General features: G+C 71.0%; 47 protein-coding genes (1 of these 47 cut by a window edge). 24 read left to right on the top strand and 23 right to left on the bottom strand.

The window, feature by feature from the left end:
- Window positions 1-873, bottom strand: the 5' portion of a protein-coding gene (locus AC1ROY_RS26020; RefSeq protein ID WP_493151828.1) for a hypothetical protein. Its footprint begins 48 nt before the window's first position; the window shows 873 of its 921 coding nt (coding positions 1-873); its start codon is at window positions 871-873; the stop codon falls past the left edge of the window.
- A gap of 196 nt (window positions 874-1,069) precedes the next feature.
- Between AC1ROY_RS26020 and AC1ROY_RS26015 the strand changes: the two genes are divergently transcribed.
- Entirely contained in the window at window positions 1,070-2,392 is a 1,323-nt protein-coding gene (locus tag AC1ROY_RS26015) for a bifunctional heptose 7-phosphate kinase/heptose 1-phosphate adenyltransferase (RefSeq protein ID WP_493151968.1), read from the top strand.
- 9 nt (window positions 2,393-2,401) lie between these two features.
- On the opposite strand, the gene AC1ROY_RS26010 is transcribed toward AC1ROY_RS26015, so the two are convergent.
- Both AC1ROY_RS26010 and AC1ROY_RS26005 read right to left on the bottom strand, forming a co-directional pair.
- Window positions 2,402-4,618: an ATP-binding protein gene (locus AC1ROY_RS26010; RefSeq protein WP_493151827.1), complete on the bottom strand. Its 2,217-nt coding sequence runs from the start codon at window positions 4,616-4,618 to the stop codon at window positions 2,402-2,404.
- 310 nt (window positions 4,619-4,928) lie between these two features.
- Window positions 4,929-6,332: a transglycosylase SLT domain-containing protein gene (locus AC1ROY_RS26005; protein ID WP_493151826.1), complete on the bottom strand. Its 1,404-nt coding sequence runs from the start codon at window positions 6,330-6,332 to the stop codon at window positions 4,929-4,931.
- Window positions 6,333-6,545: 213 nt separating this feature from the next.
- On the opposite strand from AC1ROY_RS26005, the gene AC1ROY_RS26000 reads away from it, so the two are divergent.
- A complete protein-coding gene (locus AC1ROY_RS26000) occupies window positions 6,546-6,944 on the top strand; it encodes a hypothetical protein (protein WP_493151825.1) in 399 nt (132 codons plus the stop codon).
- On the opposite strand, the gene AC1ROY_RS25995 is transcribed toward AC1ROY_RS26000, so the two are convergent.
- Together AC1ROY_RS25995 and AC1ROY_RS25990 are read right to left on the bottom strand one after the other, a co-directional pair.
- Window positions 6,945-8,315 carry an amidase gene (locus AC1ROY_RS25995; protein ID WP_493151824.1) on the bottom strand — a complete coding sequence of 457 codons (1,371 nt, stop codon included), beginning with the start codon at window positions 8,313-8,315 and terminating at the stop codon, window positions 6,945-6,947.
- A complete protein-coding gene (locus AC1ROY_RS25990; protein WP_493151823.1) occupies window positions 8,312-9,133 on the bottom strand; it encodes an IclR family transcriptional regulator in 822 nt (273 codons plus the stop codon). Before AC1ROY_RS25990 ends, AC1ROY_RS25995 begins: the two co-directional genes overlap by 4 nt.
- 156 nt (window positions 9,134-9,289) lie before the next feature.
- On the opposite strand from AC1ROY_RS25990, the gene AC1ROY_RS25985 reads away from it, so the two are divergent.
- The 6 genes from AC1ROY_RS25985 to AC1ROY_RS25960 all read left to right on the top strand — a co-directional run bounded on the left by AC1ROY_RS25985 (window position 9,290) and on the right by AC1ROY_RS25960 (window position 15,739).
- Window positions 9,290-10,267 carry a Bug family tripartite tricarboxylate transporter substrate binding protein gene (locus AC1ROY_RS25985; protein ID WP_493151822.1) on the top strand — a complete coding sequence of 326 codons (978 nt, stop codon included), beginning with the start codon at window positions 9,290-9,292 and terminating at the stop codon, window positions 10,265-10,267.
- 25 nt (window positions 10,268-10,292) lie between these two features.
- Window positions 10,293-10,979 carry a cyclase family protein gene (locus AC1ROY_RS25980; protein ID WP_493151821.1) on the top strand — a complete coding sequence of 229 codons (687 nt, stop codon included), beginning with the start codon at window positions 10,293-10,295 and terminating at the stop codon, window positions 10,977-10,979.
- Window positions 10,980-11,020: 41 nt separating this feature from the next.
- Window positions 11,021-11,641, top strand: coding sequence for an FMN-binding negative transcriptional regulator (locus tag AC1ROY_RS25975; RefSeq protein ID WP_493151820.1), 621 nt, complete (start codon window positions 11,021-11,023; stop codon window positions 11,639-11,641).
- A 58-nt stretch (window positions 11,642-11,699) separates the two neighbouring features.
- Window positions 11,700-12,233, top strand: coding sequence for an RNA polymerase sigma factor (locus tag AC1ROY_RS25970; protein WP_493151819.1), 534 nt, complete (start codon window positions 11,700-11,702; stop codon window positions 12,231-12,233).
- 8 nt (window positions 12,234-12,241) lie between these two features.
- Window positions 12,242-13,201, top strand: a complete 960-nt coding sequence (locus AC1ROY_RS25965; RefSeq protein WP_493151818.1) for a FecR family protein — start codon at window positions 12,242-12,244, stop codon at window positions 13,199-13,201.
- Window positions 13,202-13,294: 93 nt separating this feature from the next.
- Entirely contained in the window at window positions 13,295-15,739 is a 2,445-nt protein-coding gene (locus AC1ROY_RS25960) for a TonB-dependent siderophore receptor (RefSeq protein ID WP_493151817.1), read from the top strand.
- Here AC1ROY_RS25960 and AC1ROY_RS25955 read toward each other — a convergent pair.
- Window positions 15,736-17,514 carry an FAD-binding oxidoreductase gene (locus AC1ROY_RS25955; RefSeq protein ID WP_493151816.1) on the bottom strand — a complete coding sequence of 593 codons (1,779 nt, stop codon included), beginning with the start codon at window positions 17,512-17,514 and terminating at the stop codon, window positions 15,736-15,738. The two genes, AC1ROY_RS25960 and AC1ROY_RS25955, sit on opposite strands and share 4 nt — an antisense overlap.
- A gap of 386 nt (window positions 17,515-17,900) precedes the next feature.
- Here AC1ROY_RS25955 and AC1ROY_RS25950 point away from each other — a divergent pair, with 386 nt between their 5' ends.
- The 5 genes from AC1ROY_RS25950 to AC1ROY_RS25930 are packed head-to-tail and all read left to right on the top strand — an operon-like array spanning window position 17,901 to window position 22,972.
- Window positions 17,901-20,084 (top strand): TonB-dependent siderophore receptor, encoded by a 2,184-nt coding sequence (locus tag AC1ROY_RS25950; protein ID WP_493151815.1) that lies wholly within the window; start codon window positions 17,901-17,903, stop codon window positions 20,082-20,084.
- Complete coding sequence (locus AC1ROY_RS25945; RefSeq protein ID WP_493151814.1) at window positions 20,078-20,389, top strand: DUF3649 domain-containing protein; 312 nt, start codon at window positions 20,078-20,080, stop codon at window positions 20,387-20,389. The genes AC1ROY_RS25950 and AC1ROY_RS25945 overlap by 7 nt, the downstream gene beginning before the upstream one ends.
- The gene (locus AC1ROY_RS25940; protein ID WP_493151813.1) at window positions 20,386-21,954 is read left to right on the top strand and encodes a PepSY-associated TM helix domain-containing protein; all 1,569 of its coding nucleotides are present in this window, start codon (window positions 20,386-20,388) and stop codon (window positions 21,952-21,954) included. The genes AC1ROY_RS25945 and AC1ROY_RS25940 overlap by 4 nt, the downstream gene beginning before the upstream one ends.
- A complete protein-coding gene (locus AC1ROY_RS25935; protein ID WP_493151812.1) occupies window positions 21,954-22,280 on the top strand; it encodes a DUF3325 domain-containing protein in 327 nt (108 codons plus the stop codon). The genes AC1ROY_RS25940 and AC1ROY_RS25935 overlap by 1 nt, the downstream gene beginning before the upstream one ends.
- Before the next feature lie 14 nt (window positions 22,281-22,294).
- Window positions 22,295-22,972 carry a DUF4198 domain-containing protein gene (locus tag AC1ROY_RS25930; protein WP_493151811.1) on the top strand — a complete coding sequence of 226 codons (678 nt, stop codon included), beginning with the start codon at window positions 22,295-22,297 and terminating at the stop codon, window positions 22,970-22,972.
- A gap of 128 nt (window positions 22,973-23,100) precedes the next feature.
- On the opposite strand, the gene lpxD is transcribed toward AC1ROY_RS25930, so the two are convergent.
- The 7 genes from lpxD to gbd form a co-directional block, all read right to left on the bottom strand.
- On the bottom strand, window positions 23,101-24,123 hold the full coding sequence (gene lpxD, locus AC1ROY_RS25925; RefSeq protein WP_493151810.1) for a UDP-3-O-(3-hydroxymyristoyl)glucosamine N-acyltransferase: 1,023 nt from the start codon (window positions 24,121-24,123) through the stop codon (window positions 23,101-23,103).
- Window positions 24,124-24,205: 82 nt separating this feature from the next.
- On the bottom strand, window positions 24,206-24,853 hold the full coding sequence (locus tag AC1ROY_RS25920; RefSeq protein ID WP_493151809.1) for a hypothetical protein: 648 nt from the start codon (window positions 24,851-24,853) through the stop codon (window positions 24,206-24,208).
- A 98-nt stretch (window positions 24,854-24,951) separates the two neighbouring features.
- Window positions 24,952-25,923: a Bug family tripartite tricarboxylate transporter substrate binding protein gene (locus AC1ROY_RS25915; RefSeq protein ID WP_493151808.1), complete on the bottom strand. Its 972-nt coding sequence runs from the start codon at window positions 25,921-25,923 to the stop codon at window positions 24,952-24,954.
- Between the two features lie 30 nt (window positions 25,924-25,953).
- A complete protein-coding gene (gene leuB, locus AC1ROY_RS25910) occupies window positions 25,954-27,030 on the bottom strand; it encodes a 3-isopropylmalate dehydrogenase (protein ID WP_493151807.1) in 1,077 nt (358 codons plus the stop codon).
- A gap of 14 nt (window positions 27,031-27,044) precedes the next feature.
- Window positions 27,045-27,644 (bottom strand): 3-isopropylmalate dehydratase small subunit, encoded by a 600-nt coding sequence (leuD, locus tag AC1ROY_RS25905; RefSeq protein ID WP_493151806.1) that lies wholly within the window; start codon window positions 27,642-27,644, stop codon window positions 27,045-27,047.
- Window positions 27,644-29,068: a 3-isopropylmalate dehydratase large subunit gene (gene leuC / locus AC1ROY_RS25900; protein ID WP_493151805.1), complete on the bottom strand. Its 1,425-nt coding sequence runs from the start codon at window positions 29,066-29,068 to the stop codon at window positions 27,644-27,646. The genes leuD and leuC overlap by 1 nt, the downstream gene beginning before the upstream one ends.
- Before the next feature lie 3 nt (window positions 29,069-29,071).
- Complete coding sequence (gbd, locus tag AC1ROY_RS25895; protein ID WP_493151967.1) at window positions 29,072-30,202, bottom strand: 4-hydroxybutyrate dehydrogenase; 1,131 nt, start codon at window positions 30,200-30,202, stop codon at window positions 29,072-29,074.
- Between the two features lie 421 nt (window positions 30,203-30,623).
- On the opposite strand from gbd, the gene ku reads away from it, so the two are divergent.
- The 8 genes from ku (at window position 30,624) to AC1ROY_RS25855 (ending at window position 42,017) form a co-directional block, all read left to right on the top strand.
- The gene (ku, locus tag AC1ROY_RS25890; protein WP_493151804.1) at window positions 30,624-31,544 is read left to right on the top strand and encodes a non-homologous end joining protein Ku; all 921 of its coding nucleotides are present in this window, start codon (window positions 30,624-30,626) and stop codon (window positions 31,542-31,544) included.
- Window positions 31,545-31,548: 4 nt separating this feature from the next.
- On the top strand, window positions 31,549-34,095 hold the full coding sequence (gene ligD / locus AC1ROY_RS25885) for a DNA ligase D (protein WP_493151803.1): 2,547 nt from the start codon (window positions 31,549-31,551) through the stop codon (window positions 34,093-34,095).
- A gap of 107 nt (window positions 34,096-34,202) precedes the next feature.
- Window positions 34,203-34,709 (top strand): RNA polymerase sigma factor, encoded by a 507-nt coding sequence (locus AC1ROY_RS25880; protein WP_493151802.1) that lies wholly within the window; start codon window positions 34,203-34,205, stop codon window positions 34,707-34,709.
- Between the two features lie 41 nt (window positions 34,710-34,750).
- Window positions 34,751-35,692, top strand: a complete 942-nt coding sequence (locus AC1ROY_RS25875) for a FecR family protein (RefSeq protein ID WP_493151801.1) — start codon at window positions 34,751-34,753, stop codon at window positions 35,690-35,692.
- A gap of 134 nt (window positions 35,693-35,826) precedes the next feature.
- Complete coding sequence (locus tag AC1ROY_RS25870) at window positions 35,827-38,205, top strand: TonB-dependent siderophore receptor (protein ID WP_493151800.1); 2,379 nt, start codon at window positions 35,827-35,829, stop codon at window positions 38,203-38,205.
- Between the two features lie 88 nt (window positions 38,206-38,293).
- Complete coding sequence (locus AC1ROY_RS25865) at window positions 38,294-38,473, top strand: hypothetical protein (RefSeq protein ID WP_493151799.1); 180 nt, start codon at window positions 38,294-38,296, stop codon at window positions 38,471-38,473.
- 103 nt (window positions 38,474-38,576) lie between these two features.
- Window positions 38,577-40,181 (top strand): tetratricopeptide repeat protein, encoded by a 1,605-nt coding sequence (locus AC1ROY_RS25860; protein ID WP_493151798.1) that lies wholly within the window; start codon window positions 38,577-38,579, stop codon window positions 40,179-40,181.
- Window positions 40,182-40,430: 249 nt separating this feature from the next.
- Window positions 40,431-42,017 carry an ABC transporter substrate-binding protein gene (locus AC1ROY_RS25855; protein ID WP_493151797.1) on the top strand — a complete coding sequence of 529 codons (1,587 nt, stop codon included), beginning with the start codon at window positions 40,431-40,433 and terminating at the stop codon, window positions 42,015-42,017.
- Window positions 42,018-42,029: 12 nt separating this feature from the next.
- Here AC1ROY_RS25855 and feoB read toward each other — a convergent pair whose 3' ends face one another.
- The 5 genes from feoB to AC1ROY_RS25830 all read right to left on the bottom strand — a co-directional run bounded on the left by feoB (window position 42,030) and on the right by AC1ROY_RS25830 (window position 48,073).
- A complete protein-coding gene (feoB, locus tag AC1ROY_RS25850; protein WP_493151796.1) occupies window positions 42,030-43,925 on the bottom strand; it encodes a ferrous iron transport protein B in 1,896 nt (631 codons plus the stop codon).
- Window positions 43,922-44,191 (bottom strand): FeoA family protein, encoded by a 270-nt coding sequence (locus tag AC1ROY_RS25845; RefSeq protein ID WP_493151795.1) that lies wholly within the window; start codon window positions 44,189-44,191, stop codon window positions 43,922-43,924. Before AC1ROY_RS25845 ends, feoB begins: the two co-directional genes overlap by 4 nt.
- Window positions 44,192-44,275: 84 nt before the next feature.
- Window positions 44,276-44,770 (bottom strand): YciE/YciF ferroxidase family protein, encoded by a 495-nt coding sequence (locus tag AC1ROY_RS25840; protein WP_493151794.1) that lies wholly within the window; start codon window positions 44,768-44,770, stop codon window positions 44,276-44,278.
- 115 nt (window positions 44,771-44,885) lie between these two features.
- Window positions 44,886-45,776 carry a hypothetical protein gene (locus AC1ROY_RS25835; RefSeq protein WP_493151793.1) on the bottom strand — a complete coding sequence of 297 codons (891 nt, stop codon included), beginning with the start codon at window positions 45,774-45,776 and terminating at the stop codon, window positions 44,886-44,888.
- A gap of 182 nt (window positions 45,777-45,958) precedes the next feature.
- The gene (locus AC1ROY_RS25830) at window positions 45,959-48,073 is read right to left on the bottom strand and encodes an AsmA family protein (protein WP_493151792.1); all 2,115 of its coding nucleotides are present in this window, start codon (window positions 48,071-48,073) and stop codon (window positions 45,959-45,961) included.
- Between the two features lie 157 nt (window positions 48,074-48,230).
- Between AC1ROY_RS25830 and katE the strand changes: the two genes are divergently transcribed.
- Genes katE through AC1ROY_RS25815 form a run of 3 tightly spaced genes read left to right on the top strand, consistent with a single transcriptional unit; the run spans window position 48,231 to window position 51,758 of the window.
- Window positions 48,231-50,330 (top strand): catalase, encoded by a 2,100-nt coding sequence (katE, locus tag AC1ROY_RS25825; protein WP_493151791.1) that lies wholly within the window; start codon window positions 48,231-48,233, stop codon window positions 50,328-50,330.
- An 11-nt stretch (window positions 50,331-50,341) separates the two neighbouring features.
- Window positions 50,342-51,313, top strand: a complete 972-nt coding sequence (locus tag AC1ROY_RS25820; RefSeq protein ID WP_493151790.1) for an SDR family oxidoreductase — start codon at window positions 50,342-50,344, stop codon at window positions 51,311-51,313.
- A gap of 22 nt (window positions 51,314-51,335) precedes the next feature.
- Complete coding sequence (locus AC1ROY_RS25815) at window positions 51,336-51,758, top strand: PRC-barrel domain-containing protein (protein ID WP_493151789.1); 423 nt, start codon at window positions 51,336-51,338, stop codon at window positions 51,756-51,758.
- A 1-nt stretch (window position 51,759) separates the two neighbouring features.
- Here AC1ROY_RS25815 and AC1ROY_RS25810 read toward each other — a convergent pair whose 3' ends face one another.
- From AC1ROY_RS25810 to AC1ROY_RS25790, 5 genes are read right to left on the bottom strand one after another with little or no spacing between them, the layout of a single operon-like run.
- Complete coding sequence (locus AC1ROY_RS25810; protein WP_493151788.1) at window positions 51,760-52,608, bottom strand: alpha/beta hydrolase; 849 nt, start codon at window positions 52,606-52,608, stop codon at window positions 51,760-51,762.
- Between the two features lie 5 nt (window positions 52,609-52,613).
- Window positions 52,614-54,200 (bottom strand): ABC transporter substrate-binding protein, encoded by a 1,587-nt coding sequence (locus tag AC1ROY_RS25805; protein WP_493151787.1) that lies wholly within the window; start codon window positions 54,198-54,200, stop codon window positions 52,614-52,616.
- Between the two features lie 10 nt (window positions 54,201-54,210).
- On the bottom strand, window positions 54,211-55,179 hold the full coding sequence (locus AC1ROY_RS25800) for a tripartite tricarboxylate transporter substrate binding protein (protein WP_493151786.1): 969 nt from the start codon (window positions 55,177-55,179) through the stop codon (window positions 54,211-54,213).
- Window positions 55,179-55,976 (bottom strand): polysaccharide deacetylase family protein, encoded by a 798-nt coding sequence (locus AC1ROY_RS25795; protein ID WP_493151785.1) that lies wholly within the window; start codon window positions 55,974-55,976, stop codon window positions 55,179-55,181. Before AC1ROY_RS25795 ends, AC1ROY_RS25800 begins: the two co-directional genes overlap by 1 nt.
- A complete protein-coding gene (locus tag AC1ROY_RS25790; protein ID WP_493151784.1) occupies window positions 55,973-56,815 on the bottom strand; it encodes a polysaccharide deacetylase family protein in 843 nt (280 codons plus the stop codon). The genes AC1ROY_RS25795 and AC1ROY_RS25790 overlap by 4 nt, the downstream gene beginning before the upstream one ends.
- Window positions 56,816-56,959 lie beyond the last annotated feature (144 nt).

The following is a 56,959-nucleotide window of genomic DNA, read 5'->3' as shown; positions in this document are numbered from 1 at the left end:
CGGCGCCGTTCGGCCGAGCGCGATCAGCAGGTCCGGCCTGTGGCTGGGCGCCGCCGCGCCGGCGGGCACGGCCCAGGCCAGCCCCGGCGCCGCCACCCAGTCCAGCGCGCGTGCATCGGTCGCGACCAACCCCACCGCCCAGCCGGCGGCGCGCAGCCCGGCCTCGATCGAGGCGAAACGTGCGGGATCGGCGCGCGAGGGGAGCGGCAGCAGCGCGATGGGCCGGTTCGGGTCGTCCGGCGCCCCGCCCCGCAAGGGCGCCCCGCCCGGAAGTCCCGCTCGGGGCAGGTCGAGGATCAGCCGCAGGCCGGGCCGCAGCGCCGGCAGCTGGCCCCGCTGCGCTGGGTCGGCGAGCACGGCCAGCAGGCGGCGGCAGAGCCATTCCCGCGCCAGCGCCTCCAGCTCGGCATCCGGGAGGCCCAGCGGGGCCGGCCCAAGCCGTTGCGCCACGGCGCGATGTCCGGTGCCTTCGGCGAAGAGGGTCAGGCGGGCGAAGTCCGCGACGGCCATGGTCGCGCATCGCGCCTCCAGCTCGGCGAGGCTGGGGACGGCCTCGGCGGCCAGGGCATCGCGGCAGCGCGCCTCGGCCTGGTCCCGGTCGGCGGGAAGGGACCAGGATTCCGACGCCTGCCCCGTGAGCTCCGCGATCATGCGTCCGGCCCGATGTCCCGGCGCGGCCTGGGCGCCCAGCAGCAGGTCACCGCCCGGCAAGGCGAGCACCTGGCCGCCGCCCAGCACCGCCGCCTCCTGCAGCAGCGCTCTCGCCACCCGACGTCCCGCGAGCGGTCCTCGGGCGGGGCTGAACAAGGCCAGGCCGCCCTCCGGCACCGCCGCCAGGGCCGTCCGCCAATCCGATGCGAGGGGGAATTCCATGATGTCCGCGGCCCTTTCTGCGCCACGGCCCATCCTGGATCGCCAATGCTTAACGAAGCTTGATGACGAAACCTTAGCTGCCCCTGTCACATTTTATTGCGGCAATCCATGCCATGCGCTACGCCGTTACCCGATGCCAGTGCGCCCCCCTTCGCCCGTCCGCGACGCGGCGACCCCCGCCCAATTGTCGGACGCGGTGCGGGGCTTGGCGCGCGGTGCCGTCCTTGTCGTCGGCGACGCCATGGTGGACCGCTATGTCTACGGCACCGTCGACCGGGTCAGCCCCGAGGCGCCCGTGCCCATCCTCACCGTCGAGCGGGAGGTCGCGCTGCCGGGCGGCGCGGGCAACGTGGTGCGCAACCTCACCGCCCTCGGCGCCGCCGTCGCCTTCGTCTCGGTGGTTGGCGACGATCAGGCCGGCAGCGACCTCACCGGCCTGATCGGCGGTCAGCCGCGCGTCGAGCCCTGGCTGCTGGTCCAGGGCGGCCGCACCACCACCATGAAGACGCGCTTCCTCTCCGGCGGCCAGCACCTGCTGCGCACCGACCGCGAGCAGTCCGCGCCCATCCATCCGCGCCTCGCCGACCGTCTCGTGAAGATCGCCTCCGACGCCGTGGCCGCCACCACCACCCTTGTCCTCTCCGACTACCGGAAAGGCGTGCTGGCGGGCGACATCCCGGCCCGTCTCATCGCCTCCGCCCAGGCCGCCGGCCGCCGGGTCGTGGTGGACCCCAAGGGTGGCGACCATGGCCGCTTTGCCGGGGCCGACCTCATCATCCCCGAGCCCGACGAGCTCGCCGGCGCCACCGGACTGCCCGTGCATGACGAGGCCAGCGTGGCCGCTGCGGCCAGCGCGCTGCGCCGGATGCACAATTTCGGCGCCGTGCTGGTGCCCCGCGCCCCCGACGGCCTGACCCTGCTCGAGGTCGAGGCTGACGGCAGCGAGACCATCCGCCATTTCCGCGCCGAGGCCTCCGAGGTCCATGACCCCGCCGGCGGCGGCGACGCCGTGGTCGCCGTGGTGGCCGCCGGCCTTGCGACCGGCCTCTCGCTGGCCTCCGTCGCGCGGCTGGCCGCGCTCGCGCTCGGCATCGTCAGCCGCAAGTCCGGCATCGCGCCTGTCCGGGCGGAGGAACTGCTGGAGGGTCTGACGCCTGGCCGCAGCGCGGCGCGCAAGCTCGTCTCCCTGCCGCTCGCCGCCGAGGTGATCGAGCGCTGGAAGCATCGCGGCTGGCGCATCGGCCTGCTGCAGGTGAACGGCAAGCCCTGCCCGCCCGCTCTGACCGAGCAGGCCCGCCGCTGGTGCGACCGGCTGCTCGTCGGCGTGGCCGACGAGGGCGAGACGGCCGACCGCTTGGCCGAGCGCCCCGAGGTGGATCTTGTCGCGATCGGTGCCGACCGCGGCGGCGAGGAGCTGCTGCGCCTGCTGCGGCCCGACGTGCTGGTCGCCAACGACGTCGATGCCGAGCTCGCCGCGCTGCTCCGCGAATGGGGCGGCGAGATTCGCGCCACCGGCTGAACGCCGGATTTAACTCTCCAGCACCTCGCGCAGCTTCCGGGCCAGCTCCTGCCGCCGATAGGGCTTGGTCAGCAGCTGGACGCCGGGGTCCAGCCGGCCGTTATGGACCACGGAATTCTCCGTGTAGCCCGAGGTGTAGAGCACCTTCAGCCCCGGTCGCACCTCCAGCGCCAGCCGCGCCAGATCCGGCCCGGAGAGGCCGCCCGGCATCACCACGTCGGTGAAGAGCAGGTCGATCCGCCGCTCGCGGTCGTGCACGATGTGCAGCGCCTCCGCCCCGCTCGACGCCGAGAGCACCGTGTAGCCCAGCGCCTTCAGCTCGCCGGTGACGTGCGAGCGCACGAGGTCGTTGTCCTCCACGGCCAGCACCACCTCGCCGGCGCCCGCCGCCGGCGCGGGCCGGGCGGGCTCGGCCACGAGCGGCGGCACATCGGCGCGCGGCAGGTAGAGCTTCACCGTGGTCCCTTGGCCGAGCTCCGAGTAGAGCTTGATGTGCCCGCCCGTCTGCCGGACGAAGCCGTAGACCATGCTGAGGCCGAGCCCCGTGCCTTTGCCGACCTCCTTCGTGGTGAAGAAGGGCTCGAAGACCTGCGCGAGGATCTCGGGCGCCATGCCGGTGCCGCTGTCCGACACCGCGACCATCACATAGTCGCCGGGCTGCACCTCCGCATGCTGGCCCGCATAGGCCTCGTCTAGATGGGTGCAGCTCGTCTCGATGGTCAGCGCGCCGCCGGACGGCATGGCGTCGCGCGCGTTGAGCGCGAGGTTGAGCACGGCCGATTCCAGCTGCGCCGGATCCACCATCGCCGGCCACAGGCCCGGGCTGAGCATGATCCGGTACTCGATGTGCTCGCCGAGCGTCCGCCGCAGCAGCCCCTCCATGCCGAGCACCAGCCGATTGCCGTCAACGGCCTGCGGCGCCAGGGGCTGGCGCCGCGCGAAGGCGAGCAGGCTGCGCGTGAGCTCCGCCCCACGCTCCGCGGCGATGACCATGGATTGCGCGAGCTCGCGCGACTCGGGCCGGTCCGCCAGGTCGTCCACCAGGAACTCGGCATTGCCGAGGATGACCGTCAGCAGGTTGTTGAAGTCGTGCGCGATGCCGCCGGTGAGCTGGCCCACCGCCTCCATCTTCTGCGACTGGCTGAGCCGCCGGTTCAGCTCCGCGATGGAATCGTGCTGCCGCTGGATCGCCTCCGCAGTGCGGTTGAGCTGGTTCATGAGCCCACCGAGTTCGCCGCGCGGATGCGGCTGAGGGATGCGCGCCTGCAGGTCGCCCGCCTCCAGCCGCGCCGCCATGGTGCCGATCCGCAGGACCTGCCGGCGGATCGCGATCTCGGCCAGCAGCCAGACGCCGAGCACGAGCATCACCGTGACGGCCGCCAGGGCCGCGATCTCCTCGATCAGCCGCTGGTCGGCCGGGCCGGTGAGGGCGCTGGTCGGCCGGCCGATCAGCAGGTACAGCCCCGGCCCCTCGGTGACGTTCACGCTGGCGGTCGCCCAGATGCGGTCGGTGCCGTCGAGGGCCTCCACCTGCCCGGCGCCGCCGTTCGGATAGGCCCTGGCGAAGGCGAAGAGCGGCTCGCCCGTGATGCGCGCGCCCTGGCGATCCGAATTGGCTTCGAGCGGCAGCCAGGTCAGCACCGTGCCATCTGCGGTGAGGAGCAGCATGTCGGTGCCCGGCGTCAGCCGGTCCTGCAGGAAGCGGTTCAGGTCGAGCGAGGCGAGCAGGACGAAGGAGGGCAGCCCGTCCCGAGGGGGAGCCGCGAAGGCGATCTGCAGCACGGCAGCACCGGTGAGGCGCCCGAAGGCGGGCTCCACCGCCAGGGTGCCGGGGTTGGCGACCGCGCGCTGGAAGTAGCGGCGGTCGCGCAGGTCGAGGTTGCGGCGGGTCGCCAGCGAATCGCAGAAGAGCTGGCCGTTCGGCCGGATGGTGAGGATGCCCGTGTATTGCGGGTGCTCCAGCAGCACGGCGGCAAGGAAGGCCGAGCAGGCGTCGCGGTCCGTCGTGTCGAGGTCACGCGCGCGGGCGAGGCCGTATTCCAGCTGGGCGGTGCCGCGGATGCGCTCGTTCAGCGCGGCAGCGGCGGCATTGGCCTCGATGGTCAGCTCAGCGGTGGCAAGGCGGATCGCCTCGCCGCGATCGCTGACGAAACGGACGCCGATCAGACCAACGGGGAGCAGGGCGGCGCAGAGGACCAGCAACAGCAGGCGGGTTCTGATACTCATGCCTGAGCTTCCCCGTATTCCCTGTCCACGAGGCAGTCAGGAATGGTTCGGGCCGGCCCCGGTTCTGGAAGGGATGCGACGACTGTTCGATTCCTCGGTACCGCCGGAATGGCTTCGGCGGCGCATTTTCGGCGAATTCACTTCGACTTTTGTCGAATGTTACCGAGGATAAACACAGCCGGCAATGGCACAGGGCGAAAATTTCGCCGATTGGTTGCAGGCGATCAGACAGCGCCACGCGGGGCGCATTTGTGCTGGACGCGACAGGAATTGGCCTCCGGCGGGACAAAGCCCGCCGTGCCCGCAGATCTCAGTCGGGCGAGATCACATTGCAGCCGTTGCGGCCGCGCAGCCGGTCACAGGCCTGCTGGGCGCCGCCCTGGCTGAGGCCGGTGACGCGGGCGCGGAACAGGGTCGCGCGGCCGACCGAGACGGGCATCACCAGCACGCGGCCGCCGATGCTGCTCTGCGCGCCCTGGGCCGCCGACCGCGCCTGGTCCGGCGAGGTGAAGGCGCCGACCTGGACGCCCCAGGCGCCGCTGGTGGCGACGGCGGGACGGAAGCCGGAGGGAAGCGTGCTGGCCTGGGCGCTGCCGATGAAGCCGAAGCGGGAGCCGCCCGGCTGGGCCGCCACGGGCGGACGGCCGGCCACGAGCTGCGGCGCGGGGCGCGGCGACTCGGCGCGGGCGGCGCTTTCGGCGAGGCGGGCGGCGCCTTCGGGCGTGGAGCCGTCGGGGATGGGATCCATGCGCGCGACGATGATCCGGTCGCCGATGATTTCGCCGCCCATCGGCGTCGCCGTGCCGGCGGCGCGGGCGTTGCTCTCGGCGATGCGGGCCGCGCCCTCGGGCGTGGAGCCGTCGGGGATCGGCATCATGGCGACCACGCCGGGACCACCGGGCACCAGGCCGCCGCCCGTGGAGGCGAGGCTGCTGTAGTTGGTGCTCCGCGTCGGCGCGGCGGAGGCCATGCGGACGGGCGCGATGTTCGCCTCGGCCGGCGGCAGCGAGGCGTATTGCGCGTTCTGCTCGCGGATCGAGCGGGCATCGGCCAGGGCGGCGCGCATGGAGGCGTCCATGCGGCGCGGGCCCGCGGGCACGTTCAGCGGAATCTCGGCGGCGGCGTAGACCTCGGCCGGGGCGCGGCGCACCGGGCTCGAGCGGATCACGTTGGGACCGACCCGGGCGACGTAGTTGCGCGTCTCGGTCGGCAGGCCGCGGTTGTTGTAGAGATAGTCCTCGAGCCGCCGCGGGCCGGCATTGTAGGCGGCCAGGAAGGCGGGCGAGCCGTAGAGGTCGTACATCTCGCGCAGATAGGCGGCGCCGGCCATCAGGTTGTCGTAGGGGTGGTAGGGATCGTCGCCGAGGGTGTGGCGGCGCTGCAACTCGCGATAGGTGCCGGGCATCACCTGCATCAGGCCCATGGCGCCGACCGGCGAGGTGGCGCCGGCGCGGCCACCGGATTCCTGCCGCATCACGCTGCGGATCCAGGTCTCCGGCACGTCGAAGCGGCGGGAGGCCTCGCGGATCCAGGGGCCCCAGGGGTCGCTCGGCGGGCCGGGCGGATCATAGCTGCGGGACTGGTGGTAGCTGCGCGAGGAGGTGACGGGGCCGCCCTGCGGCGTGGAGCCGCAGGCGGCGAGCATCGCCAGAACGCCGAGCGCGGCCAAAGGTCGGACGAGCCGAGCGCCTCGGCGCAGGACGATGACTTGCATTCCCCAGAAACTCCCCCTGTCGCCGCGAACAAGGCGCCCAGCACCACCCCCATGGAACCGGACGCCGCAGCGAGAAAACCGAGCCGCGCAGCGGGCATGGCTGACCCAGACCCTACCGTCGGCGTGATCAGACGATCAAGCAAAGAAGTCCGTTCTAAGGCAAGTGTCTCTTCCGTGATGGCGAAAACCCGGGACATGCGGCATGATGGCCACATGTCCCCTTTCGTTCGCATGAGCGCGCGCATGACCGCCCTGGCCCTCGCCGTGGCCGCGGCGAGCTGCGGCGTGTCCGGCCCGCAGCGGCCCGCCACGCCGGACGAGGTCGCCGCTCCCCTGGTCACGCCGGCCACGGAGCGCGGCGTGGTGGTCGGCCTGCGCCCGCTGGCCGCGCCGCCGGCCTCGGAGTCGCGGCAGCGGGCGATGGCGCAGATCCTGCGCGTCTCGACCGGCGCCGGCCCGGCGGTGCCTACCTCGGCGGTCGAGGTGGTCGTGCGGCTGGAGCGCGGCAACCGGGACGTTGCCTTCGTGCGCGGCGCTGACGAGGGCTTCCGACTAGGCCAGCGCGTGACGCTCAGCGGCGGCGACCATCCGGAGCTGCAGCGCGGCGGCTGATCAGCCCGCGAGGCGCTTCGCGATCTCGAAGAGCAGCGGCTCCGTGCCGTAGCGGCCGACGAGCTGCACGCCGACCGGCCGTCCATCCGGATGCGGGGTGCCCGGCACGTTGAGGCCGGGATAGCCCACCGCATTCACCCAGGTGGAGAAGACGTTCATCGCGCGGGGGTGGCCGGGCCTGCCGTCGATCTCGCGCGGGAACTCGTCCTCGGCGGGCCAGGCAGGGGCGGCGGCGCTGGGCATCAGCAGCGCGTCGTAGTCGCCCCAGGCCGAGGAAACGTCGGCGCGGAAGGCGTTCAGCCGGTCCACCGCATCGACCAGCGCGGGGATGGTGAGCGCGAAGCCGCGCTCGGCCATGGGGCGCAGGGATTCGCTGGAATCCGTGGCCCAGCGCTCCGGGAAGCAGCTGGCCATGCGGGCCACTCCGGCGGCGGGGATGGCGCTCCAGATGTCGCGGATGGCAGCGAGGTCGTAGGGCGGCGCGGCCGGCGCGACCTCGCAGTTCAGGCCGGCTAGTCGCTCTGCCGCCTCTTCCACGGCGCGGCGCACGAAGGGATCCACCAGCTCCTCGCCATAGGTGTTGAGCCAGCCCACGCGGAACACCCCGTTCGCGGCGATCGGCGGATCGGCCGGCAGGCGCTGCGAGGTCGGGTCGCGCGGATCGGGCCCGCCGAGCGTGGCGTAGAGGAGCTCCACATCCTCCACCGTGCCGGCGATGAGGCCGATGGCCTGGAAGTCCATCGCCATCGGCGGGAAGCCCCAGCGCCGGGGGATGCGCCCGTTCGAGGGACGCAGGCCCACGAGCCCGGTGTAGCTCGCCGGCAGGCGCGTGGAGCCGCCGGCATCGGTTGCGATGGCCAGCGGGATCATCCCCGAGCTCACCGCCGCCGTGGCCCCGCCGCTGGAGCCGCCGGGCGTCAGGCGATGGTCCATCGGGTGGCGCGTGTGGCCGGTGATGGGGCTGAAGGTGCGGCCGGAAAGCGCGAATTCCGGCGTGCTCGTCTTGCCGAGGATCACGGCGCCCGCCGCGCGCAGCCGCTCCACCACGATGTCGTCGCGATCGGGCACGTGGTCGCGGAAGAAGGTGCTGCCCCAGCGCGCGGGCATGTCCTTCACGAAGAGGTTGTCCTTCACGCCGACGGGAATACCGTCGAGCGGGCCGAGGCGGCGCCCGGCCCTTTGGCGCGCATCGGCCTCGGTGGCGGCCGCGCGGGCCTGGTCGGGCGCGAGATGCGCCCAGGCGTGCAGCGCGCCGTCCAGGGCCTCGATGCGCGCGAGGCTTTCCGCCAGCAGCGCGGTCGGCGTGACCTCGCCGGCATCGAGGCGGGCGGCCATGCTCGCGGCGCTCTCGCGCGGATACGTCGTGCTCATGACCAGTCTCCAGCGGGTTCGGGATGGGCTTCGCGCGCCAGCAGCGTGACGAGGGCGCGGCACTCGCGCGTGAGCAGGGCCGCGACGCGCTCCAGCCGCTCGGGCCTGAGCCGTTCGGAGATCGCGACGATGCAGAGGGACGCCGCGGGAATGTTCCCGCCGCCGAAGGGCACGGCCACGCCGCGGTAGCGCGCGACGAAGCGCCCGGTGGTGACGGCGTGGCCCCGCCGGCGCGACGCTTCGAGTTCCTCCCGCACGCGCTCGGGCGTGAGGCGATAGCGCGGGTAGCGCGCGGCATTGGCCGCGATCGCCTCGTCGCATTCGGCCGGCGTCATCGCGGCGAGCACCGCCAGCGCGCCGGCGCCCACGCCGAGCGGCCGGCGGTTGCCGATCTCGAGCGGCAGCGCCTTGATCGGGAAGCTGCCCTCGCAGCGGTCGAGGCACAGCGCGTCCTCGCCGCTGCGGATGGTGAGGTAGGTGGAATCGCCCGTGGCCTCCGCGAGCCGCTGCAGCGCCGGCTGGCACAGCTTGCGCAGGTCGAGCCGCGGCGAGGCGGCCAGCCCGAGTTCGTAGAGCAGCGGCCCGGGACGATAGGCGCGGCTGGCCGCGTCCTTCGCCAGCAGATCCTCCTCCACCAGCGCCTGGAGCATGCGGTGTGCGGTGGAGGGCACCAGCCCCGTCGCCGCGGCGAGCCCCTGCAGCGAGGCGCCGCCGCCGCGCGCCGCTGCGATCTCACGCAGCAGCGCCGCCGTGCGGTGGATGGTCTGGGCGCCGTCGCGGCTGCGCGGGGCGGCGCGTCTCGGTCGATTATCTTCCACTATATGGAAGCACGGCTTGCATCGGGAAACCGTGCGCTGCACGGTCCTCATAAGCAATCCCGGGCCGGGAAGAATTCCACATTGTGGATCGGCCTGAACGGAGCGCAATGGAAGGAGCATCGCTGGCGCCAGGCCCCTCGAACCGGGAGTCCGCTGATGCGCGCTTTTCACCGTCGTCGCCTGCTCGCTGCCGCAGCCGGCCTCGCTGCGGCGCCTGCCTTCGCCCAGACGGGCAACTTCCCCAGCCGCTCGCTCCGCCTGCTGGTGCCCTTCCCGCCGGCCGGCGCGGCGGACGTGATGTCGCGCGTCGTGGCCGAGGCGGCGCGGCCGGTGGTCGGGCAATCCGTGGTGGTGGAGAACCGCTCCGGCGGCGGCGGCTCGATCGGGACCGAGGCCGCGATCAACGCGCCGGCCGACGGCTACACCATCTTCATGGGCAACCAGTCCACCCACTCCATCAACCCCGAGGCGCGGACCAACCTCACCTACGATCCGGGGCGGCGGCTCGTGCCCATCGCCTCCGTAGGGAACGTCGCGCAGGTGATCTACGTGCGGAACGGGCTGGGGGTGGGCAGCGTCGCCGATCTCATCGCGATGGCGAAGGCGCGGCCGGGGCAGATCAGCTACGGCAGCACCGGCGTCGGCACCGGCAGTCACCTCGCCATGCTGCTGCTGGAGGGCCATGCGGGCATCGAGCTGAACCACGTGCCCTTCCGCGGCACGGCGCCGGCCACCGCCGCGCTGCTGGCGAATCAGATCGACATGGCGATCGACACCATGCCGACCGCCCTGCCGCACATCAACGGCGGCAGCGTGAAGCCGATCGCGGTGACGACGCTCACGCGCCATCCCCGCCTGCCGGATGTTCCCGCCCTGCCCGAGGCCGGGTTTCGCGACTACGAGGCGGTGCTCTACTATGCGCTCTTCGTCCATGCCGACACGCCGGCGCCGATCGTGGCCTGGCTGGGCGACAGGTTCGAGGAGGTGGTCGCGCAGCCCGCGGTGAGCGCGAAGCTGCTCGACATGGGCGTGGACCCGCTGCCGGTGAAGCGCGCCGATCTCGCCGCCTATATCGCCACCGACCGCGCGCGCTGGGGCGGCGTGATCCGCCGTGCCAACGTGCGCGTCGAATAATCTTCCCACACTCAGGAGACGTCCCTTGGAATTCGTCGATCTCAGCCGCGAGCTCTTCCACAAGACGCAGGCGCACCCCTCGCACCCGCCCGTCATCATGACGGTGTGGAACGACCACTCCGAGCCCAAGAAGGCCGGCAACACCACCTTCTCCAGCAAGGCGCTCTCCATCGCCTTCTCTGACCATGCCGGCTCGCATGTGGACGCGCCCGTGCACTTCGATCCGCGGCCGGATGCGCTGTCCATCGACCAGATGCCGCTGGAGAAGTTTTATACCTCCGCCTTCTGCATCGACCTGTCGCACGTGCCGCTGAAGACCTCCGCCACGCTCGAGGAGGTGCAGGAGGCGGTCAAGAAGTCCGGCCAGACCATCCAGAAGGGCGACACGGTGCTGATCTACTTCGGCACGACCAAGCTGCTCGGCACGCCGGCCTACCAGCACGACTTCGCGGGGCTCTCGATCCCCGCGATCCGCTGGCTGGCGGAGCAGGGGATCGGCATGTTCGGCGTGGAGGCGATCAGCCCGGCGCCCGAGGGCGAGCCCAACTTCCAGGCGCACATGGCCTGCGCCGAGCTCGGCATCACGCACATGGAATGCCTGACGAATCTCGACAGGCTGCTCGGCCGCGGGCGCTTCACCTTCATCGGCTTCCCGCTGCGGATCCGCGGGGGCACCGCCAGCCCCATCCGCGCTGTCGCCCTGTTCAACTGAGGGCATTTCGTAGCCCAATGGGACGGTCAGGAGGCCGTCCCATGCATCTGCTGCAGCCCGAATTCGCCATCCCGCGCGACGAGGCGCTCGACCTCGCCGCACGCCGTGGCTTCGGCATGCTCACCGCCTTCGACGGCATGCGGCCCATCGGCTCGCACGTGCCCTTCGTGCTCAAGGGCGAGGTCATCCAGGCCCATGTCACCAAGGCCAACCCGCTCGCCGCGCTGGCCGACGGGCGCGACTTCCTGCTCGCCGTCACCGGGCCCGACACCTACATCTCCAACGACTGGTACGCGATGCCGGACAACGTCTCGACCTGGCTCTACGAGGCGGTCCACCTCACCGGCCCGGCGCGGCGACAGGAATTGACGCTCAACCGTGCCCATGGCGACGCGCTGCTCGCGACCGCCGAGGCACGGGTCGCGCCCAAGCCGCCCTGGGGCCTCGAGAGCATGGAGCCCGGCAAGCGCGAGGCGATGCTGGCCTATATCGTCACCATCGAGATCGCGATCGTCAGGGTCGAAGGCCAGCGCAAGCACAACCAGCTCAAGCCCGATTCCGACCATCTCGCCATCGTCCGCATGCTGGAAAGCCGCGGCGAGCCCAACGGCCTCGCCATCGCCGCGAAGATGCGCGCGGCCCGGCCGCACCTCGACTATTGAGGCTTGCGGCGCCCCGCGCCGCCACGTATTGCGAGCCATTCGCAACTGCATCGGGGCCATGGCCGAGGATCTGGACGAGCTGTTCCGCCTCTACCAGGCGGAGCTGAACCGCTTTGCCTATCGGAGCCTGGGCAGCCAGCAGGCGGCGGCCGACGTCGTGCAGGACGCCTTCCTGCGCTACGCCGCCAGACCCCGGCAGGAGGTCGAGAACCCGCGCGCCTTCCTCCGCCGCATCGTCAGCAACCTCATCCTCGACCGGCAGCGCCATGCCCGCCGCCAGCCCGAGCACGTGGAGCTCGACGAGATCGCCGAGCGCGTCGCCTCCGCCCAGCCCGCGCCCGAGCAGGCGATGCTGGCGCGCGAGGAGCTGGAACTGCTGCACAAGGCCATCCTGGAGCTGCCGCCCCGCGGAAGGGAGGTCTTCCTGCTGCATCGTTTCGAGGGTCTGGACTATGCGCAGATCGGCGAGCGCCTCGGCATCTCGCCCAACACCGTGATGGTCCACATGACCCGTGCCTTCTCGGCCCTGCGCAAGCGCCTACGCGATTTTCGCGAGGGGGATGTAATGGGCCCGCCGGGCGGCGGCGTCTGAATCGCCGGATGACGGACGAATCTGACCCCATGGAGGAGATCGAGGAGGCGGCCGTCGCCTGGTTCGTCCGCCTGCGCGACCCCGCGCTCTCCGACGCCGATCGCGCGGCCTGGGGGGACTGGATGCGCGCCGATCCGCGCCACGCCGAGGCCTGGCGCGAGATGGAGGCGATGTGGTCCGGGATCGAGCCGCTGCGCCACGCCCTGACCTCGCCGGCGCTGGTCCCACCGGCGCCGCGCCCGCGCCCGCGCCCGGTCACGCGGCGGCGCATCTGGCAGGTGGCGGCTGCCGCCTCGGTGGCCGCCGTCGCGGGCGGGACCATCGCCGCCTGGCCGGAGCTCACGGCCGATGCCCGCACCGCCGTCGGCGAGCGGCGGCTGGTCCAGCTGGAGGACGGCTCGGAGGTGCTGCTGGGCGCGGCGTCCTCCTTCTCCACGGAGTTCACCGCGGCGCGGCGGCGGCTGTTCCTGCATCGCGGCGAGGCCTTCCTGACGGTCGCCCGCCAGGCCGGGCGGCCCTTCGTCGTGGAGGCCGAGGGCGGCGAGGCCGAGGCGCTGGGCACGCAGTTCGAGGTGCATATCGGCGCCGAGGCGGTCTCCGTCGCCGTGGCCGAGGGCCAGGTGCAGGTGAGTCGCGGCGGGCAGTCGCTGCGCCTCGATCGCGGGCAGGGCGCGCATTACGGCGCCTTCGGCCTGCGCGGCCCGTCCGGCGTGGCGCTGTCCGAGATCGCGGCCTGGCGGCAGGACCGGCTCATCTTCCGCGACCTGCCCCTGTCGCAGGTCGCGCGCGAGCTGGAGCGCTACCGCTCCGGGCGCATCGTGGTGACGAGCGACGCGGCGGCGCGGCTGATGGTCTCGGGCGTCTTCAACAGCACGGCTCCGGACGCGGTGCTGGATGCGATGGCCCGCGCCCTGCCGATCCGGGTGCGGCACCTGACGCCGCTGCTCGTCCTGATCGGCAGCGCCTGAATTTTTCTCCGCGGCCTGTAATGGGGGCGGCTCCCCCCTTCGTCATGCCCTTTGACGCGATTGACTCGCATTCGCAAATCAGAGGAATTCGGCATGGATCGGGGATCGACGGGCGGGCTGGGGCGCGGGATGCGGTTGCTGACGCTCCTGGCCGCGGCCGCATGGGCGGCACCGGCCGTGCCGGCCTTGGCGCAGCCGGCGGCGAACGAGCCGGCCATGTCCTTCGCCATCCCGGCCCAGCCGCTGCGCGACGCGCTGATCCAGTTCTCCCAGCAGTCCGGCATCGAGACCGTCTTCGACGGCGCCATGACGCAGGGCCGGAGCTCCGCCGAGGTGACCGGGGCGCTGCGGCCGAGCGAGGCGCTGGGCCGCCTGCTCGCCGGCACCGGCCTCGCCTGGCGCTTCACCCGGGCGAACACCGTCACGCTCGTCCCGGCGCCCGTCGCCGCGCCCGGCGACAGCTCCGCCGTGCAGCTGCCGGAGGTGAACGTGCAGGCCGGGCTGCAGCGCGGCTGGAGCCCGGTGCGCGGCTATGTCGCCGAGGTCAGCACCGCCGGCACCAAGACGGATGCGAGCATCATCGAGACGCCGCAGTCCATCTCCGTCGTCACGCGCGACCAGATGGACGCGCAGCGGGCGCAGACCATCCGCGACGCGCTGCTCTACACGCCCGGCGTGCTGGCCAGCCAGGGCTTCAGCCGCAGCGACGAGACGCTGATCATCCGGGGCTTCCAGGGCACCGCGCAGAACAACGCCATCTATCGCGACGGCCTGCGCTGGGGCACCAACAACTACGGGCTCGGCCTCATCGAGCCCTATGGCCTCGAGCGCATCGAGGTGCTGCGCGGGCCGGCCTCGGTGCTCTACGGCTCGGCCGAGCCGGGCGGCATCGTGAACCTCGTCAGCAAGCGGCCGCTGCTCACGCCGCTGCGCGAGATCGAGCTCTCCGGCGGCAGCTACAACAACCGGCAGCTCGGCATCGACTTCGGCGGGCCCATCGATGCGGCGGGCGTCTGGTCCTACCGGCTGACGGGGCTGATCCGCGAGAGCGACACGATGATCGACCACATCCCGGACAACCGGCGCTACATCGCGCCGGCGATCACCTGGCGGCCGAATCCCGATACCACCGTCACCATGCTCGCGAGCTACTACCACGGCGAGACGCGCTACAATTACGGGCTGCCCTTCATCGGCACGGTGCTGCCCAACCGCAACGGCCAGATCCCGACCAACCGCTTCGTCGGCGAGCCGGGCTACGACCGCTACGTCACCGACAACTTCGCCATCGGCTACCTGGCCGAGCACCGTCTCAACGAGACCTGGACGCTCCGCCAGAATGCCCGATACCTCTGGTCGGAATCGCAGATCCGCGACCTGCAGGTCGCCGGGACGACGACGGCCGCGGGCCTCTCCGCGAACCAGCGCGTGGTCAACCGCTCGGCCGAGAACCGCCGCACCAGCTCCTCGCAGTTCATGATCGACAACCAGGCGCAGGCGCGCTTCCGCACCGGCCCGGCGGAGCACACCGTCCTCTTCGGCCTGGACGTCACGAACACGCGCATGGTCGACATCCGCGGCGTGACGGCCGCCACGCCGGCGCTGAGCCTCGACCTCTTCTCGCCGCGCTACGGCGCCTTCGTCGCCGCGCCGCGGCTCGGCTCCACGCTGAACAGCCTGACGACGGTCTCGCAGGTGGGCCTCTACGCCCAGGACCAGATCCGCATCGCCGACCGGCTGGTGGTGCTGATCGGCGGGCGGCAGGACTGGGTGAACTCCCAGGTGACGAACCGCATCGCCCGCACCCAGGTCGGGCCGGACGACAGCGCCTTTACCGGCCGCGTGGGCCTCGTCTACCTCACGGATATCGGCCTCGCGCCCTATGCCAGCTATGCCGAATCCTTCCAGCCGAGCACGAGCGCCACGCTCTTCGGCGGCGGGGCGCTGCGGCCGACGACGGGGCAGCAGTACGAGGTGGGCATCCGCTACCAGCCGCCGGGGATGCGGAGCCTGGTGAGCCTCGCGGCCTATCAGCTCACCAAGCAGAACGTGGTCGGCGTCGACGCGGCGCATCCGGGCTTCGCGGTGCAGATCGGCGAGCAGCGCTCGCGCGGCATCGAGCTGGAGGGGCGCGCGCAGCTGACCGACGGGCTCGCTGCCATCGCCAGCTACGCCTACACCGACGCCGAGATCACCAAGAGCGCGACCCGCGCCGAGGTGGGCCGCACCCCGGCCGCGGTGCCCATGCATCAGGCCTCGCTCTGGGCGGACTACACCTTCCGCGAGGGCCCGCTGCGCGGCCTCGGCCTGGGCGGCGGCGTGCGCTACCTGAGCTCGACGCGCGACACCGCGAACTCGGTGCGCGTGCCCGACTTCACGCTGGTGGACGCGATGGTGCGCTACGACCTCAGCGAGCGCTGGCGCCTCTCGGTCAACGCGACGAACCTCTTCGACAAGCAGTACGTCGCGACCTGCACCTACGCCTGCTTCTACGGCGAGCGGCTGACGGTGACGGCAGCGCTCCGGCACAGGTTCTAGGCGTGAGTGAAGCCGTCGTCGCTCCAGCCTTCCGAGCCCACTCCGTGGTGGACGAAGAACAGCCCCTCGGGATCGTAGCGCCGCTTCGCTTCCAGCAGGCGCGGGTAGTTCGGACCCCAATGCGCGGCCTGCCAGTCCGCTTCGAAATAGTCGGATTCGGAGACGTAGGAGGCCGGCGCGACCACCAGCCGCCGCAGCGCCTCGCTGGACGCCCGGATCGCCGCGGCGCGGCGCCGCCCTGGCCCCGGGTCCGGCAGCGCGCCGAGGAAGGTGGTCGGGCCTGCGCCGCCGATGATCGCCAGCGCGAAGGCTTCCAGGGCGGCGGGGTGGATCGCCGTGTCGCGTGCGGTGGCGATCGCCTCGGGCGGCGCGCCGGCGAGGCCCTTGTTGAAGTGGAGCGCCACCGGCCAGTGGCGGCTGGCGGCGAAGAGCGCATCCGCAAGCCGATCCTGCTCGGCGAGCAGCGCTTCCGGCAGCCAGGTCGAGGCATAGCCGTGGAGGAACTGCCCGACCTGCCCGGAATCGCCCGACCAGAAGACGCTGGCCGCGGACGCGCCAGGGCGGGTGTCGGGCATGATCGCGCCGGGCACATGCGTCCGGAGGAAGTCGGCATCCCAGAGGCGGCGTGCCGGGGCGGAGACGAAGCGGAAGGGCTCGTCGATGGCGAAGTCGCCCGGCGCCGCGGCGATCATGCTCAGGAAATCGCGCCAGACCTCGGCCGCGCCGTCCCGGTCGAGGCCCTGGAAGACCATCGAGACCGCCAGCCTGTTGTCGTGCCGGATGGTGACGCTCTCGCCCCAGTGCGGGTTGTGCAGGTGTCCGGCGTGGAGGGCGACGAAGCGCTCGATCAGCCGGCGGAACGCGGCGTCGGAGCTCGCGCGGATGGTGCCGAAGGCGGCGCCGAAAGAATCCGGCAGCGCGTGGGTGCGCAGCGTCACGCGCGTCACGACGCCGAGGCTGCCGCCACCGCCGCCCTTCAGTGCCCAGAACAGCTCGGGCTCGCTGCAGGCATTGGCGATGCGGATCTGCCCGTCGGCCGTCACCACCTCGGCCTCGATCAGCCCGGCCGCCGCCAGCCCGTAGCGCTTGGAGAAGCTGCCGAAGCCGCCGCTCTGGATCAGGCCGGCGACGCCCACCGTCGCGCAGCCGCCGCCCTGCACGTAGCGGCCGCCCTGGGTCGTCACGGCGTCATAGGCCTGCATCCAGATGGCGCCGGCGCCCAGCGAGACGGCCTGCTGCGCCGTCACGGCGCCGCAACCCTCCGCGACGAAGGCCTCGTGCAGCGCGATGTCGTTCATCCGCCGCGTCCAGACCAGCAGCGAATCCGGCGCGCAGGACGTGCCCTGGTAGCTGTGCCCGCCGCCCTTCACCACGAGGCGCAGCCGGTTCTCGCGGGCGAAATCAACGGCGGCGGCCACGTCGCGCGCGTGCCGGGCGGCGACGGCATAGGCGCTGGGCGCGGAGCGCCAGGCGTCGAGCCAGCCGCTCGACTGGGTCAGCCCCACCTCGTCGCCGAGGAAATAAGGGTTGGCGAGCTGCCGCTGCAGCTCCTGGCAGGCCGGCCCGTCCGGCGCGAGCTCGCAGGCGGCGAGGGGCGGCGCCACACGGATCAGCCGGCCGTTCACCTGCCGGTCCAGCGCCTCCCAGGCGGCGGCCGAGGGCCAGCCGGGATCATCGGGGCGCCGGCGCCGGAAGGGCTCGGCGGCCCGCGCCGGAAGCAGCGGAAGAGCCGCCAGGGCGCCCGCCTGCCGCAGCCATCCCCGCCTGTCCTGCATATCCGCCGCCCCGCCCGATCCGGTGGCCAGGCTAGCACGACAGGAGGCTGACGATGCGGGCGGCGGGAAAACGCGAAGGCCCCCTTGCCGCAATTGCGAATGAGTTGCAAATAAGCCGGACCGGGGAGAAGGGGTTCTCCGGAAGGACCAGCCGGGGGCCCATGACGAGACCCATCCCCTCGCTCGTATCGCGGACGGCTGCCGGCGCCCGCGGTCGCGTTGCTCGTCGGGCCCTCGGCGGCCCTGGCTCACGTCATGCGTGCCATCGGCGCAAGCTTTTGTTCCGAAAGCGGAAAATTGCGATACCGCGCTTGTCGATAATGCGAATCATTTGCAATACGGTCTCCACCCGACGGACATCTCCGCGGGACAGGAGAGGGCCGAAGGTGATCCGACACTTCCGACGCGCGCAGGATCTGCGCTGGCTTCCCGCAATCGCCATCCTCTCCCTGGCGGGGGGCGCGAAAGCGCAGGAGGCTTCCGCCCCGTCGGACGCCGTCGTCCTGCCCCAGCTCGCGGTCGAGGGCGCGCACGCCTCGGCCCGCGGGCCCGTGGAGGGCTACGTCGCGCCCACCAACGCCACCGGCACCAAGACCGACACGCCCCTGCTGGAGACGCCGCAATCCGTCTCCGTCATCACGCGCGACCGGATGGACATCCAGAACGTCCAGTCGCTGGGCCAGGCCTTCCGCTACACCGCCGGCACCAACATCGAGCAGTACGGCGAGGACACGCGCGGCGAGTACTTCTCCATCCGCGGCTTCGCCGGCGACATCTACCTGGACGGCCTGCGCGCGCCGAACTCCTCCGGCTACAACGGCTTCCGCCTCGAGCCCTGGGGGCTGGAGCGGCTGGAGGTGCTGCGCGGCGCGAGCTCGGGCCTCTTCGGCCAGGGCAATCCGGGCGGCGTCATCAACGGCATCAGCCGCACGCCGCAGCTGAACATGCGCAACACGGTCGCGCTGCAGGGCGGCAGCTTCAACCGCATCCAGGGCTCCTTCGACGTCGGCGGAAGGCTGAACCAGGACGGCACGCTGCTCTGGCGCCTCAACGGCCTCGTGCGCGACGCCGATTCGCAGATCGACGGCGTGCGCAACAACCGCATCTACGTCGCGCCCTCGATCCGCTGGGCGCCGACATCGAACACCAGCATCACCTTCCTGGGCAGCTACCTGCGCGACGACACGGGCTCCTCGGCGCAGTTCCTGCCGCCGCTCGGCACGGTCTTCCCGAACCCCTACGGCCGCATCTCGCGCAGCCTGAACACGGGCGACCCGAACTTCGACCGCTTCTATCGCCGGCAGGTCACGGCCGGCTGGCTCGCCGAGCACCGCATCAGCGACGCCTGGGTGGTGCGGCAGAACTTCCGCTACACGCACCAGGACATCGACTACCTGTCGATCTATCCCGCCTCCGGCCAGACGACGGCGCAGCGCGCGGTCATCCGCGGTGTCGGCTACTCGCGGCAGGGCTACGACAACGTCTCCGTCGACAATCAGTCGGAGGTCCGCTTCGCGACCGGGCCGCTCCAGCACACGGTGCTGACCGGCCTCGACTATCGCTGGCAGTTCAACCAGAACCGCTTCGGCTCCGGCACCGGCCCGGGCCTCGACTTCTTCAACCCGGTCTATGGCGTGCCGATCACGCGGCCTTCGCTCTACCGCGTCGGCGGCACCACCCTCAGCGTGACCAACAGCAACCAGTTCCTGAACCAGATCGGGCTCTATGCGCAGGACCAGATCCGCCTGGGCAACTGGCTGCTGACGCTGACCGGCCGGCAGGACTGGGCGACGATCGACAGCCGCAACAACCTGAACCGCGCGCAGACCAACCAGGACGACAGCGCCTTCACCGGCCGCGTGGGGCTGCTCTATGCCTCGTCGATCGGGCTTTCCCCCTATGCCAGCTACTCCACCTCCTTCCTGCCGGCGACGGGCACCTTCGCGCCGCAGCGCGGCGGCGGCCTCTTCCAGCCGACGACCGGCGAGCAGGTCGAGGTGGGCATCAAGTACCAGCCGCGCGGGATGAACAGCTTCTTCACCGCGGCCGCCTACGACCTGAAGCAGCAGAACGTCTCCACCACCGATCCGCTCTATCCCGGCTTCAGCGTCCAGAGCGGCGAGGTCCGCGTGCGCGGGCTGGAGTTCGAGGCGACCATGAACCTCGCCAGCGGGCTGAACCTGATCGGCGCCTTCACCGTCATGGATCCCGAGATCACCCGGAGCAACACGCTCACGCGCGGCAACCGGCCCATCGCCACGCCGACGCACCAGGCCTCGATCTGGGCCGACTACGCCTATCGCGTGAACGAGGACCTCACGCTCCGGGTCGGCGGCGGCGTGCGCTACACGGGCAACACGCTGGGCAACAACGTCAGCGGCGCGATCTACCATGTGCCCAGCTACACCGTCGTCGATGCCATGGCCTCGGCCGACTACAAGAACTGGCGCCTGCAGCTCAACGCCACGAATCTCGGCGACGAGTACTACGTGCAGGCCTGCAGCGGCGGCGCCAACTGCGCCTACGGCACGGGGCGCAGCATCTACGCGACGCTGGCCTACCGGTGGTAGCCCTGGCCGCCCCGTCGATGGTCTGGACGCGCATGCGCGGCTGGCGCTGGCCGGGCGTGGCGATGCGCGTGGTGGCGGCGATCCTGGGCGGCTATGCCATGGCGGCGCTCGCCTCCATCGTCTGCGCCACCCTGCTGCCCATCGGCCGCGCCGAGGCGGTGCTGACCGGCATGCTGCTGAGCTTCGCCGTCTATGCCGGCACGGTGGTCTGGGTCTTCGCGGCGCGCACGGCGCTGCGGGCCTGGATCGGCATGCTGATCCCCATGGCGGTGCTGGCCGCCGCAGCCTGGCTCTCCTGGCCATGAAGAACGGCTTCCGCCAGTCCATGGCCTGGCTGCACACCTGGTCCGGCCTGCTGGTCGGCTGGATCCTCTTCGCCGTCTTCCTGACGGGCACCGCGAGCTACTTCCGCGGCGAGATCTCGCAATGGATGCAGCCGGAGCTGCGCGCCTCCTCCGCCGGGCCCGAGGCCGCGGCGGAGCTGGCCTTCGGCACGCTGCGGCGGATCGCGCCGGACTCGCCCACCTGGTTCATCGGCCTGCCGCAGGAGCGCGATCCTGTCATCCGCGTCTTCTGGCGCACCCCGACCCAGCGGCGCTTCCAGAGCGCGGTGCTCGATCCCGTCTCGGGCGAGCCGGTGACCTCACGCAGGACGCTGGGCGGCGAGTTCTTCTACCGCTTCCATTTCGAGCTCCACATGCAGCCGATCTGGGGCCGCTGGGTGGTGGGCTTCTGCGCGATGATGATGCTGGTCGCGATCATAAGCGGCATCATCACGCATCGCAGGATCTTCGCCGACTTCTTCACCTTCCGGCCGGGCAAGGCGCCGCAGCGCTCCTGGCTGGACGCGCACAACGCGCTGGCCGTGCTGGCGCTGCCCTATCACCTGATGATCACCTACACCGGCCTCATCACCCTGATGCTGATGTACATGCCTTGGGGGATCGACGCGGCCTACCGCGGCAACCGCCAGGCCTTCTTCGCCGAGGCGGTGGGCTCGCCCCCGCCGCCGCGTGCCGCGGGCCGGCCCGGCGAACTCGTGCATGCGGGGCCGCTGCTCGCCGAGGCGATGCAGCACTGGGGCACGCCCTCGCTCAGCCGCATCAACGTGCACAACCCGTCCGACGCGAATTCGGTGATCCAGATCAGCCGTGGCGAGTCCGGGCGGATGTCGGTGAATCCGCAGACGCTCGTCTTCAGCGGCACGACCGGCGCGCGGCTCGCCGAGACGGGCAGCGACGCGCCGGCCGCGGCGACCCGCGGCGTGACCTACGGGCTGCATATCGGCCGCTTCGCGGGTCCGCTGATGCGCGCGCTGTTCTTCCTCTCCGGCCTCGCGGGCACGGCGATGGTGGCGACGGGGCTGATCCTCTGGGCGGCGAAGCACCGGCAGAAGCGCGCGGCCATGGGCTCGCCCGGCTTCGGGCTGCGGCTGGTCGACACGCTCAACATCGGCACCGTGGCCGGGCTGCCCATGGCGATGTTCGGCTTCTTCTGGGCGAACCGCCTGCTGCCGCTCGGCATCGCCGAGCGCGCGGAATGGGAGGTGCGCGTCTTCTTCGGGTTATGGGTATTGTCGCTGCTGCATGCGCTGATCCGCGCGGCACGCCGGGCCTGGATCGAGCAGTTCGCCTGCGCCGCTTTCCTGGGCCTCGCGATCCCCGTGCTGAACGCGTTGACGACGCATCGCCACCTCGGCGTCTCGATTCCCGAGGGCGACTGGTCGATGGCGGGGATGGACCTCGGCCTTGCGGCGATGGGCGCTCTGATGGGCGCGATCGCCTGGAAGCTGGCACGGCGGCCCGAGACGGCCCCCGCCGCGCGCAAGGCACGCGGCGCGGCGGTGCCCGCCATGGCGGAGCGCGCGTGATGGCCGCCCTCGCCTTCGCGCTGGCCTATGCCGGCTTCCTCGCGCTCTGCCTGTCCATGGACCGTCATCACCAGGAGCTGTTGGGCCGCCGCCCGAAGCCGCCGCGCCGCCATGCCCTGCGCGCGATGGGCTGGGCGCTGCTCGCGCTGTCGACCTGGCCCTGCGTCGCCGCCTGGGGCTGGGCCATGGGCCCGGTCGGCTGGCTCGGCCTGCTGACGGCGGCGGCGCTGCCGCTCGTGTTCCTGCTGCCCTATGCGCCGCGCGTGGCGATCTGGCTGGGCCCCGCCTTGCCGGCGCTGGCGGCGATCGCATTCCTCACACCCTGAAAAGGAGACGACCCATGAACAACGGCCTGCCCATGCTCCTGGTGACCGCCCTGGTCACGCTCGCCTCCACGGCGCTGGCGCACCAGCTCTGGCTGGAGCGTGACGGCGACACGGCGCGCCTCTACTTCGGCGAGCCGGTGGAGAACCTGCGCGAGCGCAGCGGCGCGCTCCTCGACCGCATCACCGGCCCCCGCGTCTTCGGGGCGGACCCCGCCGCCGCGCTGCCGCTGACCCGCCGCGAGGACCACATCGCGGCCGCCCTGCCGGCCGGCACGGGCGATGTCCGCATGATCGAGGACAGCATCCCGCCCTTCGGCCGCGCCGGCGCGCCGGATCGCCTCCGGGCCGTGATGCTGGCGCGCGAGGGCCGCAGCGAGACCCGCGCGGCGATGGATCTCGAGCTCGTGCCCGTCACCGCCAACGGCAACGACTTCGTGCTGATGCTGCGCGGTCAGCCCCTGCCGCGCGCCGAGGTCACGCTCGTCGCGCCGCCGCGCTGGGAGCGCAAGCTGCGCACGGACGCGCAGGGCCGCGTGAGCTTCGAGACGCCCTGGGCCGGCCGCTACGTGGCCGAGGCGATCCACACGGAGAACACGCCCGGCGGCACGGGCGACGGCGCCTATGCGCGCCTGCGCCATGTCTCGACGCTGTCCTTCACGGTGAGCGAGGGGATCGCCTGGACGGGGCGGTAAAGCTGCAAGGTTGCGTATTGAGGGGCTCTGCCCCTCGTTGTCTCCGCTTCGGGGCCAACCCCCGGCAGGAAACTCGTTTCCTGCGCCTTCATCAGTAGGGGGTCAAAAGCCCTCTCGCATCCACCGCGCTACCCGCGCTTCCCGACCAGCCGCTTCAGCGTCGCGACCTGCCGGAAGAACAGCGACGCCGGCTGCGCGGGGCTTCCGAGCATGCGCGAATGGGGCGGCACGTCGGCGATGACGCCGGACTGTGCGCCGATCTGCGATCCGGTGCCGATGGTCAGGTGTCCCGCCATGGCGGCCTGGCCGCCGACCTGGACGAAATCCTCCACCGTTGTCGATCCCGCGATGCCCACCTGGGCCACGATCACGCAGTAGCGGCCGAGCTGCACGTTGTGGGCGATCTGCACGAGGTTATCGATCCGCGTGCCGGCCCCGACGACCGTGTCGCGCGAGGAGCCGCGGTCGATGGTGCTGTTGGCGCCGATCTCGACGTCGTCCTCCACGATCACCTGGCCCAGATGCGGGATGCTCAGGAAGCCGTCCTTGGTCTTCGCGAAGCTGAAGCCCTCCTGGCCGATGCGCGCGCCCGGGCAGACATAGACCCGCGCGCCGATGCGGGCGTGGCTGATGCTGGCCTGCGCGCCCACGCGGCAGTCGGGGCCGAGGGTGACGCCGTCGCCCAGCACGGCGCCGGGGGCGATGCAGCAGCGCGCGCCGATCTCCGCATGGGCGCCGATCGAGACGAAGGCCCCGATCATCGCCGTCGGATGGATCACCGCCGTCGGATCGACCGCGGCCATGGGATGGATGCCGCTCTCCCGCGGGTGCAGCGGGTGGAAAAGCGCCGCGACCCGCGCCCAGGCGCCGTAGACCGAGGTGGTGAGGATCGGCACCGCGCCCTTCGGGACGTGATCGGCCAGATCAGGATGCACGAGCACCGCGCCGGCATGCGTGTGCTCGAGCGCGGGAAGGTAGCGGCGGTTGTCGAGGAAGCTGACCTGATCCTGCCGGGCCGAATGCAGCGCCGCGACGCCGCTGAACAGCAGTTCCTGCGTGCGGGCCGTGCCCTCCGCGGCGGCGGCCACGGAAGCGAGGGAATGCGGACCCGAGCGCGCGAAGAAGCGCGGGTCGCCGAGATTCGAAGTCACTTTGAGGCCTTCGCTGCCGTGCGGCGCCCAGTTTGGCACGGCTGGCGCCCGGAAGCGATTCGCGTTTCGGCTGCGTTCCGCCTCACGGGTTCACCGGAACCGAGAACCGCTCCCGCTCACGGCCGGGAAAATCCCGCAGGGCCGCGGCGATCAGCTCCGCCGAGCCGCGTCCGCCGGCCTCCCCCTCCGTCAGCTGGGCGTCGGTCGTGAACACGTGCTGGCCGGGCCCCCGCGGCTGGGTGAGGTCGTAAATCTGAATCTCGACGCGGCGCGCGGGGCGCGGATCGGAGGCCGCCGCATCGCCCGGAGGCGGGCTGCTGCGCGAGCGGCCGCCGCCGGGCATGCCCATCCCGCCCCTCCCGCGGACCCGCGCGCCGGAGGCGGGGTAGGCGCTGGACTGGCTGTCCGCGGCGCGGGGCTCGCGGCGCCCCTCCCAGACCATCACGGCGAAGCGCGCGGTCCCCGGCTCCGTGACCCGCACGAAATGGCGCGCGGTCAGCTCGGTCGCGACCAGCTCGGCGTTCCGGGCGTAGCCGGGGTCGCCGTCCTGTCCCCTCGCCGGCAGCATCACGAAGCTGGCGCCGGCGCTGCCGGGCGGAAGGTGCGCCTCGCGCTCCACCTGGATGCCCGAGGTGCCGCAAGCGGCCAGCAGGGCGGAGAGGCCAAGGACCAGGGCAAAGGCCCGCCGGCCCGGCCGCCCTGATCCGGTTCGCTCTCGGGAAGCTTGCATGCCGGCGCTCCTGGGGAGGCCCAGTGATAGCGCGCGGCGCGGCGGAAGTCAGAGACCGGAGGGTAACAAAGAACAACATCCGGCCCCTGCGCGACGCCTCACCCCAGCGTGATCCCCGCCGAGCGCACCACCTCCACCGCCGTCCGCCGCTGGCCGTCGAGCCAGCTCGCAAAGACCTCGGGCGAGCTGCCGACCATGATGGCGCCGGCCGGATCCATGCGCGCCCGCACCGCGGCCGCGCGCGCGGAGACGGCGGCGGCCGCGGCGATGCGCGTGATCGGACCCATCGGCGTGCCGACTGCGGCGAAGACACCGTTCCAATCGTTCATGTCGTAGCCGGGGAAGCCCGACTCCGCGATGGTGGGCACATCCGGCAGGGAGGGGATGCGCTCCAGGCTCGTCACCGCGAGAACGCGTGCCTTGCCGGAGGAGACCGGCGGCCGCACCGAGTTGGTGGTGATGAGCACCGCGTCGATGCTGCCGGACATGATGTCGCGCGCCGCGTCGGCGCCGCCGCGATAGGGCGCGTGGACCAGGCGCACGCCGGCCTGCTGCTCGAAGGCCGCGAGCGCCAGATGGGCCATGCCCGCCGCCGGCGGCGTGCCGACGCTGATCGTGTTGGGATTCGCCTTCGCATAGGCGATGAACTCGGCGAGGTTGCGCGCCGGAAAATCCGTCTTCACCGCGATCACCTGCGGGAAGGAGGAGATCTGCGTCACCGGCACGAAGTCCCGCTGGTAGTCGAAGCCGAGGTCGCGCATCAGAACGGGGTTGGTGAGCTGGTTCGCGGCGTCCACCAGGAAGGTGTAGCCGTCGCGCGGCGACTGCAGCGTGGCGTTGGCGGCGATGGTCGCGTTGCCGCCCGTGCGGTTCTCGATGACGATGTTCTGGCCGAGCGATTCCTGCATGTCGGCGGCGATCGAGCGCGCGGCCGTATCCGCCGCGCCGCCGGCCGCGAAGGCCACGACGAAGCGGATGGGCCGGTTGGGCCAGTTGTCCTGGGCACGCGCGATCATCGGCGTCGCGAGGGCCGCGCCGAGGACGGCGCGGCGGGTGGTCCATATTTTCATGTTCGTTACTCCCTGTATGCGAAGTCCGGTTCAGTGGGTGAGGCGCGCGATCTCCCGGGCGACGGCATCGCCCATGGCATCGGTGCCGAGGAGGGTGGCGCCCTCCTCCATGATGTCGGCCGTGCGGTAGCCCTCGGCGAGGACACGGCGCACGGCGCTCTCGACGCGGTCGGCCATCTCGGGCTTGTTCAGCGAGTGGCGCAGCAGCATCGCGGCCGAGAGGATCGAGGCCAGCGGATTGGCGATGTCCTTGCCGGCGATGTCAGGCGCGGAGCCGTGCACCGGCTCATAGAGGCCGCGGGCATCAGCGTTGAGCGAGGCGGAGGGCAGCATGCCGATGGAACCCGTCAGCATCGCCGCCGCGTCCGAGAGGATGTCGCCGAAGATGTTGCCGGTGACGATCACGTCGAACTCTTTCGGCTTGCGGACGAGCAGCATGGCCATCGCGTCCACGTATTCGTGCTTGAGCTCCACGTCGGGGTATTCGAGGCCGACCTGGGTCACCACCTCGCGCCAGAGCAGGCTGGTCTCCAGCACGTTCGCCTTGTCAACGGAACAGAGCTTCTTGCGGCGCTTGCGCGCGGCCTCGAAGCCGGCGCGGGCGACGCGGCGGATCTCGCTCTCGCTGTAGCGCATGGTGTTGATGCCGACGCGCTCGCCGTTCTCCTCATGGATGCCGCGCGGCGTGCCGAAATAGATGTCGCCGGTGAGCTCGCGCAGGACCACGAGGTCCACGCCTTCGATCGCCTCGCGCCGCAGCGTGGAGGCGCCGATCAGCTCGGGGAAGGCGAAGACGGGGCGGAAATTGGCGAAGAGGTCCATGCGCTTGCGCAGACGCAGCAGCCCATGGCCGCCGCGTTGGTGGGCGGGGCGCAGGTCGCTCTCATAGGTGCCGGCGGCGCCGAAGAGGATGGCGTCGGCCTTCTCGGCGAGCTGGGCCGTGGCCTCGGGCAGCGGGTCGCCGGTGGTGTCGTAGGCGGCGTCGCCGATCTTGGCCTCCGTCATCTCGAATTGCGGGCCGTTGGCTGCGACGGCGCGCAACGCCTTCACGGCCTGTGCCGTCACCTCCGGTCCGATTCCGTCGCCGCCCAGGACTGCGATGTGCATGTGAAATGTTCTCCCTAAAGATTATGACGACCGAGACGTCGCTCGAAGGCGGCGATGTCCTCGGAATGGGTGAGGGTGAAGGCCAGCTCGTCCAGCCCCTCGAGAAGGCTGCGCTTGGCGAAGGGGTCGATGTCGAAGTGCCAGACCTTTCCGGCCGCCGAGGTGACGGTCTGCGAGGGCAGGTCGACGGTGATCTCCGCGCCGGGCGAGGCCTCCGCCTCGTCCATCAGCTCCGCGACCGCATCGGCCGGCAGCACGACGGCCAGCATGCCGTTCTTCACGGAGTTGTTGGAGAAGATGTCGCCGAAGCTCGGCGCGATCACGGCGCGGACACCGCGGTCGTAGATCGTCCAGACCGCATTCTCGCGCGAGGAGCCGCAGGCGAAGTTCTGCCCGCCTAGGATGATCTTCGCCTCGCGCCAATGCGGCTGGTTCAGCGGGAAGCCCGGCACCTCGCTGCCATCGGGGTTGAGGCGCAGGTCGCGGAACAGGAAGGGCGCCTGGTCCTCGTCGCGGGGCCTGGCGAGGTAGCGCGCAGGCAGGATCTGGTCCGTGTCGATGTTCGCGCGACGGAAGGGCACGGCGCAGGAGGTGAGGCGGATGAAGGGATCCATCAGGCGTCTCCCATCAGGCGGCGGACGTCGGTGAGATGGCCTTCCACCGCAGCGGCGGCGGCCATCGCCGGCCCCATCAGATGCGTGCGCACCCCAGGTCCCTGGCGCCCGCGAAAGTTGCGGTTGGAGGTGGAGGCGACGCGCTCGCCCGGCACGCCGATCTCGCCGTTCGTGCCGAGGCACATGGAGCAGCCGGCCTCGCGCCAGTCGAAGCCGGCCTCGCGGAAGATGCGGTCCAGCCCCTCCTCCTCGGCCTGCTTTTTCACCGGGGCAGAGCCCGGCACGACCCAGGCCGTCACGCCCTCGGCTACGTGGCGACCGCGCGCGACGGCGGCGGCGGCGCGCAGGTCCTCGATGCGGCCATTGGTGCAGGAGCCGATGAAGACGCGGTTCACGGCCAGGCTTTCGAGCGGCGCATCCGGCGTCAGGCCCATGTAGCGGAAATTGTCGGCCATGATGCTCCGGCGCGCGGCGTCCGGCTCGTGCTCGGGGTCGGGAATGCGCGCGTCGATAGGCAGCGCGTCCTCCGGGCTGTTGCCCCAGGTGACCATGGGCGCGATGGCGGAGCCGTCCAGCGTGACCTCCTTGTCGAAGCGCGCGCCGGGGTCGCTCGGCAGGCGCTTCCAGCTTGCGACCGCGTCTTCCCACTCGATGCCCTGCGGCGCATAGGCGCGGCCGGCGATGTAGTCGAAGGTCGTCTGGTCCGGCGCCACCATGCCGGCGCGGCCACCGGCCTCGATGGACATGTTGCAGAGGGTCAGGCGGCCCTCCATCGAGAGACCGCGGATCGCGCTGCCGGCATATTCGATCACGTGGCCGGTGGCGCCCGCCGTGCCGATCTTCGCGATGATGGCGAGGATCACGTCCTTCGCCGTCACGCCGAAGCCGAGCTCGCCCTCCACGTTGATGCGCATGTTGAGCGGCTTGCGCTGCCACAGCGTCTGCGAGCCCAGCACATGCGCAACCTCGGTGGCGCCGATGCCGAAGGCCAGCGCGCCCAGCGCGCCATGCGTGGAGGTGTGGCTGTCGCCGCAGACGATGATCAGGCCGGGCTGACTCAGCCCGGTCTCGGGCCCGACGACATGGACGATGCCCTCATGCCCGCTCTTCAACCCGAAGAGCTGAAAGCCGAATTCCGCGGCGTTGCGCTCCAGCGACTTGACCATGAAGCGGTTTTCCTCATGGGTCATCGCTTCGCGCTCGACGGCGTCGGTCGAGACGTAATGGTCCGGCGTGCCGAAGGTCCGGTCGGGGGCACGTGGCGCCATGCCGCGCTTGCGCAGCATCTCGAAGGCCGGCGCCAGGCCGTCATGCACGAGATGCCGGTCCACGTAGAGCAGGGTCTGGCCGTCCTCGCGATCGAGCACGCGATGCGCATCCCAGATCTTCTCGAACATGGTGCGGGGTTCGGGGCTGTCCGACATGCGTCAGTCTCCGGCGTGGGCGGCGCGCAGCAAGGCGAGGTAATCCTCGCGCGTGGCGCGCCTGGGGTTGGTCAGGTGGTGGTGGTCGAGCATCGCGGCATCGGCGATGGCGGGCAGCGCAGAGGCCGGCACGCCCATCTCGCCGAGCGTCGCCGGCAGGCCGATGGAAACAGAGAGATCGGCGATGGCACCGGCCAGCAGCGGCGCATCCGCCGGCTCGCCCATCGCCGCGGCGAGAATGGGCAGGACGGCCTCGATGGCCGGCGCGTTGAAGCGTAGGACGTAGGGCAGCAGCACGGCATTGAGCGTGCCGTGGTGCAGCGGCACGGAGAGTCCTCCTAAAGGGTGCGACAGCGCGTGCACCGCGCCCAGCCCCTTCTGGAAGGCCAGCGCGCCCTGCATGGAGGCGAGCATCATCGCCTCGCGCGCCGCGACGTCCGACCCATCGGCGACAGCGCGCGGCAGAAAAGTCCAGGCGCGCGCCAGGCCGTCGCGCGCGATGGCGTCGGCAATGGGGTTCACGCGCGGCGAGCAGAGCGTTTCCACGCAATGCGCCATGGCATCCATGCCCGTGCCGGCCGTCAGCATCGGTGGCAGACCCAGGGTCAGGTCGGGATCGCAGATCGCCGCGCGCGGGATCAGGTGGGGGCTGCCGATGGAGAGCTTTCGCCCGTCTTCGAGCACGATCAGCGCGCCGCGGCTCACCTCGCTGCCGGTGCCGGAGGTGGTGGGGATCGCCACCACCGGAGCCGCCTTCGCCGTGATGCGCGCCAGCCCGCCCTCGATCACGGCATATTGGGACAGCGGGCCTTCATGCGTCGCCAGCAGCGCCACGGCCTTCGCCAGGTCGAGCGGCGAGCCGCCGCCCAGGCCGAGCACGCCGTCAGCCCCATGGTCGCGATAGGCGCGCGTGGCCGCGAGCACCGCGGCCTCGGTCGGGTTGGGTGGCACCGCATCGAAGACGGCGACCGCCATGCCGTCCGGCAGCGCCGAGCGGATGCGGTCGAGCAGCCCGGCCGCGATCACGCCCTTGTCGGTCACCAGCAGCGGCCGCGCGATGCCAGCCAGCGCGAGCTCCTCCGCGAGGCACGACACCGCGCCGCGCGCGAACTGCACGCGATTGAGATAGGTCATCAGGGACAAGCGGGTACGCTCCCACGCATCGGTATTTCCTCCGGGCGCGAGGATGGGGCAGATCGCCGCGCGCCGAAAGATGTCACGTGAGTCGGGGACGACGGCCCCGCCAGGGACTTAGTCCGACAAAGCAGAGCACCTTCCCCGCCTTCGGGCCCCCTCCTTCGGGATGGCCTGAAACCGGCCTTGGAGTTGGGATTCCCGTGCGTCGGCATCCGGCACGACAGCGTGCCGGGTCGGCTCGAATTGCGAAGTGTTCTTACCTGTGCTCCCGCCGGCCGACACACATTTATCGATAATTCGGGCGCCTTCTCGACGGGAGACGGGCTCCGCCCCCTCGTCGGCCGCGCCCGTCGCGGATTCCGCTGGGCGCAACCCGGCCCTGGGTCTAGCGTTCCGCCTCGGTTAGGAGATCCGAGGCATGGCACAAAGGCCCACCTGGGAGGGTCACCTCCGGCTGTCGCTGGTGGCCTGCCCCGTGTCGCTCTACCCAGCGACGAGCTATGCGAGCGACATCCACTTCCACCTGATCAACCCTGAGACGGGCAACCGGATCCGCCAGATCGTGGTGGACCCCGAGGCCGGCGAGGTGGAGCGGAAGAAGCTCGTGAGAGGCTTCGAGTACGAGAAGGATCAATACGTCCTGCTGACGGACGAGGAGATCAAATCCGTCCGGCTGGAGAGCACGCGCACCATCGATATCGAGCGCTTCGTCGACCAGAAGGAGATCGACCGGATCTGGTGGGACTCGCCCTACTACCTCGTGCCCGACGGCAAGGCCGGGCTGGACGCCTTCACCGTGATCCGCAGCGCCATGGAGGATGCGGGCAAGGTCGCGCTGGCCCGGGTCGTGATCGGCACGCGCGAGCGCGTGGTGGCGATCGAGCCGCGCGGCAGGGGCATGCTGCTGACCACCCTGCGCAGCCATGACGAGATTCGCGACGAGGACGCGTTGTTCGATGACATCCCGAGCATGAAGCCGAACAGGCAGATGATCGAGATCGCGGACAAGATCATCGAGCAGCAGGCCGGCGCTTTCGACCCAAGCCAGTTCAACGACCGCTACGAAGACGCGCTGCGCGCGCTCATCGAGAGCAAGAAGGGCGGCGACGACGGCGGCGTGACCGCGCCGCCCCCGCGCAACGACAATGTCATCGACCTGATGGAGGCGCTGCGGAAGAGCCTGGAGCAGGGCGGCAAGCCGGCCAACGATCAGCGCAAGCCCGCGGCCAAGGCCGCTCCCGCCAAGCGCGCTGCGGCGAAGCCGGCCGCGAAGAAGGCTCCCGCCAAGGCGCCGCCGCCGAAGAAGGCAGCCCCGGCCAAGCGCCGCCGCGCGGGCTAGGGCGATGGCGGTCGCGGCGAACAAGCTCGAGACCTATCGCGCCAAGCGGGATTTTTCCCGCTCGCCGGAGCCGCAGGGTGGCGCGGCGACGGGGCAACGCCTGGCCTTCGTCATCCAGAAGCACGACGCGACCCGGCTGCACTACGACTTCCGCCTCGAATGGGAGGGCGTGCTGAAGTCCTGGGCGGTGACGCGCGGACCCTCGATGGACCCGGCCGACAAGCGCCTGGCCGTGGAGGTGGAGGACCATCCGCTCGACTATGGCAGCTTCGAGGGCATCATCCCCGCGCCGGGCTATGGCGCCGGCACGGTGATGCTGTGGGACCGCGGAACCTGGGCGCCGCTCGACCCGAAGAACGTGGACCGCGACCTCGCCAAGGGCGAGCTGAAGTTCGTGGTTTCCGGCGAACGCCTGAAGGGCGGCTTCGTCCTCATCCGGCTGAAGCCGCGCCCGGGCGAGAAGTCCAAGCGCAACAACTGGCTGCTCATCAAGGAGAAGGACAGCATGGCGACGCCCGGCGCGGGCGACGCGGTGCTGAAGGCCGAAAAATCCGTGAAAACGGGCCGCACCATGGCGCAGATCGCGAAGAACGCGCCCGCGAAGGAGGAGGAGGTCTGGCATTCGGCCCCGACGGAGGAGCCGGCACCGCCGAAGCCCGCCCGGAAGGCCGCCGCGAAGGCGAAGCCGGAATCCATGCCGGATTTCGTGGCCCCCCAGCTATGCCAGCTCGTCTCCACGCCGCCGGAGGGCAAGGACTGGATCCATGAGCTGAAGCTCGACGGCTACCGGCTTCAGCTGCGGGTGGAAAAGGGCAAGGCCACCCTCCGCACGCGCACCGGCCTCGACTGGACCGATCGCTTCCCCAGCATCGCGAAGGAGGCCGCGTCGCTGCCGGACGGGATCATCGACGGCGAGGCCGTCGCGCTCGACGCCGACAACCAGCCGAGCTTCGGCGCGCTCCAGGCCGTGCTGGCCGGCGAGCGCAAGGCGCCGCTTCTCTACTGGGCCTTCGACCTGCTGCATGACGGTATCAGGGACCTCCGTCGGGAGACGCAGCTGGCCCGCAAGGAGGCGCTGAAGGCGCACCTTCCCGCGACGGGCCATGCAATCCGCTACCTCGACCACTTCACCCAGCCCGGCGACGCGGTGCTGGCCAGCGCCTGCCGCCTGCACATGGAGGGCATCGTCTCCAAGCGCGCCGACGCGCCCTACACCTCCGGCCGCGGCATGGCCTGGACCAAGGCGAAATGCCGCGGCCGCGACGAGTTCCTCATCGGCGGCTGGTCGCTGGAGAAGCGGGGCCAGGGCAAGGGCCTCGGCTCGTTGCTGATGGGTGCGTTGCGCAACGGCAAGCTGGTCTACATGGGCCGCGTCGGCACCGGCTTCTCCGGCACCATGGGTGCGATGCTGATGAAGAGGCTGGAGCCGCTGCGCCGCAAGACCTCGCCTTTCGTCGGCGCGCAGCCCGCGCGGATCAGCGACGCCATCTGGGCCGAGCCGAAGCTGGTCGCCGAGATCGCCTATGGCGGCCTCACCGAGGAGGGAATCCTGCGGCATGCCAGCTTCCAGGGCCTGCGCGAGGACAAGCCGGCGGCCGAGGTGACGCCGCCGGAGAAGCCCGCGCCGCCGCCTTCCGCTGCCACAATGAAGCGAGCGAAGCCGGCCCTGGCGCTGACCCATCCGGAGAAGGTGCTCTGGCCCGCCACCGACACCACGCCCGCCGTCACCAAGGGCGATCTCGGCGCCTACTACGCGCGTTTCGCCGATCGCATCCTGGCCGAGGTGGCCGGCCGGCCCATCTCGGTGCTGCGGGCGCCGGACGGGATCGGCCACCAGCTCTTCTTCCAGCGTCATGCCATGCCCGGCCAGTCGCCGCTGATCCGCGCCGTGCCGATCGAGGGCCAGCCCAAGCCCTATATGCGCATCGATGACGCCGCGGGGCTGGCGGCGTTGGCGCAGGTGTCCGTAGTCGAGATCCACCCCTGGGGCGCCAAGGCCGACCGGCCTGAGACGCCCGATCGCCTGATCTTCGACCTCGACCCCGCGCCGGAGCTCGGTTTCGAGGCCGTGGTGAAGGGCGGGCTGGAGCTGCGCGAGCGGCTGAAGACCCTCGGCCTCACGGCCTTCCCGCGCGTGACGGGCGGCAAGGGCCTGCACCTCGTGGTGCCGCTCGCCGTGCCGAAGCGCGGCGCGGCGCCGGACTGGCCCCAGGCCAAGCAGTTCGCCCGGCTGGTCTGCATGCTGATGGAGCGCGACGCGCCGACCCTCTACACCACGACCCTGGCGAAGAAGGCCCGCACGGGGCGCATCTTCCTCGACTACCTGCGCAACGACCGGCTTTCGACGGCCATCGCCAACTGGTCGCCGCGCGGGCGGTCGGGTGCGCCGGTGGCGCATCCCATCAAGTGGCCCGACGTGAAGCCCGGGCTCGATCCGGCCGGGCTGCGCATCCCGGCGCTGCTCGACGCGCCGCTCCCCGAGGACCCCTGGGTGGATTTCGAGGCCTCGGCCGGGTCGCTGCGCGCCGCGATGGAGAAGGCGACGAAATAGTCTGCCAAGCCGTGCCGGCTGCGGTGTGCTGGCTGCCTTATTGCGACTGCCTCTCAATTGCGACACAAAGGCTGCGAACCGCCCTCGTCCGGATTCGCCGCCGCCCCATGTCGTCGCCCCGCTTCGCCCTGCTGGCCGCCTTCCAGCGCCATTCCGGCGAGGTGATGCGCATGCTGCGCCGGCGCGGCGTCGCGCTGGAGGCCGCGGAAGACCTGCTCCAGGAATCCTTCCTCCGCCTCATGAAGGTCCAGCCCAGCGAGGCCGTGCAGGATCCGCGCGCCTATCTCCACCGCACCGCGCGCAACCTCATGATCGACGCCGAGCGCCACGCCCGCCGATCGCCGCTGCTGCACCTCACCGAGGAGCAGCGCGTCGCCGTCCCGGGCCAGGCGCCCGGCGCGGACCACGTCCTCATCGCCCGGGAGGAGCTGGAGCGGCTGCGCTGGATCATCGAGGACCTGCCGCCGCGTCAGCGGGAGGTCTTCACGCTGCACCGTCTCGAGGGCCTCGCGCCGGACGAGATCGCACGCCGCCTCGGCATCTCGCGCAACATGGTGGACCGCCACCTGCGCCTCGCGCTGGAGACCTGCCTCGAACGGTTCTCGCAGCCTTGACGGGGCAGGGAGGGCAGCCCGCTATGCGCATGGAGGCGCAATTGGGCGATCGGCGGGACACGGAGATCCGGAGCGAGGCGGCGGGCTGGGTGCTGCGCCTCGACGCGCCCGAGGCGAGCGCCGCGGACCGCGCCGCCTGCGAGGACTGGCTCGCGCGCGACGCCCGCCATGCCCGCGCTTTTCGGGACGCGCAGTTCGTCTTCCGGGGCGCGCCGGCCGCGCTGCGCCTGCCCGCGCGGGCGGCCCGCCCCACCTGGCGTCGGCGCGCCGCCTGGATGGCGCCGACCGCCATCGCCGCCGGAATCCTGCTCTTCTTTGCGCTCGGCGGCCCGTTGCGCCTCCAGGCCGACGCCATCGCCGGACTTGCCGAGCAGCCGGTCCTGACGCTGCCCGACGGCTCGACCGTCCAGCTCGACTCCACCTCCGCCGTCGCCTTCACCTTCGACGCGACGCGGCGCGAGGTGCGGCTGCTGCGCGGCGAGGCCTATTTCCGTGTGGCCGCCGATCCCGCGCGCCCCTTCGTCGTGCGCGCCGCCGGCGGGTCGAGCACCGCCCTCGGCACCGAATTCGACGTCCGGCTGACGGATGAGGGCGCCGAGGTGGGCGTCACGCAGCATGCCGTCCGCGTCGCCGCGCCCGCCGCCGCCGGGCCCGCCGAGGAGGCCACGCTGCGCGAGGGCCAGCAGGTCGCCTATGGCGCCGACGGCCGCCTGGGTCCGGTGCGCGGCGCCGATCCGGCCGCCATGGCCGCCTGGAGGGGCGGCACGCTGGTCGTGGAGAACGCCACCCTGGCCTCGGTGGTCGAGCGCATCGGCCGGCGCACCCGTGCGCGCATCGTCATCGCGAGCGGGCAGCTCGCCCAGCGGCGGATCAGCGGCAGCTTCGACGTCAGCGATCCGATGGCGGCGCTGACGGTGCTGGAGCGCGCGCTCGGCATCGGCTCCACGCGTGTCGGCGGTCTTCTCGTCGTCCTGCACGGCTGAAATTTTTCTGCTGCCGCACGTCCCGGAATCCGGACCCGCATCGTCCTGATGAGGGAGGGGGCCGCAGTCGGCCCCGGGGTTCGGTTGGGGGTCGTATGGTTTCGAAGGATCGGGCTGGCGCGTGGCGCTGCCGGGTGGGTCTTGCCCTGCGCGCGGCGCTGCTGGGGAGCACGCTGCTCGCAGAGGGAGGCGCCGCGGTGGCTTATGCCCAGCCCGCGGCACCGGTCAACGCGATCGCCGTGCCGCCGGGGCCGCTGGCCCAGGCGCTGAACCGCCTCGCGGCGCAGACCGGGCTGCAGATCGTCTATGACGCCGCCCTCGCCGAGGGCCGCACCTCGCCCGGCGCCTCGGGCAGCCTGACCGCCGCCCAGGCGCTCGATCGCGTGCTGGCCGGCACCGGCCTGATGCACAGCCTCGCCGGCGGCAATGTCGTGCGGCTGCAGCCTATCCCGGGCCAGGAGGGCGCGGTCACCCTGCCGCAGATGGAGGTGACCGGCGCGACCACCCCCTCCACGGCGATAATCGGCAACCTGCCGCGCGCCTATGCCGGCGGGCAGGTGGCGACCGGCGGGCAGCTCGGCCTGCTCGGCAACCGGTCGATCATGGACACGCCCTTCAGCACGACGAACTACACCGCGCAGACCATCCGCGACACGCAGGCGCGCAGCCTGGCGGACCTGATGATCAACGAGCCCTCGGTCCGCATGGTCTCGCCCGTCTCGAACGGCAGCGAGGTCTTCACCATGCGGGGCTTCCCGGTCGCCAACCAGGACGTGGCCTTCGGCGGGCTCTTCGGCATCCTGCCCTACTGGCGCGGCTCCGTGGCCGCGGCCGAGCGCGTGGAGGTCCTGCGCGGGCCGAACGCGCTGCTGAACGGCATGTCGCCGAGCGGTGCCAGCGGCGGCGCCATCAACATCGTGCCCAAGCGTGCCGACGAGGTGCCGCTGACGCGGCTGACCGCCAACTACATCTCCGACTCGAATTTCGGCGGATCCTTCGATGTCGGCCGGCGCTTCGGCGCCGACAACCAGTTCGGCGCGCGGATCAACGGCGTCTTCCGCGACGGCGACTACAGCCGCACCTCGCAGCAGCACGGCGAGGTGACGGGCGGCTTCGACTGGCGCGGCAGCCGGGCCCGCGTCTCGCTCGATTTCGGCTGGCAGCAGGAGCACCAGAAGGGGACGGAGGGGCTGATGGCGCTCGCCGCCAACCTCACGCGGCCGCCCACCGCCCCCAGCGCGACGCGCAGCCTCTACCAGCCCTGGACCTTCTGGAACAGCGATGCGGTCTACGGCGTGCTGCGCGGCGAGTACGACATCGCGGAGAACGTCACGGCCTATGGCGCCTTCGGCGGCCGCCACTACACCACGGAATACATCCTGCCCTTCGGCCAGAACCTGCTGGGCAACGGCAACTTCACCGAGAACGCGATCTACAACAACGAGTACTACGACGCGATCAGCTCGGAGATGGGGATCCGCGCACGGGCGCAGACCGGGCCGATCGGCCATCGCCTCAGCCTGGCGGGGACCTATCTGGAGCAGACCTCGGGCGTCGTGACCAGCAGCCTGGCGGCCCGGACCTCGAACATCTACTCGCCGCGGCTGGTGGCGCGGCCGAACCTGCCGATCCTGCCCGGCATCCCGCGCACCGGCTATCTCGCGCTGACCAGCGTCGCCGTGGCCGACACGCTCTCCTTCCTGGACGAGCGCTTGGAGGTGACCGCCGGCCTGCGCCAGCAGTACGTCCGCTCGCGCAGCTACAGCGCGGCCACCGGCGCGCGCACCGCCGCCTACAACGAAAGCGCGCTGACGCCCGTGGTCGGCCTCGTGGTGAAGCCCTGGCGCAACGTCTCGCTCTACGCGAACTATATCGAGGGGCTGAGCCAGGGCGGCCAGGCCCCCGCCGGCACGCGCAATGCCGGCGAGATCCTGGCCCCTTTCGTCGCCAACCAGTATGAGGTCGGCGTGAAGGTGGATTGGGGCCGCGTCACCACCACGCTTGCCGCCTTCCAGATCACCCGGCCCAGCAGCTTCACCGACCCCGCCACCAACTTCTTCGTCACCAACGGCGAGCAGCGGAACCGCGGCGTGGAGCTCAACGCCTTCGGAGAGGCCGTGCCGGGCCTGCGCCTGCTCGGCGGCGTCATGTACATGGAGGCGGAGCTGACCAGCACGCCGGGCGGCACGCTGAACGGCCGCCTGGCCACCAACTCCCCGCGCTGGAGCCTCAACCTCGGCGGCGAGTGGGACGTGCCCTTCGCGCCGGGCCTCACCGCCACCGGCCGCGTGATCCAGACCGGCTCGGCCTATCTGAACCAGCAGAACACCCAGCGCATCCCTGAATGGACGCGCTTCGACATCGGCGCTCGCTACCGCTTCGAGACCACGCGCGGGCCGGTCACGTTGCACGCCAACATCGAGAACCTGTTCGACAGGAACTACTGGATGTCGGCCTCGCTCTACCGGGGCGCGCCGCGGACCTTCCTCTTTGCGGTCAGCGCCGACTTCTGAACGCTCTACAAAATCTCACAGTTCCCGACACCATCCGTCTCGCCCTTTGAGGGAAATTACCTCCCGACCTGCAGCTCGGGAGGCGAGGATGAAGCTCTACACCTCATGGTTTGCCTTCGCCGGACCGCCGGCGGCCGCGCTCCAGTATTTCGAGCGCCGCCGGGCGACCACCATGGCCCGGCTCGCAGCGGTGACGCGTGAGCTGCGCGAGGCCATGGAAGCGCGTGCCGCCGTCCAGCGGGCTGACACCGTCCTTCGGATTTCTTGACTCCCGGTAATCCTTCTCCCTAAAGCGGCGGCATTCACGAGGAGGCCCGGGCGGGCAGCCTGTGTTGCCCGGCATGGCGCCTCCGGCAGGGAGAGGCCACGTCATGCGACACGCAACCCTAGCGAGGCTCGCCCTCGCCACCGGCCTGGGGCTTGCCTGCCTCGTCGCCGCACCCGCCCATGGCCAGACGGTGGGCGCACCTGCCCCGCACCGCACGCTCGGCACCGTGAGCTTCCCGGTGACCTGCAGCCCCGCCGCCCAGGCCGAGTTCAACCACGGCATGCTGCTGCAGCACTCCTTCTGGTACCAGGTCGCCAGCGAGTCCTTCCGGCAGGTCCGGCAGCAGGATCCCGGCTGCGCCATGTCCTATTGGGGCGAGGCGCTGACGCTGCTCACCAACCCCTACAGCCCGCCCTCGCCGCAGAACCTGCGCCAGGGCCGCGCGCTGCTGGAGGAAGCGGCGCGCCTCGGTGCCCGCAGCCCGCGCGAGGCGGCCTATGTCGAGGCGCTCGCGCTCGTCTTCGCCGGCGACAACCCGCCCGGCCATCGCGCGCGGCTCGGGGCCTATCGCGATGCGATGGGCCGGCTGCACGAGCGGTTCCCGGAGGACAAGGAGGCGCTGATCCTCTACGCGCTGCTGCTCGGCGTGGCCTCCGCGCCGAACGACCGCAGCTACGCCGACCCGCTGCGCGGCGCCGCGATGCTGGAGCGCGAGCTGGTGCTTCAGCCCGAGCATCCCGGCATCGTCCACTACCTGATCCACCTCTACGACTACCCGGCCCTGGCCAACCGGGGCGTCCGCGCCGCCGAGCGCTATGGCTCGCTCGCCGCCGACGCGCCGCATGCGCTGCACATGCCGTCGCACATCTACACGCGCGTGGGCCGCTGGGAGGATTCGGTCGAGAGCAACAACCGCGCGGCGGAGCTGGCGCTGCGCAACCGCGAGCCCGACGACACGCTGCACGCCTATGACTATATGGTCTACGCCCATCTTCAGACCGGCCGCGACGAGGCGGCGCGCGAGGCGATGCAGCGGGCCGTCACGGCGCGCTTCGACGGCCCGACGCGCAACGCCTATGCCTTCGCCATGGCCGCCATCCCTGCCCGCTTCGCGCTGGAGCGCGGCGCCTGGGCCGATGCGGCCGCGCTGCAGCCGCGCCCCGAGCCGAACTTCCTCTACACCGAGGCGCTGACGCACTTCGCCCGCGCGATCGGCCTTTCCCGCGCCGGCAGGCCGGCCGAGGCGGCGCCCGACATCGCGTCCCTCGCCCGCATCGCCCAGGCGCTGGAGGGCCGCGACGCCTATTGGTCGGAGCAGGTGGCGATCCAGCGGGAGGCCGCCGCCGGCCTGCAGGAGTTCATGGCGGGCCGTCGGGAAGAAGGGCTCGCCGCCCTGCGCGCCGCGGCCGATCGCGAGGGCCGCACGGACAAGCACGTCGTCACGCCGGGCCCACTGGCCCCGGCGCGCGAGCTCTACGCCGAGGCGCTGCTGGAGGCCGGCCAGGCGGCCGCCGCGCTGACCGAGTTCGAGGCGGTGCAGCGGACCGAGCCGCGCCGCTTCCGCGCCATCGCCGGCGCCGCCCGGGCTGCGGAAGCGGCAGGTCGCCCGGACCAGGCGCGACAGCAATATGCGCTGTTGCTCGATGTGGCGGGGGATGGCACTGGCCGGGCGGAGGTGGTGGCAGCGAGGGCCTATCTGGGGCGCTGATACGAAGGGACCTGTCGCCTATCCCTCTTTCAACCTGCGTCGACGCCCCCGCAGCGGTTGGCGATTGCGGGGCCTCGGTTGAGTTGCTTCGTCGCGAACCGCATTCACGTCGCCGCCGGCACTGCGACCGCCGGGCTGAACATCTCACCGGCGCGGGGAAGCACGCCCATGGGTCCAGTCCATTGACCACCGGTCGGCGAGGCCCATAGGCTTCACCGCAGAACGCCGGAACGGCGGCAGGAAACACCCATGAAACGTCGCACTCTTCTGCAAGGCGCCGCCGCCGGCGCGGCCACAACCGTGGCCCCGGCCATTGCCCAGCCCGCCCGCGCATCGGTCCTGCGCTTCGTGCCGCAGGCGAACCTCACTGCGCTGGACCCGATCTGGACCAGCGCGATCGTTACGCAGATGCACGGCTATCACGTCTACGACACGCTCTTCGCCGTGGATGCCGCGCAACGGCCGCACCCTCAGATGGCCGAGGGCCACACCGTCAGCGCCGATGGACTCGTCTGGACCATCCGGCTGCGCGACGGGCTGCGCTTCCACGACGGCGAGCCCGTCCGCGCGCGGGATTGCGCGGCGAGCCTGGAACGCTGGTCGAAGCGCGACGCCTTCGGGCAGCTCCTCGCGCGCGTCGTGGAGCGCTGGTCCGCGGCCGACGACCGCACGCTGGAAATCCGCCTCACGCGGCCCTTCCCACTGCTGCTCGACGCGCTGGCCAAGCCGGACGCCAACGTCGCCTTCATCATGCCCGAGCGCCTGGCGCGCACCGATGCCAACACGCAGATCGCCGAGGTCGTCGGCTCCGGCCCCTATCGCTTCCTGCGGGACGAATTCGTCGCCGGCAGCCGCGTCGCCTATGCGAAGAACGAGGCCTATGTGCCGCGGCAGGAGCCCTCAGACTGGGCCTCGGGCGGCAAGGTCGCGCATTTTCCCCGCATCGAATGGCACATCCTGCCCGATCCCGCGACAGCGGCCGCGGCCTTGCAGAACGGCGAGGTGGACTGGCTCGAGCAGCCGCTCTCCGACCTGATCCCGGCGCTGCGGCGCAACCGCAACATCGTCGTGGACAGCCTGAACCCGACCGGCCTGATGTCCATCATGCGGCTGAACCACCTGCAGCCGCCGTTCAACGACCTGAAGACGCGTCAGGCCGTCGCGCTGGCGGTGGACCAGTCGGAATATATGCAGGCCATCCTCGGCGACGACCGCTCGGTCTGGCGCGAATGCCACAGCCTGTTCCCCTGCGGCACGCTGCTCGGTACCGAGGATCTGTCGGAGCTCAACGGCCCGCCTCGCAGCCTGGATCGTGCGCGGGCCGCCTTGCAGGCCTCGGGCTACAAGGGCGAGAAGGTGGTCATCATCAACCCGACCGACTTCCCGCTCATCGGGCCGCACGGCCAGGTCACCGCGGATCGCCTGAAGCGGATCGGCATGAACGTCGAACTGGCGGAGACGGACTGGGGCACCGTCGTGCAGCGCCGGGTCCGGAAGGAGCCGGTGGAGCAGGGCGGCTGGAGCATCTTCCACACCTATGGCTCCTCCCTGGCCTATCTGAACCCCGCCGTGTCCTCCCTGGTGAAGGGGCCGGGCGCTTCCGGCTGGTTCGGCTGGTACACGAGCCCGCGCATGGAAGAGCTCGTCCAGGCCTGGTTCGATGCGGCGGATCCGGATCGGCAGCGAAGCCTGGCGAACGACATCAACAGGCTGGCGCAGGACGACGTGGCGACCATTCCGCTGGGCCAGTTCTTCATCCGCACGGCGCACAGGCGCAGCATCACGGGGCTGGCCAAGGGCAGCATGCCCTATCCCTGGGGCGTGCGCCCCGCCTGAGGAGCGCGGGGACTATCCCGCGCCGAGAAAGCTCGCGGTCTGGAAGGTCACGAAGGCCGCCGCATAGGCCAGCACGAGCATGTAGCCGAAGGTGAACCACATCCACCTTTGGCCGCCCGTCTCGCGCCGGATCACCGCCAGGGTCGCCGCGCATTGCGGGGCGAAGACGTACCAGGCCAGAAAGGCCAGCGCCGTCGCCAGCGACCACTTCCCGGCCAGCGCATTCCCGAGCTCGGCCGAATCATCGTCTGCCGCCTCGATCGCATAGACCGTGCCGAGCGAGGCCACCGCCACCTCGCGCGCCGCCATGCCGGGGATCAGCGCCACGCCGATCTGCCAGTTGAAGCCGATGGGCCGCAGCACGGGCTCCACCGCGTGGCCGATGGCGAAGGCGAAGCTGTACTCGATGGCCGGCTCCGTCGCGCCCTCGGGCGGCCGCGGCACGGAGGAGAGGAACCAGATCACCATCATCATCGCCAGGATGATCGTGCCGGCACGGCGCAGGAAGGCGCGCGCCCGCTGCCAGAGGCCGATCGCGACGTCGCGGGCGCGGGGCCATTTGTAGTCCGGCAGCTCCAGCATGAAGGGATCGCTCGGCACGTTGCGCCAGAGCAGCCGGCGGAAGACGTAGGACATGCCCAGCGCGCTGACGATGCCGATGGCGTAGAGGCCGAACATCACCAGCCCCTGGAGGCCGATCCAGCCCCAGACGGTCTCGTCCGGGATGAAGGCCGCGATGATCAGCGTGTAGACCGGAATGCGCGCCGAGCAGGTCATCAGCGGCGCCACCAGGATGGTCGCGAGACGGTCGCGCCAGTTGTCGATGACGCGCGTCGCCATGATGCCGGGGATGGCGCAGGCGAAGCTGGAGAGCAGCGGGATGAAGGCGCGGCCATGCAGCCCGGCACCGCCCATGATGCGGTCCATCAGGAAGGCGGCGCGGGCCATGTAGCCGAAATCCTCCAGCAGGAGGATGAAGAGGAAGAGGATCAGGATCTGCGGCAGGAAGACCAGCACGCTGCCCACGCCCGCGATCAGCCCGTCCTGCAGGAAGCTGCGCAGCAGGCCGAGCCCGCCCTCCGTCGGCAGGGTCGCGCCGACCGCGTCGCCCAGCAGCTTGAAGCCGTCGTCGATCAGCTCCATCGCCGGCTCGGCCCAGGCGAAGACGGCCTGGAACATCAGGAACAGCACCGCCAGCAGGATCAGCATGCCGCCCACCGGGTGGAGGACCACGGAATCCAGCCGCCGGGTCAGCGCGTCGCGGCGGTCCGGCACGCGGACGGTGGCGGCGACGATGCGGTCGGCCTCGCGCTGGAGGGTGCGCAGCCCGGCGGCATCGGGCGCCATCCAGGCGGAGGTGGCCGCCTCGGACGTCCGGGCCTCCAGCCGGTCGATCTCGGCCAGCAGGGCATTCGTGCCGCCGCGCCGCACGGCGACGGAGGTGACCACGGGAATGCCGAGCTCGGCGGAGAGCCGCTCCAGGTCGATCTCGATGCCGCGGTGCCTGGCGATGTCGATCATGTTGAGCGAGAGCAGGAGCGGCACGCCCGTGCGCTTCAGCTCCAGCACCAGCCGCAGCCCGAGCCGCAGGTTGGTGGCGTCGGCGACGCAGACCAACAGGTCCGGCCGCGCCTCGCCCTCGCGGTCGCCCAGCACGATGTCGCGCGTGATGGCCTCGTCCGGGCTGCGGGCGCGGAGCGAATAGGTGCCGGGCAGGTCGGTCAGCCGGACGCGGCGACCGGCCGGGGTGGCCAGCCGGCCCACCTTCCGCTCCACCGTCACGCCGGGATAGTTCGCCGCGCGCTGGTGGCTGCCGGTGAGGGCGTTGAACAGGGCGGTCTTGCCGCAGTTCGGATTGCCCACCAGAGCGACCGAGAGGTCGCGCTGGGCGGGGGAAAGCTCGTTCATGAAAGGGGCTCGACGAGGATGGCGGCCGCCTCGCGCCGCCGCAGCGCGATGGTGGCGGATTGCAGGCGGACCGCAATGGGGTCGCCCCCGAACAGCCCCTGGTGGAGGATCTCCACCTGGGCGCCTTCGACGAAGCCCAGCTCGATCAGCCGCCGCTCCAGCTCCTCGGGCGCCAGGGCACCGGATTCTGGCGGGCGGAGGCCCAGGATACGGCCGCGGAAGCCGCGCGGCGCGGCACCGAGATCGGCGGGGGTGAGGACGGACATGCGGGACCCGCGTTGCAAGCCAGCCTTGTAGATGCGATTGCCATTCGTTTGCAATTCACGGACGAGTCAGGAATCGCAGGGCGGCTATGCCGCCGCCCGCGCCTCGCGGTTGACGGTCCGCGCGGCCAGATGGGCCAGGGCCCGGTCCACGGCCCGCTCTTCCTCCAGCGTCTGGCGTAGGAGCGCGGCGATCTCCGGCCGCTCCATCGCCTCGGCCCAAGCCAGGAGGGTGCCGTAGCGCGACATCTCGTAATGCGCCAGCGCCTGGCCGCAGGCGATCAGGCCGGCGTCGTGGACGGGGCCGGGCTCGGCGACGTCGCCGAGCAGGTCCTCGCAATCCTGGAGGAGGCCGAGGATCGCCTCGGAGGTTTCCGCCCGCGCCGGCCGGCCGATCCGCCGAAACACCTCGCCGAGCCGTACCTGCTGGACCCGGCCGTTGGCGCATTGACGGGTGAAGGCCTCCCGCAGGGCGCCGTTGCGCGCGGCGCGGGCCATCCGGGGCAGGGCCCTCAGGATCTGGCGCTCCGCGAAATGGATCTCCTGGAGGAGCGCCAGGAACAGGTCGTCCAAGGAGGGCATGGAGTCTCCCGCAAATGGCGAAGGGAACGGCGAAGGTTTCCCGCGGTTGCGGCAGGCACGAAAAAACGCGCCGGCGGAGGGCCCGCCGGCGCGTCGTTCGTCCGGGCTCGGCCCGTCAGTACGGGTCGTCGCGGAGGTGGCCGCCATAGGCCGCGCCGGCCGCCGCCACGAAGGCGCCGATCAGCATGGACAGGGCGGTGAAGAGCGCGAGCTTGGCCGCAGCCTTGCGCGCCTCGTCGGCCGCCTGCTGCGCGCGCTGCGCCGCCTCGCGAGCCTTGGCGAAGGCCTGGTCCACCCGCGTCCGTGCATCGTCCACCGAGATGTTGGTGCGCGCGGCCACGAGCTGCGCCAGGTAGTCGCGGTCGCCGGCGGGCAGCTGGCCCGTGGTGATCGCATTGCCGACGATGGTCGTGACCTCCTGGGCGGCCTGCTCGTTGCTCTCGCCGTTCGGATTGGCGGCACCGGGCTGCGAGGCACGGAACAGCGTGTCCATGTCGTATTCCGACACGGGGCCGACCGCGCTGGCCGCGGCCTGCGCTGCGCCCTGCCCGACCGCGCCCGCCACCTGTCCGGCCGTGCCGACCGCGCCGGTGATGGCCGAGGTCAGGAGCCCGACGGTGACGATCGTGCCCAGCGCCCAGGCGAGCAGCCCGTGCGCCGTGTCACGGAAGAAGACCTCGTCGCGATGGACCGAGATCCAGCGGGTGCGCAGCCGTCCCGCGATGTAGCCGCCCAGTGCTGACGCCACCCATTGCACGACGATGAGCCAGACCACCGTCATCAGCCCGAGGGTCGTGGCGGAGACGCCTTCGTCATGCCAGGGCGAGATGGACGAGAAGCCGAGGCCGGCGCCCACCGCGATCAGGATGAGGGAGGCCGCGCAGGCGACGACGGCGCCCGCGATGATGGCGGCCCAGGAGACGGCGGAAGCCTCGGTGACCGCATGGTCCGTCAGCACGGCAGTGCCGGAACGGACATGCGGCGGGTCGTAGGTGCTGCTCGACATGGCCTTAGCGCCAGATCAGGGCGAGCAGGATGATGATCGGGATGGGAACGCCAAGAAGCCAGAGAAGAATGCCGCGGCCCATGTTTGCCTCCTGTTGTGAACGTGGTGTTCGGGCAAACGGCCTGGACCGGCAGGGGGTTGCATGGCGGCGCGGCAAGAGTGCGCCGTGTGGCGCGAGCGCCTCAGCGACGGCTCTGCGGCTGTGCGCGCTGCTGCCGGGTCCGGCCCGCCTGGGCGGCCAGGTTGCGGCAGCGCGGATCGTCGCCGATGCCGAACTGGATCGTCGGCAGGATGGCGAGCGGCACCGCCACGAAGCCCAGCGCCGCCGCGAGCCCGCCGCGGATGCCGAGCTCCGTGATATCAGGCGCCACGCTCGGATCGGCGAAGCTGCCGGTGATGTCGATGGAGGTCGGCAGCGCGGCGATGGTCATGCCCTTGGAATCCGTGTGCAGCTTCACGTCGAGCCGCTCGCGCGCCAGGTTCACGTTGCCCGTGCCGGTGATCAGCACGTCCTCCGTGTCGAGCAGCACGGTGCGCGAGTTCAGCACGCCGCGCTGCAGGCCGAGATCGGCCACGAAGCACTCGATGCGCGTCCGATCCGGCAGGCCGAGCGCGGAGAAGATCGCATTGCCGAGCCGCAGCCCCGCGAGGTCGATCAGCAGGGCGGATACGTTGCCGCCCGCCATCGACAGCGTCACCGCGCCGTCGCCGCGCGCCAGAAGCTCGGCCAGCGACTTGCCGCTGCTGTTGAGCTGCGCGCGGCCGCCCAGCGTGCCCTGCCCCTGCGCGACACCGGTGACGCCCAGCAGGCGGGAGACGTCGAGGCGCTGGAACGTCACCTGCGTTTCGGTGCGCAGGCCGCCATCCTCCTGCGGGGTGAGCGTGGACTGGGCCTCGATACGCCCCTGGCCCACGCCGAAGCGGAGCGGGTGGAGCTGGATCACGCCGTCGATGATGTCCATGGTCACGTGGAGGTTGTCGAGCGGCATGCTGCGCCCCTCGATGCGCTGGCCCTCATAGACGAGATGAATATTGGCGGCGCGGATGCGCGGCAGGCTGATGGGCGCGTCCGGCAGGGTGCGGCCGGGACGCGCGTTGCTCTGGCCGGGCTGCGGATCGCCGCCGATGAAGCCGGCGAGATCGTCCAGGTCCACGCGGCGTGAGCGGAGATTCGCGGTGACCTCCGGGCGCGGGCGCGTGCTTTCCGGACGTCGGTCGGCGGGAACGGTGGTCTGTGGCGTGTTGCGGCGGTTGGGGGCTGGTCCGGGCGGCGGAGCCTGGGTGACGGCGGGGCGCGGCTCCGGAGCCGGCTGCGGTGCCTGGCGGTTCGCCGTGCGCTGCGGCTGGGCGGGGCGCGTGGCCGGCGCGAGCGGCACCTCCGTCGCGGGACGTGCTGCGCCCGGCGCCACGACGATCTCGCCGCCGAGATCGGTGCGGCCCACCGTGCCCTGCATCTCGTGGAAGCGCGCACGGCCCTCCTCGAAGTCTAGACGGCCCGCGACGCGATAGGCGGGCGTGGTCGGAATCGGCACGCCGGTGAGCGGCATGAGCAGCTTCATGTCCGGCCCCGCCAGCGTGAGGCGCAGATCGGCGCCGCGCAGCGCCAGCGGCTCCTGCACGGTGCCCTCCAGCGTCACGCGCGTCGGGCCGTTGGCGAGCTGCACGCGCACGGGCCAGGGCCGCGCGGCGTCCTGCAGCGCGAGCAGCGCGCCGCCGACCAGCTCACCGGTGATAGGCTGCGCGGCATAGGTGCCCTCGGCGCGGAGGGTGATGGTGGGGTCCTGGCCCTCCGGCTCCTGCGTCGCGATCTGCAGGTTGAAGTCGGCCTCCAGCGCCTCCAGCGCGACATGGGAGCGCCCCTCCACGATGCTCACGCGGCGAATCTGCGCGCCGCTGCCGGAACCGCCGGTGAGCGCGTCGAAGGTGTAGTTGTTGGCGCCGTCCTCCTTGCCCAGCAGCTCGAGCGCGGGCTGGTGCAGCGCGACCGAGGGGATGACGAGCCGGCCTTCGCGGATCAGCGGCCAGACCTCGATGGAGATCACCGTGCGCGGCACGAGGGCGAAGGGCGGATCGGCCGGAAATCCTTCGGGATTGGCGATGTGCAGGTCGGTCAGCGTGATCTCCGGCACGCGCCGCAGGCGGACGTGCAGATGCGCGATGGTGACGGGGCGGCCCAGTGCGGCGGAGGCGCGGGATTCCATCATCGGGATCAGCCAGTCCCAGCGGAAGAGCAGGACCAGGAGAAGAATGGGCAGGCTGATCCCGATCAGCCAACGCAAGGCCCGGGGGATGCGCATCTCGGACGTCCTTGTGGGGCGATTCCACAGGGAACACCCCGGTGACGGCGGGGTTGCCTCGGGAACCTTCCCATCCCGCGGCGCGATGTTGCGATCGGTGCGCAACGTCCTGTGCAGCAGCACGTTTTTCCGGCGCGCCCCAAGGAGAGATTGTCGCATGCCGAACCGTCGCGCTGCCGCGAAGGCCGAAACCCTGCCGCCGCCCGCCCAGCGCGGCGCGGGAGGCGAAACCCATCAGGTCGCAGGCGGCGACGTCGCCGTCCTCACCACCTCCCAGGGCGCCCCCGTCGCCGACGACCAGAACACGCTGCGCTATGGCCCACGTGGGCCGGCGCTGCTGGAGGACTTCCACTTCCGGGAGAAGATGTTCCACTTCGATCATGAGCGGATTCCGGAGCGCATCGTTCACGCCCGCGGCTTCGGCGCGCACGGGTTCTTCGAGCTGCATGAATCCCTGGCCGACATCACCAAGGCCGACATCTTCCAGCGTGTCGGTGAGAAGACGCCGGCCTTCGTGCGCTTCTCCACGGTCGCGGGCAACAAGGGCTCGCCGGACCTGGCGCGCGATGTCCGCGGCTTCGCGGTGAAGCTCTACACGCAGCAGGGCAACTGGGACATCGTCGGCAACAACATCCCGGTTTTTTTCATCCAGGACGCGATGAAGTTTCCCGACCTGATCCACGCTGCGAAGCAGGAGCCGGACCGCGGTTTTCCGCAGGCGCAGACGGCGCACGACAACTTCTGGGACTTCGTGTCGCTAATGCCGGAATCCACGCATATGCTGATGTGGATCATGTCCGACCGCACCATCCCACGCTCCTTCCGCTTCATGGAGGGCTTCGGGGTCCACACCTTCCGGCTGGTGAACGCGGAGGGGAAATCCACCTTCGTGAAGTTTCACTGGAAGCCGAAGCTCGGGATGCAATCCGTGGTGTGGAACGAGGCGGTGAAGCTGAACGGCGCCGATCCGGACTTTCATCGGCGCGACCTCTGGAACGCCATCGGCATGGGTGCCTTTCCCGAATGGGAGCTGGGCCTCCAGCTCTTCGACCAGGACTTCGCGGACGGCTTCGACTTCGACGTGCTGGACGCGACCAAGCTCATCCCCGAGGAGCTGGTGCCGATCCGCCGCGTCGGGCGCCTGGTGCTCGACCGCGTGGTGGACAACTTCTTCGCCGAGACCGAGCAGGTCGCCTTCATGACGCAGAATATCGTGCCGGGCGTGGACTTCACGAACGATCCGCTGCTGCAAGGCCGCAACTTCTCGTATCTCGACACGCAGCTGAAGCGGCTCGGCGGGCCGAACTTCACGCATCTGCCGATCAACGCGCCGAAATGCCCCTTCGCGCATTTCCAGCAGGACGGCCACATGGCCTTTCGCAATCCGAAGGGCCGCGTGAACTACGAGCCGAACTCCCACAGTCAGCCTGAGGCCGGGCCGCGCGAGTCTCCGGAGACGGGTTTTCGCACCTTCCCTGCGGAGGATGCCGGCCCGAAGATCCGCGAGCGCGGCGCCCTCTTCGCCGATCACTACAGCCAGGCGCGACAATTCTACCTGAGCCAGACTCCGGTGGAGCAGACCCATATCGCCGACGCCTTCACCTTCGAGCTGAGCAAGGTCGAGACGCCGGCGATCCGCGAGCGCCTGGTCGCGAACCTGCGCAACGTGGACGAGGCGCTGGCGGCGAAGATCGCCGACGGGCTCGGCATGCTGTTGCCGCAGGCCTCCGAGCCGGCGCGGCCGGTGGTGGAACTGGCGGCGTCGCCGGCGCTCAGCATCCTGAAGAATCCGCCGCCGAGCTTCGAGGGCCGCAAGGTCGGTGCGCTCGTCACGGACGGGACGGATGCCGACATCCTCGTCGCCCTCAAGCAGGCCGTGGAAGCGGAAGGCGCGGTGCTGGAGCTGATCGCGCCGAAGATCGGCGGGATCGTGGCCAGCGACGGCACGCGGATACCGGCGCATCAGGCGGTCGCCGGCGGCCCGTCCGTTCTCTTCGATGCGGTCGCGGTGCTGCCTTCGGAGGAGGGCGCCGCCCTGCTTGCGGACAACGCCGCGGCGAAGGACTTCGTCAGCGATGCCTACGCCCACGCGAAGTTCATCGCGCACGCCCCCGCCGCGAAGGCGATCTTCAAGGGCGCCGGCATCATGAAATCCGACAAGGGCTTCGTGACGCTGAACGGCCCCGGCGATGTGCCGGGCTTCGTCGAGGCCTGCCGCGCGCTGCGCTTCTGGGACCGCGAACCGAAGGTGAAGTGAGAGAGTCCGCCATGAATGACATGACCCACATCGTCGAGCGTCAGCGCGCCGTCCAGCAGCAGGTGCAGAAGGCCGACAAGGCGCGGCCGCCCGAGGAGATGAAGGGCGCCATGCAGGCCGGCGCCCGGCGCTATCCGGAGCCGCCCTTTCCGAAGCAGCTTCTGGAGAAGCCCGGGATCGAGGAGGAGCAGGACCTCGCGCCGATGTACGACGCGCCTCACTGGAAGGGCTCGGGCAAGCTCGAGGGGAAGAAGGCCATCATCACCGGCGGCGATTCCGGCATCGGGCGCGCGGTCGCCGTGCTCTTCGCGCGGGAGGGTGCCGACGTCGCCATCCTGCATCTCGGCGAGGAGCAGGAGGATGCGGACGTCACCCATTCCGCGATCGAGAAGGAAGGCCGGCGCGGTATCTCCATCGCCGGCGACGTGACCGACCGTGCCTGGTGCGACGAGGCGGTGCGCCGGGTCATGAAGGATTTCGGCGGGGTGGACGTGCTGGTGAACAACGCCGCCTTCCAGCTGCATGTCAGCCGCTTCGAGGATCTGACGGAGGAGCATTTCGACCTCACGCTGAAGACCAACCTCTACGGCTACTTCCACATGGTGCAGGCCTGCCTGCCGCATATGAAGCCGGGCTCGGCGATCGTGAACACGGGCTCGGTGACGGGGATGTTCGGCAGCGCCTCCATCGTGGACTACTCGATGACGAAGGGCGGCATCCACGCCTTCACCCGCGCACTCTCGGGCAGCCTGATGCCGCGCGGGATCCGCGTGAACGCGGTGGCGCCCGGCCCAGTCTGGACGCCGCTGAATCCCAGCGACGATGCTAAGAAGGCGGAGAAATTCGGCGCGGGCACGCCGATGAAGCGTCCCGCCCAACCGGAGGAGCTGGCGCCGGCCTACGTCTTCCTCGCCTCGCCGCAGATGTCTAGTTTCATCACGGGCGAGGTTCTGCCGGTGATCGGCGGCTATTCCAGTCACTGACGCATCCTTCAGGAGGACTATCATGAGCGACATCCCCAGAGGGCCGACCGAGCTTAAGGCCAGCGCGCAGCGCGACGAGACGGCGGGGCTGATCTCCTCCGAGAAGGTCGAGGGCACCGCGGTCTATGATCCCACGGGCACCTGGCTCGGCTCGATCCAGAGCCTCATGATCAACAAGGTGAGCGGCCGGGTGGCCTATGCCGTGATGTCTTTCGGCGGCTTTCTCGGGCTGGGGCAGAGGTTCTTCCCGGTGCCGTGGTCGCAGCTGCGCTACGAGCCGGGCAAGGAGGGCTATGTGACCTCGATCACCGAGGGCCAGCTCTCCGGCGCGCCGGACTTCGACGCGGACCGGAGCTGGGACGATGCCGACTGGCGCGACAACCTCGACCGCTACTACGGCGTGGCGATCGAGCCGGACATGGCGCGCACGGGCGGCAGCATCTGATTCAGCCGCGCATCCCGGCCAGCACCTTCGCGAGAAAGTCCTTCACGCGGCCGAGCACCTTCATGCGCTCGTGCGAGACGCCGGGCACGATCTCCACCTGGACGTTCACGCCTGACTTCCGGAAGGAGTCCGCGAGCGCCTTCAGCCGTTCCGGCCGCGTGGCGCCGGCATCGTTCGCGCCTTCCATCCAATAGGTGCCGCCGGGCTTGTGGGTGATCTCCCAGGTCTCGAGATCGGCGTCGCCCACCAGCATCTGCACGGGGATCCGCGCCAGCGCCTCGCCGTCGAACTCCACGCCGAAGCGCGCCTTGATGTCGCGGATGCCGACCCACCAGTCCCGACTCGGGTCGAGCCGCGTGACCGAGCCGGGCGAGCCGATGCAGGCTGCCCACAGCTTGCGCGGATGCAGGATGGCGAAGCGATGCGCGAAATGCCCGCCGCCGGAGAAGCCGAAGATGGCGAAGCGCGACCATTCCTGCCCGTATTTCTGCGCGACCTCGTCGACCATCGAGATCAGCACCTCGTCGTAGCGGATGTCGCCTTCCTGCATGTACTTGTAGCCCGAGCGCGCGCCGTCCCCGAGCACGCCGACGGGGAAGACCGGGCAGAGGATGGCGCAGTCGTTCCAGCGACCGAACTCGGAGAAGCCGTCGCGGAATTCCAGGAAGGAGGTGCGCGACGTGCCATGCACGGCGACCAGCAGCTCCACCTTGGCGCCCTGACCGACCTTGGGCGGCACGTAGAGCGCGTAGTGGAAGCGCGGATCGGCCTTGCAGGCGAAGATCGCGGTGGGACCGAGATCATAGAGGGCGCGGGCCTTGGCTTCTTCGGCCGGGGGTGCGTCGGTCATGGCGGTCAGCTCCGTCCCACGCCCATGGCGAGGGTGTACTGGTCGTTGCGGGTCTCGTAATTCACCTCGCGCCGCGCGGCCCAGACGGAGACCTCGTGGTGCAGAGGCAGAATGGCCGCGTCCTCGAAGGCGAGGCGGCTGGCCTCGGCGAGCAGGGCATTGCGGCGCGAATCGTCCATGGTGCGGAGTGCTTCGTGCAACAGCCGGTCGAGCGCGGGGTTGGAGTAGCGGCCGGCATTGGCGGCGCCCATGCCGGCCTCGCGGTCCCAACGGGCGCAGATGGCCTTGAGCGGGTTGGACGTCTCGCCCGTGTTCACGCCCCAGGCGGAGAGATGCGCGCTGAACTCGCCGCGCGGGCCGCGCGAGGCATAGACGGACCAGGGCATCACCTCGGCCCGCGTCTCGACGCCGACGCGCGAAAACATCTGGGCAAGGGCCTGCACGAGCTTGGCGTCGTTCACATAGCGGTCGTTCGGCCCGTGCAGGGTGAGGCGGAAGCCGCCGGGAAAGCCCGCCTCGGCGAGCAGTGCGCGGGCGCGGGCGGGATCGTAGGCCGGGACCTCCAGGCGATCGGAGGTGCCGGGCTGGCCCTTGGGCAGGAACTGCGAGGCGGCGACGGCGTCGCCCTCCATCACCCGCTCCACCAGCGCCTGGCGATTGATCGCGAGGTTCAGCGCCTGCCGCACGCGCAGATCCTTGAAGGGATTTTTCGTGAGCGGCCTTCCGTCCATCCCGGCGACGAAGGGCGTGACCTCCTTGTCGTGGTCTAAGCCGACATAGACGAAGCGGCTGGAGATGCCACGGATGAGCTGGAATCGAGGCGTGGAGCGCACGCGCGGCGCGCTCTGCGAGGGCACGGCCTCGATGAGGTCGAGATCCCCGGAGAGCAATGCCGCCAGCCGCGCGCCGTCGTCGGTGACCATGCGCAGCACGACCTCGGACCAGGGAAGGCGGGGACCCCACCAGGAATCATTCCGCGCGAGGCGGATGTGGCTGCCCGGCACGTTCTCGCGGAGCAGGAAGGCGCCGGTGCCGGTGGCGGCGGCACCGTTGTTGTAGTCCGAGGTCCCGGCGCCGGCGCGGCTTGCCGCGATCATACGGATGCGGCTCAGCGAGTTGAGCAGCTGCGGGTCCGGCCCATCGGTCTCCACGAGCAGGCGGTTCGACGCGGGCGCCGACATCGCCTTCACGCTGCGCGTGTAGGTGCGGAAGGACGCGGTGCTCGGGATCTCCGTCGCGCGGCGGATGGAGGCGATGGCGTCCTCGGTCGTGAAGGGCGCGCCGTCGGTGAAGCGCGCATCCCGCAGCCTGAACTCCCAATGGACGTCGTCGACCAGCCGCCAGGATTCCGCGAGGCCCGGCGTGGAGCGCGAGGCCGCGTCGTTGGTCACCAGCGCGTCGAAGATGTGGCTGGCGACGGCGTTGTTGGGCGCGTTGCTCTGCAGATGCGGGTCGAGCGTGGTGTTCGGCGCCGCCATGCCGATGCGGAGCAGGCCCGACGCGCCTGCCCCTTGGGCCAGCGCCGCCGCGATCCACCCCGGCGTTGCACCCGCCGCCAGACCTGCACGTGTCAGCCAGCGGCGGGTGAACATGTGGCGCTCCTCAGGTCGGGATCATGCCGACGGCGCGATAGACCGCCGGCAGGGTGTCGAGGCTGTCCTTCACATAGGCGTCATAGGCCGCGGCGCCACGCCAGAAGGGGCCGAGGTTCAGCCGCGTCAGCAGCGTCGCATGCTCGGGGTCCTGCACGGCCTTCTCGAAGGCGCTCTCGAAGATCCGCACGAGCTCCGGCGCCATGCCACGCGGGGCGATGAAGCCGCAGGGCAGGTCCACCGCGATGTCGAAGCTCTGCTCGCGCGCCGTCGGCACGTTGGGCCAGCGCGGGAAGCGCTCGTCCGACGCGACGGCGAGCGCGCGGAAGGCGTCGCCGTCGATCACGCCGGCGAGCGCACCGAGCGCGTCGTAGACCAGGTCCACGTCGCCGGCCATGACCGCGTTGATCATCTGCCCGCCACCGGCGAAGGGCACGAAGAGGAACTTCGCGCCCGTCCGGTGCTCCAGCAACCGCATGCCGAAGGGCGGGTTGGTCGGCGTGCCGCCGCCGGCGAAGGAGATGCCCTCGGGTCGGGCGCGGGCGCGCTCCACCATGTCGCGCAGGTCACGGATCGGGCTGTCCTTCCGCACGGCCCAGCCGAAGTTCAGCGTGCTGGTGGCGGCGAGGAACGAAAAATCGTTTCTGGAATCGTACTGCACCTGCTGCACGAGGCCGATGCGGTAGGAGGCGTCGGTGACGCCGGCGATGACATTGCCGTCCGGCCGCTGCGTCTTCAGCCAAGCAAGCGCGACGGCGCCCGAGGCGCCCGGCCGGTTCTCGACGATCAACGTCTGACCGAGATGGCGCGTGGCGATCGCCGCCATGCCGCGCAGGTAGGTGTCGGTCGTGCCGCCCGGCGCCCAGGGGCAGATCATGCGGATGGGACGGTCAGGCAGCAGGGATTGTGCGCGCAGACGGAGGGCAGGAAGCGCCAGGGCGCCGCCCAGCGTGGCACGGCGTCCGAATAGGCCAGTCATCAACGGTCCTTCCCGTTCCAGGTGACACCGCCATCCGGCCGCAGCGCTGTTGCGGCGACCTCGCGACAGAGGCGGAAGTCCGCGCCGTGCACGTTGCGGACGCGGTCGATAAGGCGCAGCAGCACGGGCAGCCGCGCCTCGCGCGCGATGCCGTTGTCGGCGCGCGGATGCAGGGTGATGCAGGCGAAGCCTTCCACCGGCAGCAGCGCGTCGAGCTCTTCCCGGAGAAAGGCCTCGGCGCGGGACTGGGTGAGGCGGCGGCCGAAATGCGTGGAGTCGTCGAGGCCCTCGCTGACCGGCAGCTCGACCATGCCGGCACCGCCATCGGCAGCCAGCGCATAGGGCGCATCGTCGTCGACGTTGCTGCTGTCGTAGCGATAGCCGAGGCCCCGCAGCAGGCCGATCGTCGCCATGGACAACGTGCCGGTGGGCGCGCGGAAACCGAGCGGGGCGCCGCAGCGAGCGGTCAGCGCGGCGTGTGCCTCCTCCAGGATCTCGGCCTCCCGGGCCGGATCCAGCGTCATGTGGTCCTCGAAGGCGCGGCCATGGGCGGCGACCTCATGGCCCTCGGCGAGGCAGCGCTCCAGCAGCGCGGGGGCGCGGTGCGCCTCGAAGGAGGGCCAGAAGAAGGTCGCCTTCACCTCGGCCGCGCTGAAAGCGTCGAGCAGCCGTGCGAGGCCGCGGTGGTAGGCGTAGCCGCCATGCGCGAAGCGGCCATACAGCGCGGAAGCCGGCTCGACCGCCGCCTCGGGCCCGAGGCCCTGGACGTTCACGGTCAGGAGGACGGTGCGGCTCATCGGCGGAAGGCCTCCGGCGTCGCGAGGCAATGCGTGGCGAGGTCGCGCAGGGTCATGAAGCGCACGCCCGGCAGGGTGGCGGCCTTGGCCAGGAAGCGATCCACGATGGCGGCCCGCGCCGGCCCGCCGCTGCCGAAGCCGGCGCGCGGATGGTAGGTGAGGTGCAGGTAGCCCGCGCCGGCATGGATGGCCTGCAGCTCCTGGCACCAGTTCTCTAGCACCTCCTCGGCGAGCGCCTGGCCCTCGCGATAGGCGGGCACGTCGTCCAGCGAGACGGTGTTGTTGGGCAGGATGACCATCTCGGTGCTGACGGCACCATCGAGCGTCGCGAGATAGGGCGCGTCGTCGTCCTTCTCGGAGGCGTCGTAGATATAGCCGAGGCGCCGCAGCGTCGGGAGCGTGCGGGCGCTCTTGCGGCCGGAGGGCGAGCACCAGCCGACCGGCGCCTCGCCCACGCAGTCCGAGAGGATGCGGTGCGTGCGCTCCAGCAGCTCCGGCTCCTCGTCGCCGAGCTCCCAGCCCTCGTGGACATAGCCATGGGCGGCGATCTCGTGGCCGGCGGCGTGGACCTCGCGCATCAGGCCGGGCGCGATCTCCGCATCGTAGCCGCACATGAAGAAGGTGGCGGGGACGCCGTGCCGCGCCAGGATCTCCAGGTGGCGCGGGATGCCGCGGCGGATGGAGTAGCGGCCCCGGCTGTGGATGCCGAGCGGCACCTGGCGACGGCCGACCTCCAGCGCGGGCCCGTCCATGTGGACGGTGACGCAGATGACGCAGCTCGCGTCTCCGGGCCAGTGCGGCTTGGGCGCGGCGAGGCCGCGGAGGATATCGGCTTGCATGGTCTCTCCCGGAGCGCGGCGGGAGAATGCACTCTGTACCTCAAAATGCAATATGGCTGGGCGGCGCCTAGGCTCAGGACCTATTAATTCGGATGGTGTTGTGATTCACAGTCTCTGACGAGGAGGCTGTGATGGGTGCATTGT

This window comes from Roseococcus sp. GW821-FHT12F05 (assembly GCF_058806835.1).
This window is presented reverse-complemented; position numbering and strand designations above follow the sequence as displayed.

What these genes read in the sequence shown, in the direction of transcription:
- AC1ROY_RS25960 (WP_493151817.1), top strand. Translation starts at nt 13,295, where the DNA reads ATGGATCGGGGATCGACGGGCGGGCTGGGGCGCGGGATGCGGTTGCTG.
- leuD (WP_493151806.1), bottom strand. Translation starts at nt 27,644, where the DNA reads ATGGATCCCTTCATCCGCCTCACCTCCTGCGCCGTGCCCTTCCGTCGC.
- leuB (WP_493151807.1), bottom strand. Translation starts at nt 27,030, where the DNA reads ATGCACATCGCAGTCCTGGGCGGCGACGGAATCGGACCGGAGGTGACG.
- AC1ROY_RS25930 (WP_493151811.1), top strand. Translation starts at nt 22,295, where the DNA reads ATGAACAACGGCCTGCCCATGCTCCTGGTGACCGCCCTGGTCACGCTC.
- gbd (WP_493151967.1), bottom strand. Translation starts at nt 30,202, where the DNA reads ATGACCTATCTCAATCGCGTGCAGTTCGCGCGCGGCGCGGTGTCGTGC.
- AC1ROY_RS25965 (WP_493151818.1), top strand. Translation starts at nt 12,242, where the DNA reads ATGACGGACGAATCTGACCCCATGGAGGAGATCGAGGAGGCGGCCGTC.
- leuC (WP_493151805.1), bottom strand. Translation starts at nt 29,068, where the DNA reads ATGTCGGACAGCCCCGAACCCCGCACCATGTTCGAGAAGATCTGGGAT.
- AC1ROY_RS25795 (WP_493151785.1), bottom strand. Translation starts at nt 55,976, where the DNA reads ATGAGCCGCACCGTCCTCCTGACCGTGAACGTCCAGGGCCTCGGGCCC.
- AC1ROY_RS25830 (WP_493151792.1), bottom strand. Translation starts at nt 48,073, where the DNA reads ATGCGCATCCCCCGGGCCTTGCGTTGGCTGATCGGGATCAGCCTGCCC.
- AC1ROY_RS25865 (WP_493151799.1), top strand. Translation starts at nt 38,294, where the DNA reads ATGAAGCTCTACACCTCATGGTTTGCCTTCGCCGGACCGCCGGCGGCC.
- AC1ROY_RS25820 (WP_493151790.1), top strand. Translation starts at nt 50,342, where the DNA reads ATGAATGACATGACCCACATCGTCGAGCGTCAGCGCGCCGTCCAGCAG.
- AC1ROY_RS25790 (WP_493151784.1), bottom strand. Translation starts at nt 56,815, where the DNA reads ATGCAAGCCGATATCCTCCGCGGCCTCGCCGCGCCCAAGCCGCACTGG.
- AC1ROY_RS26000 (WP_493151825.1), top strand. Translation starts at nt 6,546, where the DNA reads ATGTCCCCTTTCGTTCGCATGAGCGCGCGCATGACCGCCCTGGCCCTC.
- AC1ROY_RS25970 (WP_493151819.1), top strand. Translation starts at nt 11,700, where the DNA reads ATGGCCGAGGATCTGGACGAGCTGTTCCGCCTCTACCAGGCGGAGCTG.
- AC1ROY_RS25880 (WP_493151802.1), top strand. Translation starts at nt 34,203, where the DNA reads ATGTCGTCGCCCCGCTTCGCCCTGCTGGCCGCCTTCCAGCGCCATTCC.
- AC1ROY_RS25920 (WP_493151809.1), bottom strand. Translation starts at nt 24,853, where the DNA reads ATGCAAGCTTCCCGAGAGCGAACCGGATCAGGGCGGCCGGGCCGGCGG.
- AC1ROY_RS25955 (WP_493151816.1), bottom strand. Translation starts at nt 17,514, where the DNA reads ATGCAGGACAGGCGGGGATGGCTGCGGCAGGCGGGCGCCCTGGCGGCT.
- AC1ROY_RS25810 (WP_493151788.1), bottom strand. Translation starts at nt 52,608, where the DNA reads ATGACCGACGCACCCCCGGCCGAAGAAGCCAAGGCCCGCGCCCTCTAT.
- ligD (WP_493151803.1), top strand. Translation starts at nt 31,549, where the DNA reads ATGGCGGTCGCGGCGAACAAGCTCGAGACCTATCGCGCCAAGCGGGAT.
- katE (WP_493151791.1), top strand. Translation starts at nt 48,231, where the DNA reads ATGCCGAACCGTCGCGCTGCCGCGAAGGCCGAAACCCTGCCGCCGCCC.
- AC1ROY_RS25995 (WP_493151824.1), bottom strand. Translation starts at nt 8,315, where the DNA reads ATGAGCACGACGTATCCGCGCGAGAGCGCCGCGAGCATGGCCGCCCGC.
- AC1ROY_RS25975 (WP_493151820.1), top strand. Translation starts at nt 11,021, where the DNA reads ATGCATCTGCTGCAGCCCGAATTCGCCATCCCGCGCGACGAGGCGCTC.
- AC1ROY_RS25855 (WP_493151797.1), top strand. Translation starts at nt 40,431, where the DNA reads ATGAAACGTCGCACTCTTCTGCAAGGCGCCGCCGCCGGCGCGGCCACA.
- AC1ROY_RS26005 (WP_493151826.1), bottom strand. Translation starts at nt 6,332, where the DNA reads ATGCAAGTCATCGTCCTGCGCCGAGGCGCTCGGCTCGTCCGACCTTTG.
- AC1ROY_RS25935 (WP_493151812.1), top strand. Translation starts at nt 21,954, where the DNA reads ATGGCCGCCCTCGCCTTCGCGCTGGCCTATGCCGGCTTCCTCGCGCTC.
- AC1ROY_RS25915 (WP_493151808.1), bottom strand. Translation starts at nt 25,923, where the DNA reads ATGAAAATATGGACCACCCGCCGCGCCGTCCTCGGCGCGGCCCTCGCG.
- AC1ROY_RS25940 (WP_493151813.1), top strand. Translation starts at nt 20,386, where the DNA reads ATGAAGAACGGCTTCCGCCAGTCCATGGCCTGGCTGCACACCTGGTCC.
- AC1ROY_RS25860 (WP_493151798.1), top strand. Translation starts at nt 38,577, where the DNA reads ATGCGACACGCAACCCTAGCGAGGCTCGCCCTCGCCACCGGCCTGGGG.
- AC1ROY_RS26010 (WP_493151827.1), bottom strand. Translation starts at nt 4,618, where the DNA reads ATGAGTATCAGAACCCGCCTGCTGTTGCTGGTCCTCTGCGCCGCCCTG.
- AC1ROY_RS25815 (WP_493151789.1), top strand. Translation starts at nt 51,336, where the DNA reads ATGAGCGACATCCCCAGAGGGCCGACCGAGCTTAAGGCCAGCGCGCAG.
- AC1ROY_RS25840 (WP_493151794.1), bottom strand. Translation starts at nt 44,770, where the DNA reads ATGCCCTCCTTGGACGACCTGTTCCTGGCGCTCCTCCAGGAGATCCAT.
- AC1ROY_RS25845 (WP_493151795.1), bottom strand. Translation starts at nt 44,191, where the DNA reads ATGTCCGTCCTCACCCCCGCCGATCTCGGTGCCGCGCCGCGCGGCTTC.
- AC1ROY_RS25985 (WP_493151822.1), top strand. Translation starts at nt 9,290, where the DNA reads ATGCGCGCTTTTCACCGTCGTCGCCTGCTCGCTGCCGCAGCCGGCCTC.
- feoB (WP_493151796.1), bottom strand. Translation starts at nt 43,925, where the DNA reads ATGAACGAGCTTTCCCCCGCCCAGCGCGACCTCTCGGTCGCTCTGGTG.
- AC1ROY_RS25800 (WP_493151786.1), bottom strand. Translation starts at nt 55,179, where the DNA reads ATGACTGGCCTATTCGGACGCCGTGCCACGCTGGGCGGCGCCCTGGCG.
- AC1ROY_RS25835 (WP_493151793.1), bottom strand. Translation starts at nt 45,776, where the DNA reads ATGTCGAGCAGCACCTACGACCCGCCGCATGTCCGTTCCGGCACTGCC.
- AC1ROY_RS25805 (WP_493151787.1), bottom strand. Translation starts at nt 54,200, where the DNA reads ATGTTCACCCGCCGCTGGCTGACACGTGCAGGTCTGGCGGCGGGTGCA.
- ku (WP_493151804.1), top strand. Translation starts at nt 30,624, where the DNA reads ATGGCACAAAGGCCCACCTGGGAGGGTCACCTCCGGCTGTCGCTGGTG.